The sequence below is a fragment of the Mucilaginibacter ginkgonis genome, from assembly GCF_009754905.2.
GTDB classification, from domain to species: Bacteria; Bacteroidota; Bacteroidia; order Sphingobacteriales; family Sphingobacteriaceae; genus Mucilaginibacter; species Mucilaginibacter ginkgonis.
This window is the reverse complement of the sequence record NZ_CP066775.1, coordinates 1,958,333-2,012,859: the sequence shown is the minus strand read 5'-3', so window position 1 is coordinate 2,012,859 and position 54,527 is coordinate 1,958,333. Positions and strand designations below refer to the sequence as shown.

64 protein-coding genes (2 of these 64 running past the window's edge) are annotated in these 54,527 nt (G+C 43.8%); 40 read left to right on the top strand and 24 right to left on the bottom strand.

The genetic code is table 11. The features are described 5' to 3' along the window. From GO620_RS09385 to purE, 11 genes are all read left to right on the top strand, one after another. Positions 1-2,398 carry the 3' portion of a response regulator gene (locus tag GO620_RS09385; RefSeq protein ID WP_157526034.1) on the top strand. The gene continues 1,046 nt to the left of window position 1, outside the view, so 2,398 of the gene's 3,444 nt are visible here — the last part of the coding sequence; the start codon falls outside the window, past its left edge; its stop codon occupies positions 2,396-2,398. Between the two features lie 3 nt (positions 2,399-2,401). Beyond that, positions 2,402-3,235 carry a CheR family methyltransferase gene (locus tag GO620_RS09380; RefSeq protein ID WP_157526032.1) on the top strand — a complete coding sequence of 278 codons (834 nt, stop codon included), beginning with the start codon at positions 2,402-2,404 and terminating at the stop codon, positions 3,233-3,235. A 146-nt stretch (positions 3,236-3,381) separates the two neighbouring features. Then, entirely contained in the window at positions 3,382-5,307 is a 1,926-nt protein-coding gene (locus GO620_RS09375; RefSeq protein WP_157526030.1) for a response regulator, read from the top strand. Between the two features lie 64 nt (positions 5,308-5,371). After that, entirely contained in the window at positions 5,372-6,055 is a 684-nt protein-coding gene (locus GO620_RS09370; RefSeq protein ID WP_157526028.1) for a heme exporter protein CcmB, read from the top strand. 108 nt (positions 6,056-6,163) lie between these two features. Beyond that, positions 6,164-7,315, top strand: a complete 1,152-nt coding sequence (locus GO620_RS09365) for a carboxypeptidase-like regulatory domain-containing protein (RefSeq protein WP_198173588.1) — start codon at positions 6,164-6,166, stop codon at positions 7,313-7,315. Positions 7,316-7,854: 539 nt separating this feature from the next. Continuing rightward, a complete protein-coding gene (gene ccsA, locus GO620_RS09360) occupies positions 7,855-8,529 on the top strand; it encodes a cytochrome c biogenesis protein CcsA (RefSeq protein ID WP_157526024.1) in 675 nt (224 codons plus the stop codon). Beyond that, a complete protein-coding gene (locus tag GO620_RS09355; protein WP_157526022.1) occupies positions 8,530-8,733 on the top strand; it encodes a CcmD family protein in 204 nt (67 codons plus the stop codon). A gap of 42 nt (positions 8,734-8,775) precedes the next feature. After that, the gene (locus GO620_RS09350; protein WP_157526020.1) at positions 8,776-10,209 is read left to right on the top strand and encodes a Glu/Leu/Phe/Val family dehydrogenase; all 1,434 of its coding nucleotides are present in this window, start codon (positions 8,776-8,778) and stop codon (positions 10,207-10,209) included. A 109-nt stretch (positions 10,210-10,318) separates the two neighbouring features. Then, positions 10,319-11,458 carry a 5-(carboxyamino)imidazole ribonucleotide synthase gene (locus GO620_RS09345; RefSeq protein WP_157526018.1) on the top strand — a complete coding sequence of 380 codons (1,140 nt, stop codon included), beginning with the start codon at positions 10,319-10,321 and terminating at the stop codon, positions 11,456-11,458. A 58-nt stretch (positions 11,459-11,516) separates the two neighbouring features. Beyond that, complete coding sequence (locus tag GO620_RS09340; RefSeq protein WP_317198302.1) at positions 11,517-12,002, top strand: STM3941 family protein; 486 nt, start codon at positions 11,517-11,519, stop codon at positions 12,000-12,002. Then, entirely contained in the window at positions 11,999-12,511 is a 513-nt protein-coding gene (purE, locus tag GO620_RS09335; RefSeq protein ID WP_157526014.1) for a 5-(carboxyamino)imidazole ribonucleotide mutase, read from the top strand. Before GO620_RS09340 ends, purE begins: the two co-directional genes overlap by 4 nt. Positions 12,512-12,560: 49 nt before the next feature. Here the strand turns inward: purE and GO620_RS09330 are convergent, their stop codons facing one another. Then, a complete protein-coding gene (locus tag GO620_RS09330; protein ID WP_157526012.1) occupies positions 12,561-13,124 on the bottom strand; it encodes a YqgE/AlgH family protein in 564 nt (187 codons plus the stop codon). Between the two features lie 108 nt (positions 13,125-13,232). Between GO620_RS09330 and pdxH the strand changes: the two genes are divergently transcribed. From pdxH to GO620_RS09315, 3 genes are all read left to right on the top strand, one after another. Beyond that, a complete protein-coding gene (gene pdxH / locus GO620_RS09325) occupies positions 13,233-13,880 on the top strand; it encodes a pyridoxamine 5'-phosphate oxidase (protein WP_157526010.1) in 648 nt (215 codons plus the stop codon). Further along, positions 13,877-14,377, top strand: a complete 501-nt coding sequence (locus GO620_RS09320) for an NADH-quinone oxidoreductase subunit C (protein WP_157526008.1) — start codon at positions 13,877-13,879, stop codon at positions 14,375-14,377. Before pdxH ends, GO620_RS09320 begins: the two co-directional genes overlap by 4 nt. A gap of 192 nt (positions 14,378-14,569) precedes the next feature. Beyond that, complete coding sequence (locus GO620_RS09315; protein ID WP_157526276.1) at positions 14,570-15,694, top strand: NADH-quinone oxidoreductase subunit D; 1,125 nt, start codon at positions 14,570-14,572, stop codon at positions 15,692-15,694. 256 nt (positions 15,695-15,950) lie between these two features. On the opposite strand, the gene GO620_RS09310 is transcribed toward GO620_RS09315, so the two are convergent. Both GO620_RS09310 and GO620_RS09305 read right to left on the bottom strand, forming a co-directional pair. Continuing rightward, the gene (locus tag GO620_RS09310) at positions 15,951-17,051 is read right to left on the bottom strand and encodes a S1 family peptidase (RefSeq protein ID WP_157526006.1); all 1,101 of its coding nucleotides are present in this window, start codon (positions 17,049-17,051) and stop codon (positions 15,951-15,953) included. Between the two features lie 10 nt (positions 17,052-17,061). Continuing rightward, on the bottom strand, positions 17,062-17,631 hold the full coding sequence (locus tag GO620_RS09305; RefSeq protein WP_200229814.1) for an RNA polymerase sigma factor: 570 nt from the start codon (positions 17,629-17,631) through the stop codon (positions 17,062-17,064). A gap of 140 nt (positions 17,632-17,771) precedes the next feature. Between GO620_RS09305 and GO620_RS09300 the strand changes: the two genes are divergently transcribed. The 3 genes from GO620_RS09300 (at position 17,772) to GO620_RS09290 (ending at position 18,657) form a co-directional block, all read left to right on the top strand. Beyond that, the gene (locus tag GO620_RS09300; RefSeq protein ID WP_157526004.1) at positions 17,772-17,978 is read left to right on the top strand and encodes a hypothetical protein; all 207 of its coding nucleotides are present in this window, start codon (positions 17,772-17,774) and stop codon (positions 17,976-17,978) included. A 91-nt stretch (positions 17,979-18,069) separates the two neighbouring features. After that, positions 18,070-18,330 carry a hypothetical protein gene (locus tag GO620_RS09295; protein ID WP_157526002.1) on the top strand — a complete coding sequence of 87 codons (261 nt, stop codon included), beginning with the start codon at positions 18,070-18,072 and terminating at the stop codon, positions 18,328-18,330. A gap of 117 nt (positions 18,331-18,447) precedes the next feature. Beyond that, the gene (locus GO620_RS09290) at positions 18,448-18,657 is read left to right on the top strand and encodes a hypothetical protein (protein WP_157526000.1); all 210 of its coding nucleotides are present in this window, start codon (positions 18,448-18,450) and stop codon (positions 18,655-18,657) included. A gap of 69 nt (positions 18,658-18,726) precedes the next feature. Here GO620_RS09290 and GO620_RS09285 read toward each other — a convergent pair whose 3' ends face one another. The 4 genes from GO620_RS09285 to GO620_RS09270 all read right to left on the bottom strand — a co-directional run bounded on the left by GO620_RS09285 (position 18,727) and on the right by GO620_RS09270 (position 21,036). Continuing rightward, positions 18,727-19,053: a hypothetical protein gene (locus GO620_RS09285; RefSeq protein ID WP_157525998.1), complete on the bottom strand. Its 327-nt coding sequence runs from the start codon at positions 19,051-19,053 to the stop codon at positions 18,727-18,729. A 73-nt stretch (positions 19,054-19,126) separates the two neighbouring features. Beyond that, positions 19,127-19,588, bottom strand: a complete 462-nt coding sequence (locus GO620_RS09280; RefSeq protein ID WP_157525996.1) for a PA2169 family four-helix-bundle protein — start codon at positions 19,586-19,588, stop codon at positions 19,127-19,129. Between the two features lie 47 nt (positions 19,589-19,635). Next, positions 19,636-19,800 (bottom strand): phosphatidate cytidylyltransferase, encoded by a 165-nt coding sequence (locus tag GO620_RS09275; RefSeq protein ID WP_157525994.1) that lies wholly within the window; start codon positions 19,798-19,800, stop codon positions 19,636-19,638. 81 nt (positions 19,801-19,881) lie between these two features. Next, entirely contained in the window at positions 19,882-21,036 is a 1,155-nt protein-coding gene (locus tag GO620_RS09270) for an alpha/beta hydrolase (RefSeq protein WP_157525992.1), read from the bottom strand. 135 nt (positions 21,037-21,171) lie between these two features. On the opposite strand from GO620_RS09270, the gene GO620_RS09265 reads away from it, so the two are divergent. Continuing rightward, positions 21,172-21,378, top strand: a complete 207-nt coding sequence (locus GO620_RS09265; RefSeq protein ID WP_157525990.1) for a PLDc N-terminal domain-containing protein — start codon at positions 21,172-21,174, stop codon at positions 21,376-21,378. Here the strand turns inward: GO620_RS09265 and GO620_RS09260 are convergent. Beyond that, positions 21,368-21,664, bottom strand: a complete 297-nt coding sequence (locus GO620_RS09260; protein WP_157525988.1) for a DUF3175 domain-containing protein — start codon at positions 21,662-21,664, stop codon at positions 21,368-21,370. The two genes, GO620_RS09265 and GO620_RS09260, sit on opposite strands and share 11 nt — an antisense overlap. Positions 21,665-21,733: 69 nt before the next feature. Here GO620_RS09260 and GO620_RS09255 point away from each other — a divergent pair, with 69 nt between their 5' ends. The 3 genes from GO620_RS09255 to GO620_RS09245 all read left to right on the top strand — a co-directional run bounded on the left by GO620_RS09255 (position 21,734) and on the right by GO620_RS09245 (position 24,785). Beyond that, positions 21,734-23,215 (top strand): ATP-binding cassette domain-containing protein, encoded by a 1,482-nt coding sequence (locus tag GO620_RS09255; protein ID WP_157525986.1) that lies wholly within the window; start codon positions 21,734-21,736, stop codon positions 23,213-23,215. An 87-nt stretch (positions 23,216-23,302) separates the two neighbouring features. Beyond that, complete coding sequence (locus GO620_RS09250) at positions 23,303-24,427, top strand: CofH family radical SAM protein (RefSeq protein ID WP_157525984.1); 1,125 nt, start codon at positions 23,303-23,305, stop codon at positions 24,425-24,427. Between the two features lie 172 nt (positions 24,428-24,599). Beyond that, on the top strand, positions 24,600-24,785 hold the full coding sequence (locus GO620_RS09245) for a hypothetical protein (protein WP_157525982.1): 186 nt from the start codon (positions 24,600-24,602) through the stop codon (positions 24,783-24,785). Between the two features lie 16 nt (positions 24,786-24,801). On the opposite strand, the gene GO620_RS09240 is transcribed toward GO620_RS09245, so the two are convergent. Together GO620_RS09240 and GO620_RS09235 are read right to left on the bottom strand one after the other, a co-directional pair. Next, complete coding sequence (locus tag GO620_RS09240) at positions 24,802-25,674, bottom strand: ferritin-like domain-containing protein (RefSeq protein WP_157525980.1); 873 nt, start codon at positions 25,672-25,674, stop codon at positions 24,802-24,804. Positions 25,675-25,698: 24 nt separating this feature from the next. Further along, positions 25,699-26,385, bottom strand: a complete 687-nt coding sequence (locus tag GO620_RS09235) for a ferritin-like domain-containing protein (protein WP_157525978.1) — start codon at positions 26,383-26,385, stop codon at positions 25,699-25,701. Between the two features lie 110 nt (positions 26,386-26,495). Here GO620_RS09235 and scpB point away from each other — a divergent pair, with 110 nt between their 5' ends. The 3 genes from scpB (at position 26,496) to GO620_RS09220 (ending at position 28,536) form a co-directional block, all read left to right on the top strand. Further along, complete coding sequence (gene scpB, locus GO620_RS09230) at positions 26,496-27,056, top strand: SMC-Scp complex subunit ScpB (RefSeq protein WP_157525976.1); 561 nt, start codon at positions 26,496-26,498, stop codon at positions 27,054-27,056. A gap of 113 nt (positions 27,057-27,169) precedes the next feature. After that, positions 27,170-27,349 (top strand): hypothetical protein, encoded by a 180-nt coding sequence (locus tag GO620_RS09225; protein WP_157525974.1) that lies wholly within the window; start codon positions 27,170-27,172, stop codon positions 27,347-27,349. A 68-nt stretch (positions 27,350-27,417) separates the two neighbouring features. Next, a complete protein-coding gene (locus tag GO620_RS09220) occupies positions 27,418-28,536 on the top strand; it encodes a GNAT family N-acetyltransferase (protein ID WP_157525972.1) in 1,119 nt (372 codons plus the stop codon). A gap of 52 nt (positions 28,537-28,588) precedes the next feature. Here GO620_RS09220 and GO620_RS09215 read toward each other — a convergent pair whose 3' ends face one another. The 6 genes from GO620_RS09215 to mce form a co-directional block, all read right to left on the bottom strand. Next, on the bottom strand, positions 28,589-28,930 hold the full coding sequence (locus GO620_RS09215; protein WP_157525970.1) for a helix-turn-helix domain-containing protein: 342 nt from the start codon (positions 28,928-28,930) through the stop codon (positions 28,589-28,591). 142 nt (positions 28,931-29,072) lie between these two features. After that, entirely contained in the window at positions 29,073-30,005 is a 933-nt protein-coding gene (prmA, locus tag GO620_RS09210; RefSeq protein WP_157525968.1) for a 50S ribosomal protein L11 methyltransferase, read from the bottom strand. A gap of 112 nt (positions 30,006-30,117) precedes the next feature. After that, positions 30,118-30,882, bottom strand: a complete 765-nt coding sequence (gene tpiA, locus GO620_RS09205) for a triose-phosphate isomerase (protein WP_157525966.1) — start codon at positions 30,880-30,882, stop codon at positions 30,118-30,120. Continuing rightward, on the bottom strand, positions 30,879-32,069 hold the full coding sequence (locus GO620_RS09200; RefSeq protein ID WP_157525964.1) for a GlmU family protein: 1,191 nt from the start codon (positions 32,067-32,069) through the stop codon (positions 30,879-30,881). The genes tpiA and GO620_RS09200 overlap by 4 nt, the downstream gene beginning before the upstream one ends. 64 nt (positions 32,070-32,133) lie before the next feature. Further along, positions 32,134-32,382, bottom strand: a complete 249-nt coding sequence (locus GO620_RS09195; RefSeq protein ID WP_157525962.1) for a type B 50S ribosomal protein L31 — start codon at positions 32,380-32,382, stop codon at positions 32,134-32,136. A 341-nt stretch (positions 32,383-32,723) separates the two neighbouring features. Next, a complete protein-coding gene (mce, locus tag GO620_RS09190; protein WP_157525960.1) occupies positions 32,724-33,155 on the bottom strand; it encodes a methylmalonyl-CoA epimerase in 432 nt (143 codons plus the stop codon). A 103-nt stretch (positions 33,156-33,258) separates the two neighbouring features. Here mce and GO620_RS09185 point away from each other — a divergent pair, with 103 nt between their 5' ends. The 5 genes from GO620_RS09185 to GO620_RS09165 all read left to right on the top strand — a co-directional run bounded on the left by GO620_RS09185 (position 33,259) and on the right by GO620_RS09165 (position 38,397). After that, a complete protein-coding gene (locus GO620_RS09185; RefSeq protein WP_157525958.1) occupies positions 33,259-34,470 on the top strand; it encodes an IscS subfamily cysteine desulfurase in 1,212 nt (403 codons plus the stop codon). A gap of 119 nt (positions 34,471-34,589) precedes the next feature. After that, positions 34,590-35,003, top strand: coding sequence for a Fe-S cluster assembly scaffold IscU (iscU, locus tag GO620_RS09180; protein WP_157525956.1), 414 nt, complete (start codon positions 34,590-34,592; stop codon positions 35,001-35,003). A gap of 134 nt (positions 35,004-35,137) precedes the next feature. Further along, positions 35,138-35,464 carry a HesB/IscA family protein gene (locus GO620_RS09175; RefSeq protein WP_157525954.1) on the top strand — a complete coding sequence of 109 codons (327 nt, stop codon included), beginning with the start codon at positions 35,138-35,140 and terminating at the stop codon, positions 35,462-35,464. Between the two features lie 324 nt (positions 35,465-35,788). Next, on the top strand, positions 35,789-37,699 hold the full coding sequence (locus GO620_RS09170) for an AMP-dependent synthetase/ligase (RefSeq protein ID WP_157525952.1): 1,911 nt from the start codon (positions 35,789-35,791) through the stop codon (positions 37,697-37,699). Positions 37,700-37,842: 143 nt separating this feature from the next. Continuing rightward, positions 37,843-38,397 (top strand): sugar O-acetyltransferase, encoded by a 555-nt coding sequence (locus tag GO620_RS09165; protein WP_157525950.1) that lies wholly within the window; start codon positions 37,843-37,845, stop codon positions 38,395-38,397. Positions 38,398-38,450: 53 nt separating this feature from the next. On the opposite strand, the gene kdsB is transcribed toward GO620_RS09165, so the two are convergent. From kdsB to trpS, 3 genes are all read right to left on the bottom strand, one after another. Next, the gene (gene kdsB / locus GO620_RS09160; protein WP_157525948.1) at positions 38,451-39,239 is read right to left on the bottom strand and encodes a 3-deoxy-manno-octulosonate cytidylyltransferase; all 789 of its coding nucleotides are present in this window, start codon (positions 39,237-39,239) and stop codon (positions 38,451-38,453) included. Between the two features lie 45 nt (positions 39,240-39,284). Continuing rightward, on the bottom strand, positions 39,285-39,899 hold the full coding sequence (locus GO620_RS09155) for a deoxynucleoside kinase (RefSeq protein ID WP_157525946.1): 615 nt from the start codon (positions 39,897-39,899) through the stop codon (positions 39,285-39,287). Between the two features lie 292 nt (positions 39,900-40,191). Continuing rightward, the gene (gene trpS / locus GO620_RS09150) at positions 40,192-41,187 is read right to left on the bottom strand and encodes a tryptophan--tRNA ligase (protein WP_157525944.1); all 996 of its coding nucleotides are present in this window, start codon (positions 41,185-41,187) and stop codon (positions 40,192-40,194) included. Positions 41,188-41,227: 40 nt separating this feature from the next. Between trpS and GO620_RS09145 the strand changes: the two genes are divergently transcribed. The 3 genes from GO620_RS09145 (at position 41,228) to GO620_RS09135 (ending at position 42,780) form a co-directional block, all read left to right on the top strand. Further along, a complete protein-coding gene (locus GO620_RS09145) occupies positions 41,228-41,959 on the top strand; it encodes a lysophospholipid acyltransferase family protein (RefSeq protein ID WP_157525943.1) in 732 nt (243 codons plus the stop codon). Further along, positions 41,956-42,267, top strand: a complete 312-nt coding sequence (gatC, locus tag GO620_RS09140) for an Asp-tRNA(Asn)/Glu-tRNA(Gln) amidotransferase subunit GatC (protein WP_157525942.1) — start codon at positions 41,956-41,958, stop codon at positions 42,265-42,267. Before GO620_RS09145 ends, gatC begins: the two co-directional genes overlap by 4 nt. Before the next feature lie 366 nt (positions 42,268-42,633). Further along, positions 42,634-42,780 (top strand): hypothetical protein, encoded by a 147-nt coding sequence (locus GO620_RS09135; protein WP_157525941.1) that lies wholly within the window; start codon positions 42,634-42,636, stop codon positions 42,778-42,780. A gap of 86 nt (positions 42,781-42,866) precedes the next feature. Here the strand turns inward: GO620_RS09135 and GO620_RS17320 are convergent, their stop codons facing one another. Next, the gene (locus GO620_RS17320; protein ID WP_262895004.1) at positions 42,867-43,001 is read right to left on the bottom strand and encodes a hypothetical protein; all 135 of its coding nucleotides are present in this window, start codon (positions 42,999-43,001) and stop codon (positions 42,867-42,869) included. A 497-nt stretch (positions 43,002-43,498) separates the two neighbouring features. Then, on the bottom strand, positions 43,499-44,497 hold the full coding sequence (locus tag GO620_RS09130) for a chitinase (protein ID WP_157525940.1): 999 nt from the start codon (positions 44,495-44,497) through the stop codon (positions 43,499-43,501). Between the two features lie 107 nt (positions 44,498-44,604). Here GO620_RS09130 and GO620_RS09125 point away from each other — a divergent pair, with 107 nt between their 5' ends. The 4 genes from GO620_RS09125 (at position 44,605) to GO620_RS09110 (ending at position 45,928) form a co-directional block, all read left to right on the top strand. Then, entirely contained in the window at positions 44,605-45,156 is a 552-nt protein-coding gene (locus GO620_RS09125) for a cob(I)yrinic acid a,c-diamide adenosyltransferase (RefSeq protein WP_157525939.1), read from the top strand. Positions 45,157-45,249: 93 nt separating this feature from the next. Next, positions 45,250-45,471, top strand: coding sequence for a DUF2795 domain-containing protein (locus GO620_RS09120; protein WP_002996718.1), 222 nt, complete (start codon positions 45,250-45,252; stop codon positions 45,469-45,471). Positions 45,472-45,583: 112 nt separating this feature from the next. Beyond that, on the top strand, positions 45,584-45,730 hold the full coding sequence (locus GO620_RS09115; RefSeq protein ID WP_157525938.1) for a lmo0937 family membrane protein: 147 nt from the start codon (positions 45,584-45,586) through the stop codon (positions 45,728-45,730). Positions 45,731-45,766: 36 nt separating this feature from the next. Beyond that, positions 45,767-45,928, top strand: coding sequence for a lmo0937 family membrane protein (locus tag GO620_RS09110; RefSeq protein ID WP_157525936.1), 162 nt, complete (start codon positions 45,767-45,769; stop codon positions 45,926-45,928). 37 nt (positions 45,929-45,965) lie between these two features. On the opposite strand, the gene GO620_RS09105 is transcribed toward GO620_RS09110, so the two are convergent. Continuing rightward, positions 45,966-46,676, bottom strand: coding sequence for a 2-C-methyl-D-erythritol 4-phosphate cytidylyltransferase (locus GO620_RS09105; protein WP_244139390.1), 711 nt, complete (start codon positions 46,674-46,676; stop codon positions 45,966-45,968). 177 nt (positions 46,677-46,853) lie between these two features. Then, complete coding sequence (gene queA, locus GO620_RS09100) at positions 46,854-47,903, bottom strand: tRNA preQ1(34) S-adenosylmethionine ribosyltransferase-isomerase QueA (RefSeq protein ID WP_157525932.1); 1,050 nt, start codon at positions 47,901-47,903, stop codon at positions 46,854-46,856. A gap of 252 nt (positions 47,904-48,155) precedes the next feature. Here queA and GO620_RS09095 point away from each other — a divergent pair, with 252 nt between their 5' ends. The 4 genes from GO620_RS09095 (at position 48,156) to GO620_RS09080 (ending at position 53,547) form a co-directional block, all read left to right on the top strand. Then, entirely contained in the window at positions 48,156-49,442 is a 1,287-nt protein-coding gene (locus GO620_RS09095; protein ID WP_157525930.1) for a citrate synthase, read from the top strand. 51 nt (positions 49,443-49,493) lie between these two features. Beyond that, positions 49,494-51,383 (top strand): RecQ family ATP-dependent DNA helicase, encoded by a 1,890-nt coding sequence (locus GO620_RS09090; RefSeq protein ID WP_157525928.1) that lies wholly within the window; start codon positions 49,494-49,496, stop codon positions 51,381-51,383. 714 nt (positions 51,384-52,097) lie between these two features. Then, the gene (locus GO620_RS09085) at positions 52,098-52,700 is read left to right on the top strand and encodes a GIN domain-containing protein (protein WP_157525926.1); all 603 of its coding nucleotides are present in this window, start codon (positions 52,098-52,100) and stop codon (positions 52,698-52,700) included. 124 nt (positions 52,701-52,824) lie between these two features. Then, positions 52,825-53,547 (top strand): head GIN domain-containing protein, encoded by a 723-nt coding sequence (locus GO620_RS09080; RefSeq protein WP_157525924.1) that lies wholly within the window; start codon positions 52,825-52,827, stop codon positions 53,545-53,547. Between the two features lie 6 nt (positions 53,548-53,553). Here GO620_RS09080 and GO620_RS09075 read toward each other — a convergent pair whose 3' ends face one another. Beyond that, positions 53,554-54,527, bottom strand: the 3' portion of a protein-coding gene (locus tag GO620_RS09075) for an ATP-binding protein (RefSeq protein ID WP_244139490.1). 715 nt of this gene lie beyond the right edge of the window; 974 of the gene's 1,689 nt are visible here — the last part of the coding sequence; the start codon falls outside the window, past its right edge — the gene reads right to left on this strand; its stop codon occupies positions 53,554-53,556.

Here is a 54,527-nt window from a genome sequence, read left to right as displayed (position 1 = left end):
CGTCCCGGTTTTCTTTGATAAAAAGCTGATGGGCGTTATGGAATTGGCTTACCAGAATGGGCTAAATGATTCTATAAGGGACTACGTTTTGCTGGTAGCAAAAGATATCGGCGTGGCGTTGCATACCGCTCAGGCACGTACCATAATGCAAAACCTGTTCGAGGAAACCCAGCAGCAAGCCGAAGAACTGGAGGCACAGCAGGAGGAAATGCGTGTAACCAACGAGGAGTTGTTAAGCAAGACTGAAATGCTGCAAGCATCAGAAGAGGAGCTTAAAGTGCAACAAGAGGAACTGCGCACAATTAATGCAGAACTGGAAGAGAAAGCCAGTTTGATGGAAGAAAAAAACCAGGCAATAGAAGAAGCCCGCCTGGACATCAGCCGAAAGGTTGAGGAGCTGGAAACTACCGGTCGTTACAAGTCGGAGTTCCTGGCCAATATGAGTCACGAGTTGCGTACGCCGTTAAACAGTATTTTGGTGCTTGCGCGGATACTTAAAGACAACAAAGCCGATAACCTGTCGACAGAGCAGATCAAATACGCAAGCGTGATTTTCAACGCGGGTAATGACTTGTTGACGCTGATCAATGACATTCTTGACCTGGCTAAGATCGAGTCGGGTAAATTTGAATTGCAGAATGAGCGCATTGCCGTAGAGGAAATTGTTGACGATATGGAAATGCTTTTTGCCGAAACCGCAAGTAACAAGCGCATCAACTTCAGCAAAAAGATTACCACCGCACCAAGCCATATTCTTGTAGATAAAGTGCGTGTAGAACAGGTAATTAAAAACCTGTTATCAAACGCGTTTAAGTTTACGCCCGAAGAAGGCCAAATATCAGTTACTGCATCTGCAGGTAAAACACCGGGCACCATCAGCTTCAGTGTAAAAGATTCGGGTATTGGTATCCCTGCCGATAAGCAGAAGCTCATTTTCGAAGCCTTTCAGCAAGCAGACGGCTCAACCAGCCGTAAATACGGCGGCACAGGTTTAGGATTATCCATCAGCCGGGAATTAGCGAACCTCCTGGGCGGAAATCTGTCGCTCATCAGCGAGCCGGGCAAAGGCAGCGAGTTTATACTTACTATTCCGGTAACGGCCGCAGAACAGGTAGCAAAACAAGAAGAAACAGTGCCAACGGTAGAAAGCTTTGAACCTGCCGAGGTACAAATGCCTGTTTTGGCAAGGCCGCAAAATATCGATCCCAACCGCCCGCCAACGGTAGTGATCGTTGAGGACGATAAAAACTTTGCTGATATATTAGAGAATTACGCTAAGGATCATGGCTACAATGCCATATTGGTTAATGAAGGTACTAACGCGGTTCAAATTATTGCTGATAATATGCCCGATGCGGTAATTCTTGACATCATGCTGCCGGGTAAAGATGGCTGGCAGATTTTGAAGGAGTTGAAACAGGTTTCTGATTTGAAGGATATCCCGGTGCACCTGATGTCGGCCGGTGAAGCTGCTGAGAAGAAAGTAAAAAGCGAAGGCGCCATCAGCTTCATGAAAAAGCCTATAAAGGCAGAGGCGATCGACAAGTTATTTGGCGATATCATTAAACAAAGCGGCAGCCAGATAAAGCAGATATTGTTAGTTGAAGACCACCAGGCACAAAGTGATGCGCTGAAAGAGCTGATGCAGAAACAAGGGATTACTGTACAGCAAGCCTTTGATGGCGAAAGCGCGTTTGAGATGTTACAGCAAGACGAGTACCAGTGCGTAATACTTGATTTAAACCTGCCGGATATTTCGGGCCTCGATCTTTTAGACAAGATCAAAGCGGTTGACAAGTTCGCATCATTACCGATCATCGTTAACACGGCTATGGAGTTAGATAAAAACTCGGTGAGCAGGCTGATGCAATACGCCAACGCGATGGTGGTAAAAACCAATAAATCTTCGGACAGATTGATTGATGAAGTAAACCTGTTCTTGCACAAATTAAACTCGGCATCGCCGGTTGCACCTGTTGCCAACCCGATGGTTAAAAAGGGCGGCGGCTTAAGCAAAGAATCCCTCAAAGGCAAAAAAGTATTGTTGGTGGATGATGACATGCGCAACATATTTGCGTTGAGCAGTGCCTTGCAGACCTACGACCTGGTTGTTGAGATCGCCAATGATGGGGAAGAGGCTTTACAAAAACTGGATGAGATTGATGGCATAGACATTGTACTGATGGACATTATGATGCCGAAAATGGATGGTTACGAAGCTACACGCGAGATAAGAAAAAACATTAAGTGGTCTAAACTGCCGGTGATTGCGCTTACAGCAAAAGCCATGAAAGACGACCGCGACAAATGTATAGCAGCCGGGGCAAATGACTATATAACCAAACCTGTTGATATTGACAGGCTAATTTCGCTGATGCAGTTGTGGATTGTGAGTTAAGAGATGGCTGCCCCGGTTTACGATAACATTACACCACAGCAAATAGCAGACCTTGTAAATATCATAAAAGAAATTCACGGGTTTGATTTTTCGCAATATTCTAAAGCGTCTTTTAAGCGTAGGATCGTGCGTATCATGCAGCTTAAAAAGCTGGAGTTTGCAGACCTGAAATATTCGCTGGTTAATGACGAGCAGTTTTTTCAAGAATTTTTGATAGAGATTACGGTAAACGTTACAGAGATGTTCCGCGACCCGAATTTTTATCGTGCTTTAAAGGATACTGTGCTGCCGTACCTGTCGTCGTATCAACACATTAAAATCTGGAGTGCAGGCTGCTCTACCGGCGAGGAAGTTTATTCTTTGGCAATCTTGTTGAAGGAGCTTGGCCTAAAAGAGAAATCTTTTATCTACGGGACAGACATTAATTCCGACGTGTTAAAAACTGCACGTAAAGGTATCTATACATTACGCAGGGTAAAGGAGTTCGCCGAAAACTACAACCTCACAGGTTTACCCGGAACCATCACAGACCACTTTACATTGATGTATGATGCGGCAAGCATTCACAGCGAGTTAAAACAGCAAACATTGTTTTCGCTGCATAACTTAATTTCAGATCAGATATTTAACGAATTCCAGCTCATTAGCTGTCGTAACGTCTTCATTTATTTTGAGCCCGACTTGCAGGAAAAAATCCTCGATCTTTTTTACCGCAGCCTCTGCCCGTTCGGTTTTTTATGCCTTGGAAACAAGGAGGCTATCCGTTCAGAAAGCTTCCGTAAGAAGTTTAAAACCGTCAATCAAAAGGAGAATATTTACCAAAAGATTGAAATCTGATTACTCTTATTGGGAATATTTTTTTCACTTTTGAAAACTATCTAAAAAGACATCACGTAAATATCCATGATTTTTTACGGAAAGAATTTGTGCGCTTTTTGTGTGGCGTGCTGTTTCTGACACTGTCCTTATCTACTTAGACTTGCATGAACGCTATCAATATCTTGATCGTTGACGATCGCTTGGAGAATATTATCGCCCTCGAAGCATTGTTGCAACGCGATGATATCCATTTATTTACAACCACATCTCCCAATGAGGCGCTAAAAATAGCCTGGGACAATCATATATCCATTGCGCTTGTAGACGTTCAAATGCCCGAAATGGATGGCTTTGAACTGGTAGAGATGCTTAAATCAAATCCGCGTACACGCGATATCATGGTGCTTTTTGTAACCGCGATATCTAAAGAAACCAAATACGCGGTGAGAGGCCTCGGCGCGGGAGCGATCGACTATTTGTTTAAACCGCTGGACCCTTACGTAACCGCTGCCAAAGTAGATTCATTTATCCAATTGTCAAAAAGCCGCAGGGAGTTGAAGCAGAAAAACGAAGAACTGCAGAACTATGCTATTGTCGTCAAGAACTCCGCCGATATCATTTGCACACTAAATGCCGACTCTTTAGAAGTCGTAACTATCAACAGGGCGGTAGAGAAAATCACGGGCTACACCCCGGCATCGTTAATTGGTAAAAATTTAACCACAATCGCTCCTGTGGAAGAACAGGTATCGTTCGCAGACCACCTAAAGCAAGCGGTTAAAGATCACAGCGCCTTTAGCGCTTTCGAGTGCAAATTTCAGCATGTTGATGGTCATACCATTTGGGTAGAATGCCGGGTTAGTTACCGCAGCAGTACCTTATTTGTTAATATTAGCGATATTACCAATCAAAAGAATTATCAGGCCGAACTGATCAACTCAAAGGAAGCGGCAGAGTATGGCAAAAAGGTTAAAGAGAATTTTTTGGCTAACATGAGCCATGAACTGCGCACGCCTGTGAACGGTATAATCGGCTTAACCGATATGCTGACCAAAACCCAATTAGACGATCAGCAGAAGAACGTAATATCCCTGCTTAATACCACCGCTAAATCTTTGTTGGGGGTAATTAATGATGTATTGGATATTTCAAAGATAGAGGCCGGCAAGTTTAACATATCTCCTGCACCAAACAACATCCGTGATGTCGCCCAATCTGTTTATGACCTTTTAAAGTACAAAGCCGATGAGCAAGATATCGAGCTGATACTTGACATGCCGGCTGCGATGCCGCAGTATGTTATGGTTGATTCGCTGCGGCTTAACCAAATATTGATGAACCTGGTAAGCAACGCCATTAAGTTTACCAATGTGGGTTATGTAAGTATAGATGGCAAGATTCTTGATACTGAAAAGAAACGGATTAAAATAGAACTGAACGTTGTAGATACCGGTATAGGTATCTCTGACGAGAAACTGCAACGGATCTTTGACGCTTTTGAACAGGCAGATGATGACACAGCTGCAAAGTACGGCGGCACAGGTTTAGGGCTGGCCATCGTAAAAAAACTAGCTGAACTAATGGGCGGCGATTTATCTGTAAGCAGCACACCCGGCAAGGGAAGCAAATTTACATTTACCAACTGGTACGATATAGTGGAGAACATTAACCAACCGGCAGACGCGAAACTTAAGGCTAAAGACCTGCCGCCATTTGACAACGCGAAGGTACTTGTGGCCGAGGATAACATGGTTAATCAATTTATGATGACCAAACTGTTAAAAGGCTGGAATATCAATATGGAGATTGTCGATACGGGCGTTAAAGCTGTAGAAGCTGCTACCAATAACGACTTTGACGTGATCTTGATGGACACCCACATGCCTGAGATGGACGGTTATGAAGCTGCTAAACGCATACGCCAGATAGCGCATGACGGCCGCAAAGCCGTGCCCATCATTTCACTTTCAGCAGCAAGTTTTGACCATGAAAAGGCTGAGGCGCTCGCCAGCGGCATGAATGATGTATTAGTAAAACCGTTCCAGCCGCACGAATTGCATGGTATGATCGGCAAGTTGATAGGTAAGTAAATATCTCAAAGTTTCGGTTTTAAGCCCTTCCGTAGTTTAGCCACTTTTAAACTACCTTTGCGTAATGCAAACGCTTAGGCATACGCTGTTTTTACTTAAAAAAGAGATCTTGTTAGAGTGGCGCTCCAAGTACGCTTTTAATGGTGTGCTGCTCTATATCGTTTCAACAGTGTTCGTTTGCTATATCTCGTTTAATCTTAGCGCGGGCTTCACTAGCAGCACGGGATATCCCCTAGTATGGAATGTGCTTTTTTGGATCATCATGCTTTTCGCCGCGGTTAATGCCATTGCCAAAAGCTTTTTGCAGGAAGGTAAAAGCCGCATGTTGTATTACTATTCAATAGCAAGTCCGCAAGCCATAATTCTGGCCAAAATCATTTATAATGTGTTGTTAATGACATTATTAAGCGTGCTAACTTTGTTGGTTTACTCGTTATTTTTTGTGAACACGGTAGGCGATGGGCTCTATTATTTTATCGTCGTTCTGTTAGGCAGCATCAGTTTTGCAACGGTATTTACGATGATAGCCGCGGTTGCCGCTAAGGCAGGAAATGGCGGAACACTGATGGCTGTACTAAGCTTTCCTATCATCATCCCGGTTATTTTATTACTGATTAAAACCAGCAAGATTGCCATGGATGGGCTCGAGCGTAGTTTCGGCTACGCCAACATCGGCATTTTGTGTGCGGTTAACGTAATGGTGGTAGCGGCCTCGCTGATATTATTCCCTTACCTGTGGCAGGATTAATTTTTCTGCTAAATTTGGTTCATCAACACTTCATTAAATCCGCTTAAAATTACGGCAGTTAAGTAAATGCGCTATTTCTGTACCCTTATTGCCTGCCTTCTTTTTTCTATGAAAGTATTGGCACAAGCCGGCACCATTACCGGCAAGGTGACTATTAAAAGCACCGGCGAACCGTTGAGCCATGCGAGTGTGTTTCTAAGCAACGCCACCTTTGGAACATCAACCGCTGCCGACGGTACATTCGCGCTCTACAACGTAAAACCCGGACAGTATGAATTGGTAGTGACTTCGTTAGGCTACGAAGACTATCTGCAAACGATTGTAGTAGGCAAAAACCCGATTACCATAAAAGCCGAGGTTGTACCTAAAGTTACGCAATTGCGCGAGGTGATGATCACCAGCGGCGGCAGCTGGAAACGCAATTATGAACAGTTTTTAAAAGATTTTATCGGCGATACGCCGGATGGAAAGCTGTGTAAGATCATCAACCCTAAAGACCTTAACCTGCTTAACCATAAAACCAAAAAATACCTGGAAGGCTACTCTTATGACTTTTTAGATATCGATAATTACGCCATTGGTTACAAGCTAAGGATATTACTAAAGGAATTTAAAAGCGACAACCTGAACCATATTATCTCCTGGACAGGTAAAGTGCTTTATCAGGAACTACCGGGAACAGCAGCGCAAAAGGCCAAATGGGCTGCCCGCCGCGAAGAGATCTATTACGGCTCCGCCATGCAGTTTTATCGATCGCTTATTCATAACACGATGGATAAGGACGGTTTTGTGATACGCATATTGCAGCGAAAGCCGAACTTACAGCGACCATCGGAAGAATTGATACAGCAAAAACTGGATAAATTTAAAGCTGCCGGCAACCGCGACTCGGTGATGTTTTGGGCAAAGTTAGAAGAGCTGCCCAAATATGATGAACACCTCATCAGACAGCCGCTAAAAGTTGACAATGTTTTACACCCAACGCAAATGCCGGGTATATACGCCATGGCTTTCCCGGGCTGTTTATATGTAGTTTACACAAAAAAGAAAGAGACCTTTGACTTTAAGGACCTTTACCGCCCGCTGGATATGGAAAACTTTGAGACCAGCATCATTACCTTATACAATGACTATGTTTTGTTTGACGACAACGGCGTGGTGGTATCGCCGGGTAATACTTTGTATGAAGGCAACTGGTCGCTTTCTAAAGTGGCGCAATTGCTACCGGTTGATTATTTGCCTGAAGGGGTGAAGAATTAGTAACAAAATAATGTAGTGCAATCTTTGGCGGGCGAACAGCGTTACGGACAGGAGCGGCATCATGAGCAGCAGATACAGCGTATGGCCCGACCCCTCCCGATGACTATGCGGATCAGGGTTTACGAGAGTTGAGTTAGCGATTGAAGCGGATACCAGCCTGTGGCTAAGGCGTTGTGCAGTATGAGCGTAAATCACGGCCACAACATTGTTTTAGTAACGCCCAATTTACATGACAGCGCACCTAGAATACTACCCTGGAAATCTATTCCACAAGAATGCTAATGTTGCAGATTTTAATTATCACAAGCAGTTACTCTTAAACTTTACACTGAAAATTTAAGAAACGTATTTACTAAACATCAAAACTATTTCACGAATCAACCTTTTCAAATTCCAATAGGTAACTACTTCTTAAACTAAAACCGTCTTTAAATACTATATCCTTAGTGTAAATTGGCAAGCATTGTAACCCTGTTAAATTTTTATGCATGCATAGTAAAAATTGGTTATTTGCTTAACTTTGCAGGGTTTTAAACAGCATGAAGTTTATATACCAAACCTGGTGGAAAGTACTTACCGTACTGATCATTTTTTATACCCTCTTCGCGGGTTTGCTGTTGGGCGTACCAAGGCTGCCTATAATGCACGAGACCATTCGCAATGTTTACTTTCATGTGCCCATGTGGATGGCCATGTTCACGGTGTTCACCATCTCGGTTATTTACAGCATTAAATATCTTTCAACTCAAAAGCCGGAGTATGATCTTATCGCTGTTGAATGCGCGAATACGGGCATATTCTTTTTTATTATTGGGTTGGTTACCGGCATGCTTTGGGCCAAGTATACCTGGGGCGAATTTTGGAGCAATGACCCTAAACAAAACAGCGCGGCCATTGCTTTCTTACTGTACTGTGCTTACCTGGTGCTTAGAAATTCTATTGATGAAGAGCAAAAGCGCGCCAAGATATCGGCAGTATACAACATTTTTGCCTTCCCGGTAATGATAGTACTTATTATGGTATTGCCCCGCATGACGGATTCTTTGCACCCCGGTAATGGCGGTAACCCTGCATTTGGCAAGCTTGACTTAGACAACCGTATGCGTATTGTACTTTATCCGGCATTTATAGGATGGAGCCTTTTAGCAGTATGGGTAGCAACTTTGCGATACCGCATGAGCGCAATTGAATACAAAAAAAACAACATCGACTAAATGAAGAAATTATTCACCCTTATCATTTTGCTTGCAGCGTACATGCCCGTTTTTGCGCAGCAACAGGTAGAAATGGCCGATACTATGCGCAGCAACGGTTACATATACGTGGTTGTTGGCACTATCGCGATTGTATTTGTAGGGCTTGCCATTTACTTATTCATGATGGACAGCCGCTTAAAAAAACTTGAAAAACGCGGTTAGATCCGCTTAAACAGAACCAATTATTTACTTAATATTTTAATTATGGCTACAAATCTTAATGTTGTATACGGAGACACGCATTTTTTTGGAGATGTGTGCAAAAACTTCGACTATGCAGCACAGTTTACCCAGCATGATGCCGGCCTGTTAGACCAGATAAAATCATGTAACAGCGTTTATCGTTTCCGTTTTCCTATACGTAAAGGCAATGGTTTCGAGGTGATAGACGCCTGGAGGGTAGAACACTCGCACCACCAGTCGCCAACTAAAGGCGGTATCCGCTACAGCGATATGGTTAACGAGGACGAAGTAATGGCGCTTGCCGCCTTGATGACTTATAAATGTGCTATCGTAAACGTTCCATTTGGCGGCGCTAAAGGTGGTATCAAGATCAACCCCAAGAATTATACAGTACAAGAGTTAGAGAACATAACCCGCCGCTATACGGTGGAATTGATCAAGAAAAACTTTATTGGCCCAAGTACAGACGTTCCGGCCCCTGATTATGGATCAGGCGAGCGCGAAATGGGCTGGATTGCAGATACTTATTCAACAATGAACCCTGGTCAGCTGGATTCACTAGGTGCAGTAACCGGTAAACCACTTTCATTGCACGGTATTGCGGGCCGCCGAGAGGCTACCGGCCGGGGCGTGGCAATGGCCGTGCGCGAGTGTGTAAGTGTTGCAGAAGATATGCAAGCCATCGGTTTAACTGCCGGTATCAATGGCAAACGTGTGATTGTGCAGGGCCTTGGTAATGTAGGCTTTTATTCTGCTAAATTTTTGGCAGAATATGGTGCTACCATTGTTGGCCTTTGCGAATACGAAGGCGCCATCTACAATGAAAACGGACTTGATGTTGACGCCGTTTTCCAGCACCGTAAAGAAACCGGCTCTATCTTAGGTTATCCTGGTGCCAAAGAATTCAAAAATTCAGGCGAAGGTTTGGAGCAGCCATGCGATATTTTGGTGCCTGCTGCTTTGGAAAATCAAATTACGGTTGAGAACGTTGGCCGTTTGCAAACCAAAATAATTGCAGAGGGTGCTAACGGACCAACCAGTCCCGAAGCTGAAGCGATATTCTATAAAAACGGTGGTATCATCATCCCTGATATGTACGCCAATGCCGGCGGTGTTACCGTTTCTTATTTCGAATGGTTAAAGAACCTTTCGCACGTAGCGTTTGGGCGTATGAACCGCCGCTTCGAAGAAAATGCCAACAAAAATTTGGTAAACATGGTAGAAGGTATTACTGGTGTGGCATTAACAGATGTACAACGCAATGCCATTGTGAAAGGCGCTACCGAATTAGAACTGGTTAACTCTGGCTTAGAAGATACCATGATCCGCTCTTACCACGAGATCCGCAGTATTTACAAAGGCAATTCTAAGATAGATACTATGCGTACTGCCGCTTTGGTAGGTTCTATAAACAAGATCGCGATATCATACCAAAACCTTGGTGTTTGGCCGTGATCGGTCAATAAATGTATTTATAGCCCCGGTTTGGAAACATGCCGGGGCTTTTTGTTTCTGAGGGCTTAGGCTATTTCAATCTTTTGCCCTAAACTTGCAATAAGATATCATGAAAGCATTTTACGGCGATCTTAAATTGGGCATATTAGGCGGCGGTCAGCTGGGCCGGATGCTTATACAGCAAGCGATAAACTACAATGTAACCGTAAAGGTGCTTGACCCGGACAGGGAAGCTCCCTGCCGCAAACTATGCGACGAGTTTACCGTGGGGTCTTTGCAGGATTTTGATACCGTTTATAAATTCGGCAAAACTGTCGACCTCATCACCATTGAAATTGAAAAGGTAAATGTAGACGCGCTTGAGAAATTGGAACGTGAGGGGGTAACAGTTTATCCGCAACCGCGTGTCATTCGCCTGATACAGGATAAAGGCCTGCAAAAGCAATTCTTCAAGGAAAACGACATCCCAACGGCAGAGTTTCAATCAATAACTAATGTTGCCGATTTGAAGCACGCGCATATTAAGTTCCCATATATTCAAAAGCTTCGCCGGGACGGATATGATGGTAAAGGCGTTTATAAGGTGATAGATGAGACTTACCTTGACAAAGCCTTTACACATCCGAGCATCATTGAAGAGTGGATTGATTTTGAGAAAGAGATAGCAGTTATAGTCGCACGCAACGATGATGGCGAGATAAAGGCTTTCCCGATGGTAGAGATGGAATTTAACCCGGAAGCTAATTTGGTAGAATTTCTGATATCGCCGTCGACACTGCCATTTGAACTGCATCAGCAGGCTGAAGAAATTGCAAAAGATATTGCAGGCAAACTTAAAATTGTGGGTTTACTGGCAGTGGAAATGTTTTTAGATAAACATGGCAGGATATTGGTTAACGAACTGGCTCCGCGTCCGCATAATAGCGGGCACCAAACTATAGAGGGTAATGTGGTTTCGCAATTCGAGCAGCATTTGCGGGCAATTTTTAATCAGCCCTTGGGCGACACTGACTGCCTGAACAATGCCGTAATGATTAACTTGCTTGGCGAAGCCGGACACGAAGGCCCCGCTGTGTACCAGGGCATCGAAAAAGCGTTAAAACGGGAAGGTGTTTACATACACCTGTATGGCAAAGCGCTTACTAAACCCTTTCGTAAAATGGGACATATAACCGTTGTCGACGCGGACCGTGCAAAAGCTATTGAAAAAGCGCGTTACGTGCAGGATATTTTGAAGGTGGTGAGTTAAGTGAGCGCCATTGGACGAGATCATTATTTATAAATCAAGATGGAAAGCAATAAGATTGATGCTGTTAGTCTCGGTGTTTGTAATCCCATCCGCTTGGATGATAATCACTAATCGGTATAATGACATTCCCTGGATTAATTGGTTTTGCATTTGTTTTTTCGGGTTGGGATATCCGTTCGCGTTGTTTAACCTGTTTGACCGCCGTCCGCAGATCATCATTAATGAAACGGGCATTTTCGACCGTACTGCCTATAACGATTTTGTGAACTGGAACACCATTGACCATGCTTACTGGATCACAATACATAAACAGCCTTTTGTTTGCCTCATCATAAAAGAAGAATATAAGGACCTGATAAAAGGCAGCCCCCGCATGAAAAAGGTAAATGAGGCTATGGGCTTCCAGGAGATAAACATTAGTTTGGGCAGTGTGAGCAATGTAGACCAGCAAAAACTTACGGCCTTAATTATTAATTTAGCCAACGCGAAGCCGATGGACAGAAGCCGGATGCTTGCAGGCTACACCTTAAATACACCAAAATGAGCGAAGCAAAAGTTGGAATTATAATGGGCAGCAAAAGCGACCTGAACATTATGCAGGATGCAGCCGACATCTTAAAAGACCTTGGCGTAAATCACGAAATAACAGTTGTATCTGCGCACCGCACTCCCGACCGTATGTTTGACTATGCCCGCACAGCCGAAAGCCGGGGCCTAAAAGTGATAATCGCCGGCGCAGGCGGCGCAGCCCACCTGCCGGGTATGGTTGCATCATTAACCCATTTGCCTGTAATTGGTGTGCCTGTAAAGTCGAGTAATTCCATTGACGGCTGGGACTCTGTGCTGTCTATCCTGCAAATGCCTAACGGAATTCCTGTAGCTACCGTGGCATTAAACGCTGCTAAAAACGCAGGTATATTGGCCGCGCAGATCATTGCCATAGCAGACGAAGCCGTAACTCAGAATTTGAAGATCTATAAGGAAGATTTGAAATCAAAGGTTGAAGAATCTGCAAAAGAGATGAAAGATATTGGGTATCCAAGCAAGTATTAGCCATTCTGTAAATAGTTCCGTCTCCTCAGAAAAGCATTTGGGGCAGCTATTAGTTTAACATCGGGTTTTCAGGGAAGTTTACAATGTGCGCGTAGCGCTGCCCAAGGCTAATGATCACTTCCTTCCATAGTTCCTGGTCATCACTTTTAAACAAGGTGTCTGTATCAAATTTGCTGGCAACTATCCAGGCATTTTCATTAATCTCGTATTCCAGTTGCCCGCCGCTCCAACCGGAATAACCCGCAAAAAACTTGATCTCATCTTCGGTTACCTGGTAGGTGCTCACCAGATCTTTTACATGTTCAAAATCGCCGCCCCAAAATATACCCGTTGCTATTTCTATACCACCACTTATCTTTTCCGGCACACAATGTATAAAGTGCAGCGTATCTGTGCCAACCGGTCCGCCAATAAAAACAGGCAGGTCAGAATAAGAAACGTTAGGCAACACATCGCTTAATAAATACACGCTTTGCTGGTTAAGCACAAACCCTACAGATCCATCCTCGGTATGCTCAGTCAATAATACAACCGAGCGTTTAAAGTTGGGGTCCATCATAAATGGTTCTGAAATCAATAAACGGCCGGGCGCAGCCACCACATTACTAAGCATATTATTAGCGTTTTATTTATAACGTTAAGCACAAATTTATGTTCTGATAACGGTAAAGTATTAACTCAACATAAGCTATTACTCAACGGTATTTGTAGATTTGCTTTGATGGAGCAAAAAGATATAGAAAACCTGCGGCAAGATTATAAGACAGCTACCCTGTCTGAACAAGACGTTAAATCAGATCCGTTTATCCAGTTCGACAGCTGGTTTAACAACGCTATGGCGGCCGAAATGTACGAGCCAAATGCCATGACCTTAGCTACAGCAACATCAGATGGCCGGCCTTCGGCTCGTATTGTTTTGCTTAAGGGCTACAACAAGAATGGCTTTATGTTTTATACCAACTACCTGAGCCGTAAGGGCCGCGAGTTGGCAAAAAATCCTTTGGCAGCTATCACTTTTTGGTGGGGACCACTGGAGAGGCAGATACGTATTGAGGGGACCATCGAGAAATTAAGTAAGCAGCAATCGGAAGAATATTTTCACTCCAGGCCGGTTAAAAGCCAATTGGGTGCTGTGGTTTCGCCGCAGAGCCAGGAAATCGATGGACGCGACTTATTGGAGAAAAGGATGGATCAGCTAACCGCTGAGTACGAAGGTAAGGAAGTGCCAAAACCAGCTCACTGGGGTGGCTACATTTTGAAACCAACCATGTTTGAGTTTTGGCAAGGCCGCCGCAGCCGCCTGCATGACAGGATAGTTTTCAAGAAAGCAGACAAAAATAACTGGAAGATTGTAAGGCTTGCCCCATGACAGTCGACGAGATCAAGGCTTTATTGATTGCCAAGGTAGGTGAAGGGGTGGTAATTGCGGAGGAAACGCCAGGCTTGCAATCTGTTTTGACCATTCAGCCGGATAAGATAGTTGATGTGATGCGCGAACTACGCGATAACCCATTGACCTATTTTGATTTTTTAGCGTGTTTAAGCGGGATCGATCATGGCCCAGAGATAGGCAAATTTAGTGTGGTTTATAATCTAACGTCAATTCCATATCAAACGCAATTGACTTTAAAAGTAATGAAGGATCACACCGACCGCAGCTTTGAAAATCTGCCGGTGTTTTTAAGCGTCAATGAAGTTTACCGTACTGCCGATTGGCATGAGCGAGAGGCCTATGATCTGGTAGGGATTTACTTTGAAGGCCACCCCGATTTGAGACGAATATTGTTGCCTGATGATTGGGAAGGTTTTCCGTTACGAAAGGATTATAAAAATGCAGAGTATTACAAAGGGATAAAGATCGATTAAATTTGGATTTCGAATGTTCAATTTCGAATTTAATCCACCATGTCATGCTGACCCTGTCGAAGCATCTTATGTGTGAATGCAATACTGAATAAGATTCTTCGCTACGCTCTGAATGACAATAAAAATTGGAAAGTGCAAAACAACGCATTAAAAGCATACCAAGATAAAATTGCCGCTGCCGCGACAGAGGATATGGTGCTCAATATGGGGCCACAGCATCCGTCAACTCATGGCGTTTTGCGGCTGGAATTGATAACGGACGGTGAAATAGTAAAGGAAGCCATTCCTCACATGGGTTACCTTCATCGTTGTTTTGAAAAGCATGCCGAGTCCTTAACTTATCAGCAAACCATTCCGTTTACAGACCGAATGGATTACCTGGCTTCCATGAACAACAGCCATGCCTGGGTGATGGGGGTAGAGCGTATGCTGGGTATAGACAATGACATCCCCAAACGGGTGGAATATATCCGCGTTTTGGTTTGCGAGTTGAACCGCATCAGTTCACATCTTATAGCTTTAGGGACTTATGGAATAGACATTGGCGCTTTTACACCGTTCCTTTGGTGTTTCCGCGACCGGGAACATATTACAAGTATGCTGGAATGGGCATCGGGCTCAAGGCTGCTGTACAATTATATATGGATTGGCGGGTTATTTTACGATTTGCCGGTAGGTTTTGAAGAACGGTGCCTGGAGTTTGTAACCTACTTTAAACCGAAGCTAAAAGAACTTAACCAGTTGCTCACGGATAATCAGATATTCATTAGCCGCACGGCAAACGTTGGCGTGCTGCCAATTGATGTTGCCATTAATTATGGCTGCAGCGGCCCTGTTTTGCGTGGTAGCGGAGTGAAATGGGATTTGCGCAGGATAGATAACTATTCCGCCTACCCCGAGTTGGAATTTGACATCCCTGTAGGTAAAGGTGAAATGGGATCTGTTGGTGACTGCTGGGACCGCTATAAAGTTCGCGTAGATGAGATCACCGAGTCGCTTAAGATGATCGAGCAGTGTAGTAACCGTTTGCTTACGGATTTGAAACGCACACCGGATTTCGATCCCCGCGCAAAACTTCCCCGCAAGATCATACCCAAAGCGCAGGAGTATTACATGCGCGCAGAGAGCCCGCGCGGAGAGCTGGGGTTCTATTTTGTAGCCGATGGGAAAACTGAAATACCACAGCGTGTGAAATCCCGCGGGCCGAGTTTTAATAATTTATCGGTAATATCTGAGCTGTCTAAGGGTGTAATGATCGCCGACCTGATTGCTATCCTTGGTTCTATTGATATAGTGCTGGGAGAGGTGGATAGGTGATTTTAGAGCCAAGAACCAAGAATCGTTTGGGATAAAACACCAACTTGTTATTGCGAGGAGCGCGGCGACGCGGCAATCTCGTAGGAAAATTCTAAAGAATCTCTTTTACGGTAACCATATTCATTTTCAAATTTCTTCTGATCAGCCTATGGGATGCCGAAACAAGTTCGGCAGAACCTTTCTATCTAAAACAAAAAAAAGCCTTTTTACAGAAGCTTAGTTTTTTAATTCCCCATTTCCGGAGGTTAAAGGATAATTAATTATAAACCTTAACCAGGTATACATAGTTCTGCATCTTTTTGATCTGCTGAACGCGGTTCAACCCAGTCAATGAGCTTTTGCTGTTGAAGGATATTTTCTGCGTCAATGAATCAGCAGGGATGTTTTTTATTGCTTTTAATAAAAATTGTGATTTCACAGCAAATGCTTCACCTTCCATTAAACTGCGTTTACCGCTTATCAGCCCGATAACATTGCCCTTTCCATCTAAAAGCGGTCCGCCGCTGTTACCCGGATTAACCGGGATAGATACCTGGTAGGCAGTACTGTCATCGTGGAACCCATTTGCAGATGATAAATAACCCGACCCGAATGTCAATACATTACCCGGATAGCCTAAAGTACTCACATCTTCGCCTAAAGAACTTTCTGCCTTTTTAAAAGCATAAGGCAATGGTGTCTGGTTGTGGAAGGTCGAATCGTCAATTCGTAGCACAGCTACGTCATACTGCGGCTCTGTATAGATCACACGTGCATGAAATGTTTCGCCGGCAGCATTTTGTACATAAACCGCGTCCGCGTCATTCACCACATGGAAATTGGTAACTAAATAACCTGTAGATGTTATTGCGAAGCCGGTACCGCCAAAGCGTGCAGGCTCATATTTTTTGCCTGTTTTTATATCGTTCAACAAGGCATTAGTAGAACGGTTCAACTTTTCTGTCGAGCGCTTATAGTTTTCTACCTGCATGCGTAACTGCGTGTAATTTGAATTGGCACTGCGGAAGTATCCAGTAAAGAACAGCGTAGCCAGCATGGCAAATATAGCTACTGATGCCGCTACAGATATTTTTGAGTGGTGGTTACGCCAAAGCTGAACAATGAACGGCGGGCGTTCTGTGTACTCTTCTTCTAAGGCATCAACGTCAATTGCGGTATGGATCGCGTTAAGACGAGTCTCAAGTTCGCGGCGCTCTTTAACCTGCTTCATCAAGCCCACAAATTGCTTATGCTCGGCAAAGGCAGCCTTAACTTCTTCGTTGTCTTTTCGTAACAACTCAAAGGCAGCCCGCTCATCCGCGTTCATTTCGCCGCGGAGATAGCGCTCTATATCGTCCTGTAAATTTCTGTTCGTCATAACCCTTTTTTCATTTATGCTCAAAAAACAACTTTTTAAGCCTTTGCAAACACTTGTATTTTTGCGTTTTGGCATTATCTGCATTTGTATAGCCAAAACGTTCGCAGATATCCTGCATAGACCGCTCGTTCATGTAAAAATCCTCAATGATGGTTTTACATGGTTCGCCGAGCAATGAAAGTGCGCCTTCCATTTTCTTGAATTGCATGTCGCGCTCATCGTGCTTTTCCAGATCATCATCGGCCGGTAAAAAGTCCTGAAAATCGCGGACATCACCGTCAAACCTGCTCATCTGGTGCAACCGCTTAAGCCACAAGCGTCGACACACGGAATATATAAACGTTTTTAGCTTACTGCTAAGCTCAAAATCGCCGCTTTTTATTTTATTGTAAAGAACGATGATCGCTTCCTGATATATATCCTTGGCGTCATCTGTAGTGCCATTATTATTGATGATAAACTGAACTATCATCGGGAAATAAGCCAAATACAGTTTCTCTAAAACCTCATCGTGGTTGTTGAGAATGCCGAGTACTACTTCACTATCTGCTGGAGCTGAACCTTTTAACACCTTACTCACTTCTTAATACATTTTACAGGCAATGGTAACCCAATATTGGTAAAATAATTTATAAAAAAATTTAAAGTTAAACGGGTTACCTTTTGCCTTTTGCGGTATTAACTACTGTAACAATAAATTAATAACTTTAACATTTAATTATGAAAACTTTCGCAAAATTAGCATTAGTTGCTATCGTAGCTGTATCATTCGCTTCATGCTCTGGTGACAAATCATCAAGCACTACAGACTCAACTAAAATTGATTCTGCTACTACAACTACTACTGTAGATAGCACAGTTAAAACTGACACTGGTAAAATGTCTGATACCAGCAAAATGATGAAAGACACTACTAAAAAAATGTAATTAGTCTTTTAAGACTAGGTCTTTTAAAAAAAGGTAACCCTTTTGGGTTACCTTTTTTTGTTTTAAAGTATTAACTGTAAAACAACTAACTATGAAAAATTTATTAAGAAGTTCCGTAGCAATTTTAGTAGTTTCATTATCATTAGCAGCATGCAGCGGCAACGGTAGCAAAGATGGTTCAGATACTGCGAAAGCAGACTCATCAGTGAAAGTAACTGCAGACTCAACAGTTAAAACCGATACCGTTAAAACGGATACTGCATCTGTTGATACCAGCAATGTTAAAAAAGACACAATTTCTGTAAAGAAAACGGTTACCAAAACCAGCGTAAAAAAGGAAGCTAAAAGCTAAAAAGCTGTAATTGTTAATTATAAAAGGTAATCTTTAAAAATTTTTAATTTTTAGGGTTACCTTTTTTTGTTTGTAGTATTAAATGGAAACTATTACTCACTTATTAAAAAATTAACAATGAAAAATGCATTCAAATTAGGCGTTGTTGCCTTAGCTCTTACTTCAATGGTTGCTTGTAAAGGTAGCGGTTCAGCTTCTACTGCTGATTCAGCTAAAACTGATTCAATCAAAGCTGATTCTTCTAACAAAATGGATTCAGTAAAGAAAGACAGCGCTAAATTAGCTGACACTACTAAAGCTGCAAAAGACACTACTAAGAAAATGTAATTTTCGTTTTCTTAAACGAAAAAGCCGCTTTGAATTTTCAGAGCGGCTTTTTTATGATCTAAATTTTGCTTATTTCTTTGCAGCAGTGCTATCTGCAGGTGCCGGAGTAGCCGCTGTTGCAGGTGCAGATGTTGGTACAGCTACAGAACGTACCTTCATGTGGGTAGTATCTTTAACTACTAATACACCGCCAGACGCAGTATTATCTAACAGCGTCGCATCACCCATACCATTTGTTGTTTTAGATGTATCGATATTAGTCCGTACATCATAATTAGGGCCAATTGCAGTAGCACTGGCAGTATCGATCCCGCTGCGGGTGGCATGATCACCGTTGCAGGCACTAAACAACGCTGCGCCGGCTACACCACAAATTATAAGCTTAAAATTTTTCATTTATAGTAATTGATTATAATAGCACAATATTAAGCGTTTTCGCTCACATACTCCACTATTAAATCTATTTCGGTTAAGCGTTTTCGTAGCTGTCACGAAGTGCTTTAACATCATCATGCGCTGCATCGATAGCGGTTTTTTGCTCGGCCAGCAGATCGCGGATATATGCCGGTAGGTGCTCCATCTCTAAAGCCTTTGCATAAGCTTTTTTAATAGCATCTTCACCAAATTCGCATTCTTCTAAAACGCTTTTGGTACTGTGACCGGTAAATGCCGCTTTAATATCTAACCAGGTTCTGTGTAATGAACCACTGGTGCTGGTAGTGTTATCTATATCTGCACCCAGTGCCTGGATCTCTGTACCCAATGCCATTTTATTTTGCTGGCTCTCGCCGATAAGGCTGGTAAAAAGATCTTTCAAATCCGTGTCACCATCGGCAAGATCATTGGTCGCTTTTTCATAACCCTCTATACGGTCATTGTTGATTTTGATCAGATCGTTTAATGTTTCGATGGTTGCTTGTGTATTTTCCATGATAATTAAGTGTTTTGTAAATAAGTCAGTTGTAGTTAAAAATGTAATTATTTGCCTCTGAATAAAGAGAACAGCCAGATGATGACCAGGATAACAACCACAACGCCAATGACGCCAATTGCTACCCCGCCTTTAAAAATGCCGCCTGCAACGGCGCAGCCATTAAAGAACATCATGGCTATCGCGAACAAAAGTATAGGTAAACGTTTCATAAGTAAATGTTTAAAAGTGATGTGCTAAACAAAATACAATTACTGTACCGTTTAGCACATCATTACACTTACCTCAAATTATTATTTACCAAATGCAGTTTTTAGTTGCTGCACAGCATACATTTCGGCCTCTTTGGCTTCGGGAACAACGGTGCCCATTCCAAAAAATTCGTGGGTTACGCCATTCCAGTTTTTGCTGTCAGTTTTTACCCCCGCGGCTTTTAGTTTTTCAACCAAGGTCATGCCTTCGCTTTGCAGCGGGTCTATCTCATCGGTAATAACGGTTGTTGGCGGCAAACCTTTGAGGTTAGCGGCTACCAGGTTGATACGTGGATCTTTACCTTCGCCCATATTATTCAGATAGTTTTTCACAAACCACATCATCATTGGTTTATCCAATGGTTTTGCCGAAGCATTTTTTTGATATGAAGGGGTTGTCATGTCAGAGCCTGCAACCGGGTAAACGGCAACTATAGCGGTAGGCAACATTATCCCTTTATCGCGGGCCATGATTGCCATGTTTACGGCTAAGTTACCGCCGGCACTTTCACCAACTGTAGCTATCTTTTTAGGATCTCCTTTTATGGATGCCGCGTTTTTAACTACCCATTGGTAAGCTGCGAAAGCATCGTTATGCGCTGTTGGAAATTTGTGCTCGGGCGCTAAACGGTACGCTACTGAAACTACCACAGCACCCACTTTATCTGCCAAGGTTTGTGCAGAAGCATTGTACACATCAATGTTAGCTATCACAAAGCCGCCACCGTGGTAATATACAATTACCGGGAAAGGGCCGTTGCCTTTTGGTGTGTAAATGCGCAAGTGAATGTTGCCGCCGTCAACAGGTATTTCTTTACCCGCTGTATCTATAGCCGGCATTGGTGTGGGTATACCATATTGTTTCATGATATCCATCACCGCGTCGGTAGGGGTGTGGTTCTTTCGGGCTTCAGCCGCTGTTAATTGCGGAATAGGTTTGTCGCCATAGCTGGCTAACTTCTCGATTACGGCCGCCATCTGCGGTTTAATATCGGGCGCCCATGCAGGAGCCGGTCCGGTTGGTTTGATAGAATCTATCAGGTTATTTTTTGCACTGGAATCTGTGAATGAAGAGTCTTTCACAGATGTGCTGTCTGTTGTTGTTTTACTGCCATTGCCGGCGCAGGAAGCAAACAACAACGCGATTACTGCAAAGCCTGGCAATGCATAACGCTTTAGGTGATTGGTGTTTTTCATAGTGTATGAGCCTAACAAGGTTAATTACTTAATGTTCAGCTTGCCCGGCAACTATCGCACTCACATAAGTTGTGCGGGCAGTAAGTAAACTTTTTTCGTAAACCTTTGTAGGTTAATATGATATAATTCCGCTTAATGAAATTGGTAGATATTTTTATCGCACTTATTCTGCTGTGGCTGGTGGTCTTGATCATCTCCATTCTCACGCTAACCAAACGTAAGGATATAGCCATGCCGGTAAAAGCGTTTTGGAGCGCGGTACTGTTTATGGCACCGGTTGTAGGACTAATCTTTTATTTAATTTACGGGTTAAGAGGCAATCGTAAAAAAATTACTGAGTAGGCCGGTGGTACAGTTTCCGTAGTTTATTCTTCGCCTTTTCAAGCGGCTCTTTTTCTTTCCTGGTCAAATTCTTACCGGCGCGGTTGATGTAAAAATTTAGCATAGACATGGCAGACTGGAATGGGCTGCCCTTGCGGCGATGGCTTTCTTCTGCAGAGTGTTTGAGCGACTCAGCTATCTTTTCAGGATTTTTAGATTTAAATACCTCTTTCTTCAAATCTAAGGCGTCACTTGTTTCTGTAACCTTTGCAGACCATTTTTTCTTTGATGCCGATTTCTTCGCCATGATTGTATATTTGCTTTGTAGTTTAACAAATAAATTTCGGCCGGGTTTAGGTTTTTGTATTTTGCGCGAATGCCTGCTACGCTTGTCTCTCTTCAAAACATCTCGGTAAAGTATCAATCCCAAATTGCATTAAATCAAATTAGTCTCGACATTATAGCAGGTGACCATGTTGCTATTATTGGCAAAAGCGGTTCGGGGAAAAGTTTACTGTTAAAGGTTATTGCGGGTTTGCAAAGTGTTAATGGTGGACAATTGACCCGCCACTATACTGAAGGATGTGACGGTACAGCCTCAGCATCAATCGTCCTCGTTGATTCCCGGCACCATTTTAAGAATGGATCGAATACTACCGACTTATATTATCAGCAGCGTTTCAATTCTTTTGATTCGGACGATTCACTTACGGTAAAAAGCTATCTCGCAGGAATTGCTAAAGATACCAGACCCGGTTATTGGTCAATCGAAAATGTCGTTGAAAGATTAAATCTTACGGCATTATACAATAAAGAGCTGATCAAACTATCCAATGGTGAAACCAAGCGCTTGCGATTGGCCTCGGCACTGATCAAAAATCCAAAATTATTATTGCTTGATCAGCCGCTGACAGGGCTTGATGTGGATGCAAGGAAGAGTTTTGACGCGCTGCTCCATGAGATAGCTGAGGCAGGAACTACCATAGTGATGGCCACATCGCCGAACGAGATACCATCCGTCATTAACAAAGTGGTGTTATTAACCAGTGGCAGAACAGATTTGATAACTTATGCAGCTGACTATCGCATAAAACAGTTAAGCCGGCACAGTAACGATACAAACATCAATACTGAACATTTAGCAGGCTTGTTAAGTGCAGACTACGAACGATTTGATACCATTATCAAAATGGCGAACGTAAACGTTCAATACGGCGAAAAAAATATACTAAAAAATATTGATTGGGAAGTGCGGCAGGGTGACCGTTGGGCGTTGCTTGGACATAACGGTGCAGGTAAATCTACTTTGCTAACTTTAGTTTATGGTGATAACCCGCAGGCATACGCCAATGATATTGTACTATTTGACAAGCAGCGCGGAACAGGTGAAAGCATTTGGGATATTAAAAAGAAGTGCGGCTTTGTTTCGCCAGAGTTATTTCAATATTTCCCGACAGATAATAGCTGCCTGCAAGTTATTGAGTCGGGATTTTATGATACACTTGGTTTATTCAGGATGAGTGAACCTTCGCGCGCGGCATTATCTTTAAAATGGATGGAAGTATTGGGGATTGGGCAATACGCAAGGCAATTGCTCAAGAATATCCCCGCCAGCGCACAACGCTTGTGCTTCCTGGCAAGGGCACTGGTAAGGAACCCTATATTGCTTATTTTAGATGAGCCTTGCCAAGGAATGGATGAAGATCAAAAGGAAAACTTTAAACACATTATTGATACCATTTGCGAGCAAAGCGACATGACCATGATCTACGTTACGCATTACACGGAAGAACTGCCCGACGCCGTAAATAAATTTATAAAGCTAAGCGCGGGGGAAGTGGTAGAGCAATCTGCATAATTCACAATATTGTAAATCCTGTAGCTTAAACAGCCGTTTACCGTTCGCCGTTTACCATTTACCCCAAACACTCCGTATCTTTATAATATGAATACTGCTGACCTGCTATCGCGCGCGTTGAACTTTGATTTTCTAAGTATCGAAGAAGGGGTTTTCCTTTACCATAACGCGTCGACGCCCGAACTGATGTACACGGCTAATGAGCTGCGTAAAATTCAGGTGCCGCATGGCAAAGTTACATGGCAAATAGACCGCAATGTCAACACCACAAACGTGTGTATCGCCAATTGCAAGTTTTGTAACTTCTTTCGCCGACCCGGTCACGAGGATAGCTACATCACAGACATTGAGACTTACAAACGCAAAATAGAGGAGACCTTTAAATACGGCGGCGACCAGTTGCTGCTGCAGGGCGGCCACCACCCCGATCTTGGTCTTCAATTCTACACCGACCTTTTCAGAGGGCTTAAAGAGTTATACCCGAATCTTAAATTGCACTCGTTAGGCCCGCCGGAGATTGCCCACGTTGCAAAACTGGAAGGCATGGCACATATTGATGTGCTGCGTGCTATGCAAGAATCTGGATTGGATTCGTTACCGGGTGCAGGTGCAGAGATCTTGAATGACCGTGTGCGCCGGCTTATTTCGAAAGGTAAATGCGGCTGCCAGGAGTGGCTGGATGTAATGCGTGCAGCCCATAAGTTAAACCTGCCAACATCCGCCACTATGATGTTTGGACACGTGGAAACTATCGAAGAGCGCTTTGAACATTTAGTTTGGATACGCCAGGTACAGTCAGAAAAGCCGGAAGGGCATTATGGATTCACAGCATTCATTCCATGGCCGTTTCAGGACGATGGGACATTGCTGCGCAAAGTTCGCGGCATCACCAATAATGTTACAGGCGACGAATATATCCGGATGATAGCACTGAGCCGTATCATGCTGCCAAATATTAAAAATATTCAGGCCTCGTGGCTTACAGTGGGCAAACAAGTGGCCCAGCTTTGTTTGAATGCCGGCGCCAATGATTTTGGGTCAATAATGATCGAAGAAAACGTAGTATCAGCCGCGGGTGCGCCGCACCGGTTTACTGCCCAGGGCATTCAGACTGCTATTAAAGAGGCCGGCTTTGAGCCGCAATTACGTAACCAGAAGTATGAATGGCGTATAACACCGGAGCAGTTAGAAGAGCAGGTGATAGATTATTAACCCCTTAATCCCCTGAAGGGGAAACGTGCCTTTTTTAAATATTAAGATTTTCGTCTCCTTGTTTAATGGAGGCAAATATTTGGATTATTTTATTTTTCCAACTCCCCCCCCCTTTAGGGGGCATAAAAAAGTCGGATTCACTCTCGCAGTTAGCCCGACTCTACATCTACCTATGAAAAACAGTCCTTTGGAAGGACTTTTCCTATTAGCCAACATTTGTGCCAATCAGTTAAATATTAACTTATACGCTTTAAAACGCGCTTTGTGGGTTAACAAATTTTCTATTGTGGAATATTTTGCACCCGAAACGGGGAATATATTGCAAAAAAAAAGTCCCGCTTTAGGCGGGACTTTTTAAAGGAGTCGTTCAATTGTTATTTGATAAACGGACCTACGACTGCTAATACAGTTGCTGTATCTAACGGTTCATCATATGCCTCTACCGCTACACTAAATTTAGTTGTAGAGGTTTGGGTAAGATTGGTATAACCTGGTAGGGTAGTAAGATCTACACCTGCCTGCACGGTGTTGCTTTCAGAAGGGAAGCTTGCCGCTGGAGAACCCGGGCCGTAGTTAGCGTTTGCAGCAGCAACGCCGGTATCATTACCATTAGCTGCAGTGCCGGATATCCACGGTTTAATGTTTATACCTTTTTGTTTGATCAGGTAACGAATTGCTGATGCATGGCGTCCTTCTACAGAGTGGATCTGCAAAGCAGCAGTTAACGCTACCTGGTTACCTAACAAGAAGCCAGCCTGGCCTTTGTAAGCACGTACACCTGTATCTTCAAACGCTAATGAAACATTAAGGAAAGTGTTATAGTTAGTTAACACATCCGGGAATGTTCCTTTGGCAGTAAGATCAAACGCAGGCGAAGGAATAGCCGCACTACTTAAAACGCCTTTTAAAAACGCCACGTGCTGATTTTCGTGAGCGGCGATAGTGTTAAAGTAAGACGTTTTATCGGCAGAAGGAATCAGGTTGGCTTGCGCAAGGCCTTGGTTGTAGAAATACGATTCAAGGTATTCAAGCGTCAGAGCAAAATTCAAAACGTCTGTTACAGAACGTGTTGCGGTTTGGCCATACGCTTTTTTAAACAATGTTGTGAATGCGAACGGCGCAGCTGCGGCAGCAACCTTGCTGCCAAAGCTGGTGATATTTTTTATCGCGGCGCGGCGCGGGCTGATCCTGTCTTTAAATTCCGGGTCAGCTGTTTGTATATCGTCTAGTATTTGAAATAAATTCATGATTTTTCTGGTTTTAAGGGTCTGCTAATAAACTCCGTATTGTGGTGCACGCAGATATTTACCTGCAATGAACTGATTGGCAATAGGAATTACCTGGTTTGGCGTTCTTGCTACATCCAGGCCATTTGAATCAATGACTGTTGAATCTGCAAAAGAGCCATAAGTGATCAGGTTGCGAATTAAAGATGCGTGGCGTGCTTCAACAGAAACAATTTTACCGGCAAGGCCCAAATAAGCAACGTTCTGGATCATATAACCTGCTCCGTTATAAGCAGAAACACCTAAATCTTCAAATGTACGCGCGGTTGTTAAAACGCTTGCACGGTCGCCAAAGTTAATTGATGAGAAATTTGGTGTAATAGGACCAATCGCTGCGCTGCCTAAAGCTGCTTTGAATAATTCGCGGTGCGAAACTTCGTGATCGCGGATGTCTGTAAGATATGCAGCTTCTGCAGATGTGATACCGGCGTAAAAAGTTCCGCATACCTGAGTGTAAAATGCAGCTTCAAGTTGCTCAAGGGCATAGGCATAGTTTAATATACCTGTGTCGCCGCTACCAATGTCAAGGTGGTCACTTTCGTAGTTGGTGTTTTTTTTGCAGGATGATGCTGCAATTACACCGGCTGCCATTGCCGCACCTGTACCGGCATAACGCAGGAACTTGCGGCGTGGCATACCCTCGCTCTGTAAGTTTTGTGTTTGTGTTTCCATAAGAGATGTTTGTTTAACTTTACGTATTAGTTGGTTACTACAAGCTACGCAGGTATTTGTTGCGCGGTTTTTAAGAGCCTAAAGAAGTGCATAAAGCATGTGAAAGGAAAATGGAGAATTTAAAACAGGTTGTGCAGGCACTCATATTTGCGTCAGAACAAAGCATACGCATAGAAGAACTGCAATTTTGCCTTCAGGCGACTTATGAAAAAGACATTGAGAAGTCTGAAATCGAGGATACAATTAGAGCTATTAGGAGTGATTATTCTGATAATAACTTCGCTATCGAGTTGATAAAAACCGGGAATGGTTACCAATTTTTAACCAAAAAGGAATTTCATCCGGCTATAAATCAGCTACTGCAGCAGCGCTCAAAAAAGAAATTAAGCCAGGCGGCAGTCGAAACGTTGGCTATAGTTGCCTATAAGCAACCAATAACCCGGGTTGAAATAGAACAGATACGCGGGGTTAATTGCGATTATACTTTACAGAAATTATTGGATAAGGAACTGATCACTATCAGTGGAAAATCAGATACGGTAGGCAAACCTTTGCTTTATACCACCGGGCAACTTTTTATGGACTATTTCGGTATTAACAATTTGGCCGATCTGCCGCATGTTAAGGACATTGCGGAAAGTGGCGAAACTATTGGCGACGAGGCAAAATAAATTTCAATTTTTTTTCGAAATTACGGTTTAAACTGTTTTTAAGAAACATTAGATTTGCAACACAAGCACTAATTAATACGTCTGATTGTTTATACATTTAAAGTTTTAATGTGATGGCAGTACCTAAGAAAAATACAAAGCCGGTAGACGATGCTGATGACGATTTGGATCAGGATCTGTCTGAAAATAACAGCCGCTCGGCGACTAGATCTGACGATGACGATGATTTTGACGCGCCCTTAGACGACCTGGAATATGATGGCTATGAAGACGACGAAGACGACGATTTTTAATACGAGATAAACGAATAGCTTTACAGCATCCGGGCGATGAGCACGGGTGCTGTTTTATTTTAATACGAATGCAGATCAAAGAAGTTGCCGATAAACAAACACGCAGGACGTTCTTAGAAATGCCGGTGGTCATTTATTACAACGATGAAAACTGGGTACGCCCGCTGGACAACGACTTGAATGCAGTTTTCGATCCTGCAAAAAACAGTTTTCATAAACACGGCGTAATTAACCGATGGCTTTTATTTGATGGCGATAAGGTCGCTGGACGCATTGCGGCATTTATCAACTATAAAAAATCAGATCAGGATGGTTTACAGGTAGGAGGAATTGGCTTTTTTGAGTGCATTAACAACCAGGCTGCGGCGAATTTATTGTTCGATACCGCAAAAAACTGGCTTGCCGGTAAGGGCATGCAATCCATGGATGGCCCTATCAACTTTGGCGAGAACGACAGCAACTGGGGGCTTTTAGTAGATGGTTTTGTATCGCCGTCCTTCGGGATGAATTACCACCCGCCTTACTACGAAGTGCTGTTTAAAACGTATGGATTTGAAGTGTCCTACACCCAGATAACCAATAAGTTGCAGGTTTATAAAGAATTTCCGGAACGTTTTACAAAAATTGCTAATTGGGTAGCTAAGAAACCGGGATATGAGTTTAAGCACCTCACGCTTAAAGAGCTTGATAATTTCGCCGCGGACTTCAAAGAAATTTACAACGACGCCTGGCAAGATTTCGAGAATTTTTCGCCCATAACTACTGAAGCGATTCTGAACAGTTTTCGACAGATGAAGCCGATAATGGATCCACAGCTCATTTGGTTTGCATATGTTAACGGCGAGCCGGCTTCTGTCGTGGTGGTCCTGCCGGATGCGAATCAGATGATCAAAAATCTTAATGGTAAGTTAGATCTGATTGGCAAGTTAAAGTTTGTATATAACAGGTGGAAAGGTGCGACCCGTATGCGCGCGGTGGTAATGGGAACCAAGCAGAAATTCCAGAACCACGGGCTTGAATCGGCAATTTTCATCAAAATAAAAGAGCACGTGCTGCCGCTGCACCAATACGAAGAGTTGGAACTATCATGGGTTGGCGATTTTAATGAGAAGATGCTGGCTATTCATTACGCTATGGGAGCAGAGACCAGCAAAAAGCACCTAACCTTAAGATACACCTTAAAATAAAAAGCCCATACTGTTTAAGTACGGGCTTGAATATTTTCACAGGGATTAATGTTTACGCAGAAACTTTGTTTTGACGAAGTTCTTCAAAAAGCTCGATCACTTTTTTCTGAAGGTCGATAACTTCTGTTTCTCTGTCCATCAGTTTCTTGTTAACAGACTCCAGCTCGTTGGTATATTTCAACTCGCCCTCTGCGTCATTGAAGGTTAACAATTGAACAACAGACATTTCAAAAAGATCAGCTATTTGCTCAAGGCGCGATAGGTTGATGTCTGTAATACCCGTTTCGATCTTCGAAAATGCAGGTATCGAAATATCCAATCTTTTGGCTACATCTTCCTGGCTCCAGCCTTTTTGGTGGCGTAATAATCTGATTTTTTTTCCCAGTGTTTTCATTTAAAAGTTTAATTAGGGTGAAGGTTTCTCAATAGTTAATAAAGTTACAACAAATTTTCGCATTATAAATTATTTTCTGCAAAAAAGATTTATCAACATATTTTTAACGCTCATTAACAAGCAGTTATGAGGCCTCGTTTCCCTAAAAGAAAATCTGAAATTTTAATTTAAAATCGAAATTCGCCTGGTTTTGGCGGGTTGTTAAATCCTTAAAATCCACTTGTGGGTTCAGATTGTAATTAGTTTTTACAAATTTTGCTGCCACCCAATCTTTCATTTTCTTGTGGGCTATGTAATGCATTTTATATTTCGCGGCTTCAGATTTGATGATATCCAGGTCGGGGCTTTCATAAAAACCACTGAAGTAGATTTCGCCGCCGTGTTTTAAAACTTTAGCGTAACGTTGCATTTGGTCTACCAGTATGTTACGGTTAATATTTGCCAAAATAACGTCGAACTGTTTATCAGGTATTGCCTCTTTAGATCCGCAAATTGAAATGATGTTATCTATATCATTTAAGCGCGAGTTTTCTATACTGCTGTCGTAGCAAACGGGATCATTATCTATCGCGGTTATTTCCTTAGCACCCAATTTGGCAGCTAATATTGCCAGTATAGCAGTGCCGGCACCCATATCAAGCACAGTTTTGTCGGTAAGATCTGCTTTAAGCAGGTGCGCCATCATCATGGTAGTAGTTTCGTGATGGCCCGTACCAAAAGCCATTTTCGGGTCGATGATGATCTCATGCTCAAATGCCGGATCCGGCTCATGAAATGTAGCACGAACGCGTACCTTGTCACCAACAGTCATAGGGCTGAAGTTGCTTTCCCACTCTTTATTCCAGTTTGTCTGGGGGATGAGGTTTACCTCGTACCCAAAAGAAAAGTCGTTCAGAAATGGGGCCAAAGCGGTATCCATCTCGCCGTTATTGAAAGTGGCGATGGGGATGTATGCTTTAAAGCCGTTATCGGTTTCCTCGAAAGTATCAAAACCTAAGTCGGCCAATGCGGCGATAACCAGGTCTTTTTGATACTCTTCGGCCTGTAGGGTAAAAACTAATTCGTAATAGTCCATTGTTTCTTATACGTCATTGCTTCTCCCGGTTTACCGGGAGAAGCAATCTCATTTAACATGTCTGCAGGGGATTGCTTCGTCGTACCTCCTCGCAATGACGTGGGAGGAAGTATTAATTAAACACCTTTACGATGTCCAGAAAATCGCGCGATTTTAAAGATGCGCCGCCTATTAAACCGCCGTCTATATCCGCCTGCGCAAACAATTCGGGCGCGTTTTTAGGGTTACAACTGCCGCCATACAAAATGGTGGTATCGTCCGCAACTTGCTGGTTGTATTTATCAGCGATCTCTTTGCGTATGAACGCGTGTATTTCTTGGGCCTGCTCTGATGTTGCGGTTTTGCCGGTGCCTATTGCCCAAACGGGTTCGTAAGCGACAACCAGTTTGCCGAAATCTTCGGCCGAGAGATGGAAAACACCTTCTTGCAATTGGGTTTTGATCACATCGAAATGTTGGTTGCCTTCGCGCTCATCTAAGGTTTCGCCAATGCAGAAAATAGGGGTAAGACCGTTTTTCAAAGCGGTGTCTGTTTTGGCGGCCAACAGTTCATTGTTCTCACCAAAATACTGGCGGCGTTCTGAGTGGCCAAGGATCACATAATCGGCACCGGTAGATTTTACCTGCTTAGCAGATGTTTCGCCGGTATAGGCTCCCGACTCTGCCTGATGGCAGTTTTGCGCGCCAATGCCAATTTTGCTGTAGCCTTTTGCCAGTTGCGCAATACTGTATAAATGGATAAACGGACTGCAGACTACAGCAGTCTGGCTGCCGGTGATCTCGTCGTTTACCATATTAACGATCTCCGAGAATAATGAAATACCCTCGTTATAGTCGAGGTTCATTTTCCAGTTGCCGGCAACAATTTTCTTTCTCATAATAAAATATCTCTGTATGTTTTAGTTATATCAAATACGTTTTGAAGTAGGTCGCGCTCAATCTGGTCAAAGTCGCGGTTTTCGCGACGAGAATATACCAGGGCTGCAGTCTCAAACATCTTGTTAATCGAATACTCTTCCAGGCCTTGCGCGCCTCCCCAGGTAAAATCGGGTACAAAATTATTGGGGAAGCCGGCGCCAAAAACGTTGGCACTCACACCTACCACTGTACCGGTATTGAACATGGTATTAATGGCACATTTTGCATGATCTGCCATAATTAATCCGCAAAATTGTAAGCCCGTTTTACGATAATGCTCTGTAGCATAATCCCACAATTTTACTTCGGCGTAGTTATTTTTAAGGTTAGAGTTATTTGTGTCCGCACCCATGTTGCACCATTCGCCCACCACAGAATTACCTAAGTAACCTTCATGCCCTTTGGCCGAATAGCCCCAGATCACTGCGTTGTTTAACTCGCCGCCCACACGTGAATAAGGGCCAATGGTAGTAGCGCCATATATTTTAGCGCCCATCTTTACCTGCGAATGGTTGCAAAGCGCAAATGATCCCCGAATATGTACACCTTCCCAAACTTCGGTATCGTTGCTCAGGTAAATAGGCCCGTTACGGGTATTGAATGTAGCGCAATCTGCAATTGCGCCTTCCTCGGCAAAAAAATCATTTCCAATTATCACGTTTGTGCTACCCACAGTTGCGCTTGTGCGGCCTTTGGTCAACAGCCTGAAATCTTTGCGCAGCTCGATGTCGTTGTTGCGGAAAATGTCTTCCGGATATTTGATGTAAACAGGTACGCGCTCGTAAGAGATAGTTTTATCAAATTGTGCGTCAAAAGCAAAATTTTCAGCATCAACTTGTGGAAATTTTACAGCTACCAGGCGGTCTTTATAGGTTAACGCTTCGCCTTGGCTAAGTTTATCTATTGCCTCTACCAGGTTATCATCGGGACAAAAACTGCCGTTGATAAAAATATTGTTCTTGCTTATTTCCAGCGGAAATTTTGCCTGCAGGTAATCTTGCGTTTTAAAAGAATAGCTTGCCTTTAGATATTTTGCCCATTTCTGGGCTATAGTGATGATGCCGACACGCAGATCTGCAACAGGGCGGGTAAATGTAAGGGGGCGAAGTGTTTGGTGAGTGTTATCGTCAAACAGGATGATTGCCATTGGGCAAAAATAAAAAAGTCTCCCGATAGTGGGAGACTTTCTCATATTTTAATAGAGCAACAGATTACTTTTTAGCGTAACGGTTGCGGAATTTATCGATACGGCCCGCGGTATCTACCAGTTTCATTTTGCCTGTGTAGAAAGGGTGCGAGGTGTGCGAGATCTCTAATTTTACCAATGGATATTCATTGCCGTCTTCCCATTTAGTGGTCTCGCGGGTGTCTATGCATGATTTTGTGATGAAAGAATAGTCGTTAGACATATCTTTAAAAACAACTAATCTATAATTTTTAGGATGCAAATCTTGTTTCATTGTCGTACTTTCCTTTAAAAAGAGGTGCAAATATAGGTAATTAATTGAAAAGTAAAAAGGCAAAATTCAAAAATGTTGTGATTAGGCTTTAGGCAGGAGAATAGTTTTGTTCGCCTCACCCCAACCCCTCTCCAAGAGGAGAGGGGCTTTAATAAATGGCGCCTGTCATTCAGAGCGTAGCGAAAAATTTTATTCAGCTTGTAAGGTTTTTTAATTTCTTGAAAATGAACGCTGGTGCTGCTATCAAACTGCAGCCCCGCTATTCGCTTTACTTCGTGCCGCTGCTATCGGGTTTAGGTTTCAAGTCCTGTGCAACATTGTACACTTGGTGTCAGCATTTCTTAATTCTTGTCTCTTGGTTCTTGTGTCTCCTTTTGCATCTCCTGGCACAACTCAACCAAAACGCCGTTAGCGCTCTTAGGGTGCACAAAGCAAACCAGTTTATTATCCGCACCGCGTTTTGGTGTTTCATTTAGTAGTACAAAACCTTTGCTTTTCAACCGGGTCATTTCTGCCTCGATATCGGCTACGTCAAACGCTATATGGTGTATCCCTTCGCCTTTCTTATCGATAAATTTAGCGATAGCGCTATCATTAGAACTCGCTTGCAGTAGTTCTATTTTATTTGGACCGGTTTGCAGAAAAGCAGTGATTACGTGTTCGCTCTCAACGGTTTCAGTTTTATAAACACCTGTATTTAGAATTGCCGAATAAATTTCCCCTGCCGCTGCAATGTCTTTCACGGCAATGCCAATGTGCTCTATTTTTAGCATGTGTAAATATTGTAATTAAATGACGATGTACGGCGTTTCTGACGGTGTTTTGAGAAATTAAAGATAAAACTTTACTTATCTTTGTATTGAAATTAAAGACGCTATGAACATCCCCGTATATTTAGATAACAACGCTACCACACCGATGGACCCACGCGTGCTGGACGCTATGGTACCTTACTTTGTACAAAAGTTTGGTAACGCTGCCAGCCGTAACCACCATTTTGGTTGGGTTGCCGAAGAGGCCGTTGATTATGCACGCGAGCAAGTTGCCCAGTTAATTGGCGCTAATGAAAAAGAAATCATCTTTACTTCCGGTGCTACCGAGTCTGACAACCTTGCCATTAAGGGTGTGTTTGAAATGTATAAAGAAAAAGGTAACCACGTTATTACCGCGGTTACAGAACATAAAGCTGTTTTAGATACCTGCAAGCACATAGAGAAATTAGGTGCAAAAGTTACATACCTGCCTGTGCAGGAAGACGGCCTGGTTAACCTTGCCGAACTGGAAGCTGCCATGACACCGGAAACTGTTTTGGTTTCTATCATGTATGGTAACAACGAGATTGGCGTTATTCAGCCGGTTAAAGAAATCGCCGCTATTGCCCACAAGCATGGCGCGCTGTTCATGACAGATGCTACCCAGGCGGTAGGTAAGATCCCTGTAGATGTTAACGCCGATGGTATTGACCTTTTGGCACTGTCTGCACACAAAATGTATGGCCCTAAAGGGGTTGGCGCATTATACGTTCGCCGCAAAGGGCCAAGGGTTAAAGTTACCGCCCAAATGGATGGTGGCGGTCACGAGCGCGGGATGCGCTCGGGCACGTTAAATGTTCCGGGTATTGTTGGTTTAGGCAAAGCCTGCGAGTTGGCACGTTTAGAAATGGCTGATGAAGCAGCACGTTTATCAAAATTGCGTGATAAGTTAGAAAGTTCGTTGACTGTTTTAGAAGAAAGCTATGTAAATGGTAATGTGGATCACCGCTTGCCGCATGTAGCTAATATTTCTTTCAAGTATGTAGAGGGCGAAGGTTTGATGATGGCTATGAAAGATCTGGCAGTATCATCTGGCTCGGCTTGTACTTCGGCATCATTGGAGCCATCTTACGTGTTAAAATCCCTTGGCTTGTCAGATGATCTGGCGCATTCTTCTATCCGTTTTGGTCTAGGCCGTTTCACAACAGAAGAAGAGGTTGATTACGCCATCGAGGTGACTAAGAAAGCCGTTACCCACCTGCGCGAACTCTCTCCACTTTGGGAAATGTTTAAAGAGGGGATAGACCTTAATTCTATCGAGTGGGCAGAGCACTAATTTTGATTTCGGATTTCGAAGTTTCAATTTCGGAATTTGAAAAAGGTTAAAATGCTATACACATAAACATAGAGTTAATAAAGTCGAAATCGAACATTCGAAATTTTAAATAAAGAGATATGGCTTATTCAGATAAAGTAATAGATCATTACACCAACCCGCGCAACGTGGGTACATTAGACAAAAGCAGCACACAAGTAGGCACAGGCCTTGTTGGCGCCCCAGAGTGCGGCGACGTTATGCGCTTGCAAATACAGGTTGACAGCAATAACGTGATCACCGATGCTAAGTTTAAAACCTTTGGCTGCGGATCGGCAATTGCATCATCATCTTTAGCTACAGAGTGGCTTAAAGGTAAATCTATCGATGATGCTATGGCTATCGACAATATGGACATTGTAGAAGAATTGGCTTTGCCGCCGGTTAAGATACACTGCTCTGTTTTAGCCGAAGATGCTATTAAAGCTGCCATTAACGATTACCGCGTGAAAAATGGCTTAGAGCCGATCGAACTGGAGAAATCGCACCACTAATTTTTAGTGATTGGTGAGAGGTGAATAGAGAATAGTCATATGCTACTGTCTAACACCTTACGATACTTTATTTACGATTAGTCTAAATATACTTTATCTACTCACCACTCACGTTAATAACCACTCACTAACCAATGGTTACAGTAACAGATAAAGCAAAGGAGAAAATAAGCCATCTGATGACAGATGCCGGGCTTGACGCGTCGTATTTTTTACGGGTGTCTGTACAAGGCGGCGGTTGCTCTGGGTTGTCTTATAACCTTGATTTTGATAACGAAGAGAAAAAAGGCGATCAGTTTTTTGAAGATAAAGGCGTGAAAATGTGCCTTGACATGAAATCTTTCCTTTACCTGGCCGGCACAGAACTGGACTTCAGCGACGGGTTGAACGGTAAGGGCTTTAATTTCCATAATCCTAACGCGAGCCGTACTTGCGGCTGCGGTGAAAGTTTCTCTGTTTAACTTTTAATTGCAAAAGATATTTTGAAGGCGTCTGGTAGGGCGCCTTTTTTGTTATGTATACGACTGTTAGCGTTAGCGATTGCAGCGAAAAGCCCGCATCCCATCCCGATGGCTATCGGGATCAGGAGAGGACTTGTATCACTTCGACTAGCTCAGTGTAAACTCCAGCGCGACCCGCGGGGGAATGCCCTCTAGCTCCTCTCTATAGGGGAATTGATAAACTACTCTAAAACTTCTTCCACTCTCTTTTATTAACAATATCCACTCTTGCAACTATGCCTCAATTATTTAAATTTGTTTTGTTATAAACCGTTTTAAACTTAGATGAACCTTCCTGAACATGTAAAAACCGTTCCGCAAATGTTGCGAAACGTGGTTAAGAATATTCACCCCGATACGCATACATTTTTACTGGATAAAGTTGGCAATACTTGGCAAGAGATATCTTATAAGGAGACCCTGGAAAAGGCTGACGCTATCTCTGCATGGTTTCTGGAAATGGGCATCAAAAAGGGCGACCGGTTAGGCCTGCTGATAGAAAATGGCCCGGATTACATCTATTACGACCAGGCGCTGCAGCAAGTTGGCGCGATCAACGCGTCTATTTATCCAACACTTACAGAAGCAGAAACAGAATATATCCTTAATGATTCGGGCGCAAAAGCGATATTGGTAGGTAACCCCTTCCTTTTGCGTAAGGTATTGAAGGTGTCTAACAACTGCCCCGAGCTGATGCGTATCATTCCGGCCTTTGATGACTTCGAAAAATACACCGGCGCGGCTAACCTACAGGCAGGAGTTATAGGATTTGAGGACGTCATTGCCGAGGGTTTAAAGCTAGTGCCAAAATATACAAAGGAAATTGACCAAGCCCGCGAAGCCATCACACCGTCAGACTTGTCTTGTTTGATCTATACATCGGGTACAACTGGTACCCCGAAAGGTGTGATGCTGATGCACAGCAATTTTGTAGAAACAGTTAGATATGGGTTAGACCAGATCAGTATTGTTGAGCCTACTGACAGGTTCTTATCTTTTCTGCCGCTTTCGCACGTGTTTGAGCGTTGTGCAACTTATTACATCTGCTGCGGCGCGGGGTGCAGTATCGCATTCGCACAAAGTTTGGAGTTGCTGGCCAAAAACCTGACCGAGGTTAAGCCAACCATTATGAACTGTGTACCACGTTTACTGGAACGTATTCATGATCGTGCTTACAAAAACGGTGTAGCCGCTGGCGGTATCAAGACTAAGATATTCAATTGGTCTATGGCTATTGGCCAGAAGTATCGTAAGGTAAAGGAGAGCGGGAAAACGCCGGGCTTCTTATTAAGCCGTGAACACGCCATCGCCCATAAACTGGTGTTCAGCAAGATCATCGAAAAAACAGGCGGGCGGTTGAAATTTCTTATCTCGGGTGGTGGCGCCTTGCCTAAAAATGTGGGCGAATTCTTTGGCGACCTGGGTATACCGATCCTTGAAGGGTTTGGCCTGACGGAAACTACCGGGCCAATGTGTGTGACCGAATTTGAGCGCCAGGTTTATGGCACCGTTGGCCGCATCTTGAAAGGTACCGAAGTGGGCATCCAGAATATCGAGACCCATAAGATCTATACTGTTCAAACGCATGATAGCTTTAACCCTGAATTTGAGTCGGAAGAGGGAGAAATACTGATCAAAGGCATAAGTGTAATGAAGGGTTACTGGAACAAGCCCGAAGAAACCGCTACAGCTATAGACGCTGAAGGCTGGTTCCACACCGGCGACATTGGGCGTTTTCACAAAGGTTATCTGCAAATTACAGACCGCCTGAAGAACATGCTGGTAAATGCCTTCGGCAAAAATATTTATCCCACCCCGGTTGAAAATACTTACTTAAAAAGCCCAAAAATTGAACAAGTATTTCTGGTGGGCGACAAGCGCGAATATGTTACCGCGATAATTGTTCCGTCGAAAGATAGCTTGCAGGAAACCTTTCAATTCGATCAGCAGTATTTTGAGCAACCCGAATTATTTATCAGTGATAAGCAGGTGACAGACTGGATCAACGTAGACCTGAAAAAACTATCTAACGAGTTAGCCAAATTTGAGCGGATCAAGAACTTTAAGGTAAAACGTAACCCTTTTAGCATGGAAGACGGCGAAATGACCGTGACCATGAAAGCCAAACGCAAAGTCATTGAAAAAAAATACGCCGAGGCGATAGAGGAGATGTATGCGGGAGAGGTGGAGGAATAAGGCTCATATAAAGAGATGCGTTCCCCAATGATGTCATTGCGAGCCATCAGAGATGGCGCGGCAATCTCGTAGCGTTTAAATCAAATATCAACTTACTGTGCGATGGGATTGCTTCGTGCCTCGCAATGAAATAATGGATAGCTATGCCTACAGAAAAAGAAAAAATGCTTGCCGGGGAGCCGTACTTGGCTTTCGACCCGGAATTATTGGCGGACCGTACCAAGGCCAAGCAACTGCTGCACAGGCTTAACGTTACTGAATACGTTTTTAATGATAACACCAAAGCGATAGTTAAAGAGCTTATCCCGAACTCCGGCGAGGGTTTGTATATAGAGCCGCCGTTCCATTGCGATTATGGCTACAATGTTACCTGCGGCGATAACGTTTACTTCAATGTAAACTGCGTGGTGCTCGATGTGATGGAAGTGAAGATCGGCAGCAACGTTTTCTTTGCGCCTGCTGTGCAGGTTTATACAGCAACACATCCGTTAGATGCTGTCGAGCGCCGGTCGACCGAATTCGCGAAGCCTATTACCATTGGAGACGATTGCTGGATCGGCGGCGGCAGTATCATTTGCCCGGGCGTTATCATAGGCAACCGCTGTGTCATTGGCGCTGGTTCTGTAGTTACCAAAGATATCCCGGACGATTCGCTGGCAGTAGGTAACCCGGCGAGGGTGATCAGGAAATTGTCTTGAACTAGAATTCAGTCCCGATAGCTATCGCGATTTAGAATAAGCAGAATTAGGTGCTATAACTTTGGGAGTTTCTTAAGATCCTCGGGGGTATCGATGGCGTAGGTTTCCAGTTCCGTCTCTGCTACTTTTATAAAAAAGCCGTTTTCTATCCAACGCAATTGCTCCAAGCTTTCGGCTTTTTCCAGAGGGGATACCGGCAATTTGGTAATCTGCTTCAGAATGTCGGCACGGTATCCATAAACACCAATATGCTTAAAATACGTATAGTGTTTTAGCCAGTCCTTTTGCTCAACACCTCTGATATGCGGTAGTGGCGAACGTGAGAAATATATCGCCTCAGCAAAATGGTTGATCAATACCTTTGGGTGGTTAACGTTGACCAATTCTTCGGCGTTTGCTACCTTTTTTATGAGCGTAGCTATCTGCGTTTCTGGGTCAAGGAAACAGGCCGCAACTTTGGTCAGCTGTTCCGGATCTATAAAAGGTTCATCACCCTGAATGTTGATCACCACATCGTAATCGGGGTAACTTTCTGCAACCTCGGCACAACGGTCGGTACCGCTCTGGTGTTCAGCAGAGGTCATAACCGCTTTGCCGCCAAAATCTGTTACATGAGAGAAAATACGGTCGTCATCCGTAGCGACCACCACTTCACCAAATGAGATGCACTTTTTAGCCTGCTCATACACCCTTTGAATCATGCTTTTTCCGCCAATATTCACCAGCGGTTTGCCCGGGAACCGGGTAGACGCATAACGGGCCGGAATGACGCCGAGGATTTGACCTCTCCCAACCCCCTCCGAAGGAGAGGGCTTTTCACCTTGTAAAGGAATAACTTTCATCACTTATTTTAGAATCCTCTCCTTTGGAGAGGGCAGGGTGAGGTATTAAAACAACCCATTTATTTCGCGCTCGACTAACTGAACAATAGTTGCCAGGTCTTCGGTATTATTGGCAAAGTCAAGGTTTTCCATATCTATCACCAATAGCTTGCCTAAGTTATAATTGGTTATCCACTTCTGGTATTTTTCGTTCAGCTTAGACAAATAATCTAAACGGATACCGATCTCGTACTCCCGCCCGCGGCGTTGAATATTATTTACTAGTTTTGGTACAGATGCCTTCAAATAGATCAGCAGGTCAGGTGGTTTTATGAACGACGTTATATTGTCAAAAATGTTGTTGTAGTTCTCAAAATCGCGCGTGGTCATCAGGCCCATATCGTGCAGGTTCTCAGCAAAAATGTAGGCATCCTCATAGATGGTACGGTCTTGCACCACATCGCGGGTACCGTTTTGTATCTCAACTATCTGGCGAAAGCGGCTGTTCAGGAAATAGATCTGCAGGTTAAAACTCCAGCGTTTCATGTCGCTGTAAAAGTCCTCCAGGTAGGGGTTATTATCAACCGCCTCATACAAGGGGTCCCAGTTATAATTCTTAGCTAACAGCTCTGTAAGTGTAGTTTTTCCGGCTCCAATATTGCCAACAATAGCGATGTGCATCTGATAAAGTTAATGGTTATCGAGACACTAAGTTATTGGTTGTCGTAAATAATTGAAACGGAATTGGATATTTTGTTAAGATTTAGCTAATAAAATTAACTAATTAATTGGAGATGAGTGCGATAAGAATAATAATTATGGCGTTACCCTGCTGCGCTTGGGTCGGGCTATACACTACAAGTCCTTGTCCCGATTGCTATCGGGACTGCGGGCTTTTCGTTGCTATCCCTAACGCAAGCTCCCTCTCTTTCGAAGAGGGTTGTGGAGAGGCCCTTATAACCAAATAACTAAACTAAAACGCCCTGAACCCTATGATCTCGCGAACTTCCTTGATTGTTTTTTGTGCACTTTCACGCGCTTTTATTGCACCATGGCGGGCAACCTGGCGTAAGAAAGATGCGTCGTTGGCAAAATGGTCTATCTTTTCGCGTATAGGGGCGGTGGCAATGATCATGTCTTCTGCCAGTTGCTTTTTCAAGTCGCCGTAACGGATCTGGCATTTGTTATACAGCTCGTCGAAATGCGCGTACGTGTCTGCGGTAGACACTACTTTCATCAGGTCGAACAGGTTTTGTATCTCGTCGGGCTTGGTTTGGTTCTCTACTGTAGGGCCGCTGTCGGTAACCGCCTTCATAACTTTTTTGCGGATCACCTCAGGCGAGTCTGACAAGTACACTGCATTACCTTCACCTTCAGATTTGCCCATTTTGCCCTTGCCATCCAAGCCCGGAATCTTTACCAGGTTCTGGGTAAAATTAAAGGCATACGGCTCGGGGAATAGATCGCTATTGTACAGCCTGTTAAAACGGTTGCCAAAGGTGCGCGCCATTTCCAGGTGTTGTTCCTGGTCTTTACCCACAGGCACTTTGGTGGCTTTGTGTATCAATATATCAGCCGCCATTAGTACGGGGTAGGTCAGCAGGCCGGCGTTTACGTTGTCTGGGTTTGCGCGTACTTTATCTTTAAAAGATGTAGAACGTTCCAATTCGCCCATATAGGCATTCATATTCAGGTATAGGTACAGCTCGGCAATCTCAGGAACATCACTTTGAATATAAAGCGTAGTGCGCTCTGGGTCCAGGCCGGCTGCAAGATATTCTACCAAAACTTGTTTAACACCTCCATGCAAATTCCCGGGAGTTGGGTGTGTGGTTAGCGAGTGCCAGTCGGCAATAAAGAAAAAACAGTTGTACTCATACTGCATTTTTACGAAGTTTTGGATAGCCCCGTAATAATTGCCCAAGTGTAAATTCCCGGTAGACCGGATGCCGCTAACAACAGTTTCCATACGGCTGCGAAAGTAAGGATTTTTTATATTTTTGGTGCGGATGAAAACGACATTGCGGAAGGTGCACACGTATTGGTATATTGGTATGGTCGCGCTTTTCTTCTGTTTACTTTACCCGTTTTTGTACTTCTTTTCGCGCAAGCCGTCGCGGTATAAATACATGAATGTGGTGCGTAAGGTCACCGCGTTTTTAAGCTCATCGGCATCGGGGATATTTTATAAAGTAAGATATGAGAAGCCTATCGACTGGAGCGGCACTTACATCATTTGTCCTAACCATACCTCATCGCTGGACGCATCATGCTTAAGCCTGCTCATGAAGAACAACTACTGCTTTATGGGTAAGGAAGAATTGCTGGATAACTTTGTGCTTACGCTTTATTTTAAAACGATAGACATTACCGTTAACCGCGATAGCAAAATGTCATCCTTCCGGGCATTTAAAAAGGCCGGCGAGCGAATAGCCGAAGGCATGAGCCTGATCATCTTTCCCGAAGGTAAGATCCCCGACGATTACCCGCCATCTGTACACGAATTTAAGAACGGGCCATTTAGACTGGCAATTGATTACCAGATACCTATTATCCCTATCACCTCGGTAAATACCTGGCAAATAATGTGGGATACCGGTCTGGAAAAAGGGAGCAGGCCCGGCATTTGTGATATATTTGTACACGAACCTGTTGATACCAAAGGCTTGACAGCCGATGATGCCGACGCGTTAAAGGAAAAAGTGTACGGCATTATGAGCCAAAAGTTTGCAGCACAATGAAGGTAACAGAAGAAACCGTTGATAAGATAGCACACCTTGCCCGTCTAGAGGTTAGCGCCGAAGAAAAGCAGGACCTTATGAACGATATGAGCCGCATACTGAGCTTTATGGATAAGCTGAACGAGGTAGACACTTCTGCTGTTGAACCGCTTGTTTATATGACCGAAGGCGGCAACGTATTTCGTGAAGATGTGCTCAAGCAGGAAATTACACACCAAGAAGCTTTACAAAACGCGCCGCAGAAAGATGGTACATACTTCATGGTGCCCAAAGTGTTGGTCAAAAAGGCGCATGGCGACAAGGCCTAATCCTCAAAATTGCTGACGCATTTATGGGGTGTAACATGTTACACTTTCTCACTAAATACTGACTTATTAGTATCTGACAAGATTTTGTCAGTGTGATAAATGGCTGTAAATCAACCATGCACTATCATGTCAGTGTAACACATTTTACCGATTTTCAGTGAAAAGTGTTTCATTCTGTTTCGCGATGTGACAATGGCAAATAAATGTCAGTAGTGCTGTCTGCTGAAGATTTAACCCTAATCAACAATGTATCCCTCGAAGTTTTACTGAATAAAAACCAAAACATATTAGGATTTAACCGTTGTAAGGAGAAACAATCCTGTTATGTCCACCGCGAACAGTTCGACAAAATCTTCCAGAATATTTATGATCGGATTGTTTGTAGTGATCATTGCTGTGATCGTGATCTGGATAAGGCATAACCGTAATACCACAACGGGCTATGATGGTAAAGGTAACCGTGTGATAGTAAAGCCCAACGGAGCGGAAAAGAAAAACAATACGGGTAAATAGAATTGCTCTTTAAGATAGCCTACAAATTGATCGAAAAACAAAAAAGCCGGCGTTAATGCCGGCTTCATCTATAATACCTTTCAGTATTACTTATGCATTTTCTGCATTTTGCGCAGGTTTTCATGCAGCTGTTCACGGACATAATGCAGTTGCTGCCTCACAGCTTCAATCTGTTTTTTGACAGCGTCAACAGGTAATTCTTTATTATTGTTGAAGTCCATATCAAAGCATAAGCAAAAGGCGTGCTAAAAAATATTGCTTTTGAGCTTTCAGTGGCAGAATCTGTAAATCACCGACAAATCTTGGTCTCCTTTACTTTATGTAAGTATGTAAGAATGTTACTGTCTTTGGCCGTCAAAGAAAGTAACCAAAGAACTTAGCGAAGCGATCTCATGAAATAAACTCGCGGCTGCACCCTGCGCTACAATGTTTCTGTAAGTTTCAAAGCCAGTGATTGCCGCACAGACTGATGCCGCATTTTTCGGTGCCGCCAATTCAGTGCCAACAGTTTTATTTTTTAACGATAGCGCACTGCTTCAATGATGAGTTGCAGCTCCTATTTTGTAGCCCTCATTACTCAACCCCAACCCTTCTGCAAAGGAGAGGGGCTCTCATCTCTTTCGAAGCAAATTCAAATGTGTATTAGCGCCCTCTTTTGGAGACGTCCCGATAACTATCGGCGGGGTGGGGTCATAATTTTAAAAAAGCCAAGCCAGCTCTACTCATACGGCTGCATTGTGCCGCAGCTGCAAACACAGTTAGGGTCGCTCACACCAAGTTTTCCTAAGAAGTATTGATAAAAACCAATGCGGTCTTTCATGTTGTATACATCTTCTCCGTGGTTACATTCTACGCCGCCGTTAACAATGTTTATCACCATTCCAAAACCCGGTTTGCGGCCTTTAGAAGTATCGTAAGCGCTTGGTTTCCATTTGCCGCTCATCACATCATGCGCCGATGGTTTGTGTGTTTGGGGTGTAAGCCAAAAATAGATGGCTGTCTTAAACGCAACCACAGGGTCGGTTTCAACAAGCGCCGGGTTATTTAACAAAACCTTCTCATCGCCGAAAATACAGTCAGACGCGTAGCCGTAATTGCCGTTGTAGCTTATCTGCATTGGCCCGCGGCCGTAATATTTTTGGCCGGCAACAGGCGGGTAGTCATCGCTTTCGCCTATGTAGGCGAGCGAGGTGTTATTCTCATCTATTAGCATCAACCCGTCGTTGTAAGCACCGTTTTGGCCATGTCGCGTTTCGTGGGCTATCTGCGCAAAAAAGGCAGCCAGTTCGCGTTTGTTGGTCGTCGCGTCGCCGGTAGTGCAGAAATCACCGTAGTTTATGGTATACGTACTATCTGGTTTAGCCTTAGCCCAGGCTTCGTTCCAATCGGCATCCTGACGTACTATCGCCGTTTTACCTGCCGACCTGTCTGTCCGTACCAATTGATAAACAGAAACGGCCCTGCGCGTAACCTTTACGCTGATGTTGGCCAACTGATCTGCCGCCTTTATAAATGCAGCGTAGGTGTAAAACTTGTCGCGCAGCGGGAACAACTCGTTAAATTGTTTCTCGGATATAAGCGTAGAAAAAGACGACCTTTTCTTTTGGGTTGCCGCTTTGTGCTGCTCCTGGCTGGCATTGCCGCAGCTTATGTTCGTCATTACCAGCAGCCCGGCCAGCAAGAACGTATTGATCCTGATTTTCTTTAAGAATGTCATTACAAAAACTTATAAAGCGTAGAACAAATTAACGGCTAATAGTTTAACGGTAAATATTTATTCACATCGTAAATTAGCTGTTTTAAAATGTAGTAATTGCATTCGACATGAAAATCTACACCAAAACCGGCGATAAGGGCTATACCTCTTTAATAGGCGGAGCGCGGGTGCCAAAGTATCATTTGCGCATAGATAGTTACGGGACCGTTGACGAACTTAACTCTTACATTGGTCTAATTCGCGACCAGGCAGATGTAGCTATGTACGATAAGGAATTGCTGAAGCAGATACAAGACCGGCTGTTTACCATCGGCGCGTCATTGGCGGCCGACCCCGAAAAATCTAAGATGGTGATACCGGATATTAAGGAAGATGATATAGAGATACTGGAAAAAGAAATGGATGCCATCAATGAGGTAGTACCACCGTTAAGGCACTTCATACTTCCGGGTGGCAACACCACTATATCTTTCTGCCATGTAGCACGCTGTGTTTGCCGCCGCGCCGAACGGTTAACTGTACAACTTGCCGAAGAAAGCACGGTGGAAGATAAGGTGATCATTTACCTTAACCGCCTGAGCGATTACCTGTTTATCCTTGCGCGTAAACTGGCGAACGATTTAAAAATACCTGAAAATCAATGGATTGCGCGTGTTTAAAAATTGTGAAAAATAATTTGATAATCAGCCACGAATTGTTATACTTTTGCGAAAAGCTAAAAACGTCAAAATAGACTATATAAATTTAAACAGATGTACTGGACACTTGAACTAGCATCGCATCTTGAAGATGCGCCATGGCCCGCCACTAAAGATGAATTAATAGATTACGCCATCCGTTCGGGCGCACCTGTAGAAGTTATTGAAAACCTACAGGCGCTTGAAGATGACGGCGAGCCGTATGAGAATATCGAAGAAATATGGCCTGATTATCCTACAAAAGACGATTTCTTCTTTAACGAAGACGAGTACTAAACTCGCTCATTTATAAGGAAAACCTCGCCGTGGCGAGGTTTTTTTATTTTGCGACAACCTTTTGGAATGGTTTTGGTTATATAGGGACAACATTAACTTTAAAACTTTAACAATGAGAAGCTTACTTTACATAATTGCTGTAATCCTTGTAATTGGCTGGGCGCTGGGCGCGTTTGTTTACCACCTTGGCGATATTATTTACATTTTGCTGGTAATAGCCGTTATTTCGCTGTTATTGGGCATTATCAGAAGAGCATAACAATCATTTACATTCAACTATAAAAACAATCAAATCATGAGAGGTCTTTTGTATTTAATCGCGGTAGTATTGGTAATACTATGGGTTGTAGGTTTCGTATTTAACGGTTTAGGCTCATTTGGCAGCGGCGGTATCATCCACGTATTGTTAGTGATCGCTATCATCGCCCTTATTTTAGGCGTTATACGCAGAGCATAAGCAAATCCGTTTATAAGGATATAAAAGCTGCTTCGGGTTACCGGGGCAGCTTTTTTTGTATGGTTTCTGCCAGGGCGATATCTTCGGGGTAGGTGATCTTTAGATTCGTGTAGCTGCCTTCAATCAGAGTAATGGTTTCTCCAAGCGACTCTACCACACTCGCGTCATCTGTAAAGCCATCATGATAAGGTTGTTCATAAGCGGCCTTTAACAAATTGTACCTGAAGGTTTGAGGAGTTTGCACCAGGTAGATCTCGTCCCTTCGCAAGTTTTTTGAAACACCGTTGTGCATTTGCCTTATGCTATCGCGGCTTTGTACAGCAGCGACAGCAGCGCCGGTTTGAGCAGCCACTTTATAGGCCTCGTCTATTACAGCTACAGGTGTCAATGGCCTCACTGCATCCTGAATAGCCACCAGTGCATCACTATCTGTTATGAGTTGAAGCGCATTCTTAACCGAATGAAAGCGTGTTTCGCCACCCGCGACAATCTCATGCGTCAAATCGAAATTATACTCATCACACAGATCCTTCCAATATCCGTGAAACTGTCGCGGCAAGGCCAGTATGATCTTTGGCCGAAAAGTGCTTTGCGCGAACGCCTGTATAGTATGCATCATTACCGGCAAGCCATTGAGCAATAGAAACTGCTTCGGCACATCAGATCTCATGCGCGAGCCGCTACCCCCGGCAACAATGATAGCGTAGTATGAGATTTGAGATGTGAGATTTGAGATGTGAGATGTCAATTGGTAATTAATATTATGCAATTTGTCATTGCGAGCGAAGCGCGGCAATCCTGGCATTAAATCATGGTAAATATCCTATAAGATTGCTAAGTGACTCGCAATGACAAACTAAGGTAAAACAAAAAAGCCGCTCAACGTGAACGGCTTTTTAATTTTGAATTTTACCTTTTGAATTGCTTAGATGATCAGCATAGCGTCACCATAGCTATAGAAGCGGTATTTCTCTTTAACAGCTACTTCGTAAGCGTTCATCACGTTTTCGTAACCACCAAACGCGGCGATCATCATTAATAACGTTGATTCCGGTGTGTGGAAGTTAGTGATCATAGAGTTAGCGATGCTAAACTCGTACGGCGGAAAAATGAATTTGCTGGTCCAGTCATTAGTTGCCTTAAGCATGTGGTTTGCAGACACGGCCGACTCGATGGTACGCATAGATGTAGTACCTACGGCGCAAACGCGGCGCTTATTTTCGATAGCGCGATTTACAATGCGAGCTTGTTTCTCTTCTATAATTATCTGCTCAGAGTCCATTTTATGCTTGGTAAGGTCTTCAACCTCAACCTGGCGGAAGGTACCCAAACCTACGTGCAGCGTAACTTCTGCAAATTCTACACCTTTCAATTCCAGGCGTTTCATCAGCTCGCGGCTAAAGTGTAAGCCGGCAGTAGGGGCAGCCACGGCACCTTCGTTTTTAGCAAAGATGGTTTGGTAGCGTTCTTTGTCTTCTTCGGTAGCTTTACGTTTTATGTATTTTGGAAGCGGTGTTTCGCCCAGGATCTCGATATTACGGCGGAACTCCTCGTCTGTACCGTCAAACAAGAAACGGATAGTGCGGCCACGCGATGTGGTATTGTCAACAACCTCGGCAACCAACAGATCGTCATCACCAAAATATAATTTGTTACCCACACGTATTTTACGGGCAGGATCAACCAAAACATCCCAAAGGCGAAGTTCTTTATTTAATTCGCGCAGCAAGAACACCTCGATAGTGGCACCTGTTTTCTCTTTATTGCCGTACATGCGGGCAGGGAAAACTTTGGTGTTATTAAGGATCATCACATCCTTATCATCAAAATAATCCAGAACGTCTTTAAATATTTTGTGTTCAATCTGGCCCGAATCGCGGTGCAAAACCATTAATCTTGATTCGTCGCGTTTTTCTGACGGCGAATGTGCGATCAATGACTCAGGCAAATTGAATTTAAATTGGGATAACTTCATTTTTACGATGGTAAATTAGGGCGCAAAAATACAAATAATTCGCTAATATTAAACGCTTTTGCCGCCTGTTGGTTTACAAAGATTTGAAGTGGTTTTTTGGTAGTTATTGTTGTAGAAACCATAAAACTTAAAGCCTCCTTTATAGTTTATTTTCCATTTGTTTACATGTTGCTTTTGCTTGTTAACAGTTAGCTTTTTAAGCCTAAAATCCACAGATTTAACTACATTTGCCTACCAATAAACTAAACGTATATGTCTGATACTGCACAGCTCAAAATTGGCGACAATACCATTGACCTGCCCGTAATTGAAGGAACAGAACAAGAAAAGGCGGTTGATATTTCAAAATTGCGCGACCAGAGCGGCTATGTAACCCTTGATATAGGTTACAAAAATACAGGGGCTACCAAAAGCGCCATCACTTTCTTAGACGGTGAAAAAGGGATCTTGAAATACCGTGGCTACCCGATAGAGCAACTGGCATCACAATCTACTTTCATCGAAGTGGCCTATCTGCTGATCTATGGCGAACTGCCTTCTACAGAACAACTGAATGATTTTCAGTTTCAGATAAGCCGCCACACTTTGGTGCATGAGGATATGAAAAAGTTTTTTGACGGCTTCCCGTCAAAGTCGCACCCGATGGGTCAGCTTTCTTCATTGATCGGCGCGTTGGCCGCCTTTAACCCAGATTCGCTTAAACAGGGGCAAACTAAGGATGAGATCAACCTGGAGATCATAAAGCTTATTGCTAAGATGAGCACGCTTGTTTCATGGATCTATAAGAAATCTTTAGGCCACCCGGTAATTTACCCGCAGAACAAATACGACTATGTAACCAATTTCCTGCACATGACTTTCGGTCAGCGGACAGAGGATGTGAAGATTGAGCCGGTTGTGGTTGATGCCATGAATACCTTGTTGATCCTCCACGCCGACCACGAGCAAAACTGCTCTACTTCAACCGTGCGCATAGTGGGCTCGTCAGACGCTAATCTTTATGCCTCTATTTCGGCAGGTATTTCTGCATTGTGGGGGCCGCTGCATGGCGGTGCTAACCAGGCGGTGATAGAGATGCTGGAAAAGATCAAAGCCGATGGTGGTGATACAGATAAATGGATCGCCAAGGCAAAAGACAAGAACGATCCGTTCCGCATGATGGGCTTTGGTCACCGCGTGTACAAGAATTTCGACCCGCGTGCCAAGATCATCAAAAAAGCTTGTGACGATATATTAGACAAGCTGGGTATCAACGATGAGGTATTAGAAATTGCCAAGCGCCTGGAAGAAGCTGCCTTACAAGACCCTTATTTTGTTGAGCGTAAGTTATACCCGAATGTAGATTTTTACTCGGGTATCATTTACCGTGCTTTAGGTTTCCCTACAGACATGTTCACCGTGTTATTCGCGCTTGGCCGTTTGCCGGGCTGGATAGCGCAGTGGAAAGAAATGAAAGAAAACAAAGAACCTATCGGCCGCCCGCGCCAGATCTATGTTGGTGCTACCGACAGGGATTATGTCGATATCGGCAAAAGATAAACCACTTTTTGAAAACCCGTTTTAAACGGGTTTTTTTGTATCCGAGAAATAATGACCATCCACGAGATACTTTCGCGTTACTGGAAACATCAGCAATTCCGCGCTTTGCAGCAGGAGATCATCACCGCTGTATTGGAGGGGAGGGACGCGCTTGCCTTATTGCCAACTGGTGGCGGTAAGTCGGTGTGTTTCCAGGTGCCGGCTATGGCAATGCAGGGTATCTGCATTGTTATTTCACCGCTTATCGCGCTGATGAAAGACCAGGTAGAAAACCTGCAGGTAAAAGGTATCAATGCAGTGGCGATAGTTTCGGGAATGTCGAGGCGTGAGGTGGATATTGCCCTGGACAATTGCGTGTACGGCGATGTCAAATTTCTGTACCTCTCGCCCGAAAGGCTGCAGTCTGAATTAGTGCAGGAACGAATCCGTTATATGGATGTTAATCTGATTGCGGTAGACGAGGCGCACTGTATATCGCAATGGGGCTATGACTTCCGGCCGCAATATTTGCACTTAACCCTGCTGCGCGATCTGCATCCAAAAGTGCCAATCCTTGCATTAACCGCAACGGCGACGCAACGGGTAAGAGACGATATTTTAGAGAAATTGCAGCTGCGTAATGCCGCTATATTTCAAAAAAGTTTTGCCCGTTACAATGTTTCATACCTGGTAGAACATAAGGAAAATAAACTGCGCCGCATGCTGCAAATTGCCCGCGGGGCCAAAGGCAGCGGTATTGTTTATGTGCGCAGTCGCAAGGACACCTTTGAACTGGCCCGCTTCTTAAATGAAAACGGCCTGCGTGCCGACTATTACCACGCCGGCCTGCCCGGTGAGCTACGCTCTGCCAAGCAGGAAAGCTGGAAAGGCAACCAAACTGATATTATGGTGGCTACAAACGCCTTCGGGATGGGGATCGATAAGCCCGATGTAAGGTTTGTGATACACCGCGATGTGCCCGAAAGCCTGGAAGCCTACTACCAGGAAGCAGGACGTGCCGGCCGCGACGAGCAGCGCGCATACGCGGTACTTTTATATACCGCTGCGGACAGGAAATTACAGGAAAAGAAATTTGCTAATGCCTACCCATCTTTAGAAGAGATAAAGCAGACCTACCATTACCTGGCTAACTACTTTCAGCTGGCATACGGAGCAGGGGAGGGTGTAAGTTTTGAATTTGACCTGGCCGAGTTTTGCAGCCGCTTTAAACTGGAGCCTATAAAAACGCTTAACGCGCTAAAGTTTCTGGAGCAGGATGAGTACCTGTCGGTGAATGAAAGTGTCTACCTGCCGTCGCGGTTTAGGTTTGAGGTGCAGAATGAAGAGTTGTACAATTTCCAGATCCAGAATTCGGCCTGGGATTCTTTTATTAAAGTGTTGCTGCGCTCTTATGGCGGCGCGTTCGACCATTATGTGAATATCAGAGAGGTTGACCTGGCAAAACGTACAGGCGTAACCGTACCTATGGTGATAGACAACCTTACGCAGTTGCATGATTTTGGCGTGCTGAATTATTTGGCGCAAACGGATAAACCGCAACTTACCTATTTGAAGCCGAGGGTAGATAACAAAGGCTTGCTCATCAGCATGAAGTTTATTGAAGAGCGCAAGCAACTATATAAAGAAAAGTTAGAGGCAGTATTCAATTACGCGGAGCATCAAAAGTGCCGCAGCCAAATGCTGCTCAGTTACTTCGACGAAGAGGACGCACCTAAATGCGGCATATGCGATGTATGCCTTGCCGAGCGCCGCGAAATAAACCGTGATGCCATTACAGAGCGCATGATCGCGGATATAACACAACTTTTATCATCGCCGCTGACGTTAGATCATCTCATTACAGCCATCCCCGGCGGCCATCAAAAAGAAAAGCTCGCTGTTGTAAGAACTTTGTTAGATGCAGGGAAGATCAAGACAAATGGGGAAGTATATTATCTGTAATTGTCTAAACCAACGCCGATAGCTATCGGGATTTCAGGATTTAAGAATTTACAAAATTCCTACTCAGCATTAGCGATAGAAGCACTTCGACAGGCTCAGTGCAGGCTCTAAGCCCGGACCCATTAGCTAACGGGGAGGACTTGAAGCGGATAGGGCGGCACGGCCGAAGGCTGCGCAACGCCTACAGTCTTACTGTCATTTCGAGCACAGCGAGAAATCTTCTGCGATAGATTTTATGGGATGAGAAGAGCTGCACACTACACATCACAAATATAGTTGTAGGTGGCGATGGCCAGGGGGAAGCGGTGCTATCAGGACTAAAATAAATTTAGTTTAAAATTTAAATAATTGAATATCAATTGTTTGTAATTATGACATTCGCTTACGCTTTATACTGACACATACTTTTAGGGCATTATTTAGTTGTCATCGCCATAGTATCGCCATGCCATCGCCATAGCGAGCGTGTGTCTTTGACCCATTTGCCGCGTAATTGTACAAACCGCTAATTCTGCACAAAAATTTCTTCTTTTTTCACCGACGTTTTTCCGCCGTTCGTCGGTAATTACAGGGCGCTTGCATAGAAAGTGCCCCAAATAAGGCATTTGAGCATATCGCGGCTGTAACGTTTTCTTTTGATGCCCGTCTTATTATCGTAACTGCCACAGAGGGAGTTGCTTAAAAGTCAAAATCAAAACATTAAAAAATATCGTCATGAAAACAAGAATCTTAACAGTAGCCGCTTTATTAACCTTAGCCGTCACTACTACCAGCGCAACATTTGCATCAACAGTTAAAGAAAAAGCTGCAAGCACCGTACTTACAGATGTAAAACACATCAATAAAATAGAAGTACGCGGCAACGTAGAACTTTACGTATCTGAAGGTGCTGATGATAATGTAAAAGTTTACAACAAGTATTACAGCGAAAACGCGCTGGTTCAAAACCAAAACGGCGTGCTGCGTATCTCGGCCTATAACACAGATAAACTGGTTGTTTGGGTAACCGCTTCAGACCTGCGCAATATCAGTGCTTATGATAACACAACCGTTAAATCATTCGGTAAACTGTCAGGCATCGAGTTGGGTGTAGATCTGTACAACCACGCTGCTGCAGACCTTGACCTTACCGCTTATAACGCAACTATCAACGTAAATGATGCGGCTACTGCAAACCTAAGCGGAGATGCTACACAATGCAACCTTAAATACAGCCAGTACGCCCGCGTTAACGCTGTAAAATTTAATGGCAACTTGGTTCGCACTGTTAACTTCGACAGATTTGCCAAAACTGAACAATTAACCGGCTTAGAGTAATCTGCACCTTTTTGCAAAAGTTAATATATATGTTACAGCCATCCGTTAATCAACGGGTGGCTTTTTTTATTTTAAGTGTAACCTGTATCGTTTACCTTTGGTCAAAACCAGAAACACTGTTATCATGAAAAACCTTAAGATGAGCATTTTGGCAGCCGCGGCAGCCGCATTTACCTTAGTTACTTCTTCTTGCCATGTGGGCTGCATAAAAGGCTCGGGCAATGCCAATACAGAAACACGTAAAACCGGCAACTTTACCAAAATAGATATCGAGGGTGCTTTTAAAGTTACCTTGAAGCAAGACAGCAGCGCCAGCCTGACAGTTACTGCTGACGACAATATCCAGAAATACATACACACTACAATTGATGGCGAACGTCTTCGCATTTACTCGCGCAAAAACCTTTGCTCTAAAACCCCAACAACTCTTGTTGTAGGGGTAAAAAATTTATCATCGATAAAAGGATCGGGCGCGGTTGAGTTGTATACAGATAGCGTGCTAAACGTACAGGACTTGACATTAGGGTTTGCGGGTGCCACAAAAGCTAACCTGAATATCCATGCTGCTAATGTTAAAACAGAGGGCAGCGGCAGCACAGAGCTGACGCTTAGGGGCCAGGCTAATTCGCATGCAATTGAATTTACCGGCAGCGGGCATTTAAGCGCTTTCGACTTTGTTACAGGAAATTACGATATCCATACTACAGGTGCCGGCGATCTGGAAATTAATGTGCTGCACAGCCTTAAGACTAATACTACCGGCGCGGCTTCAATTAAATATAAAGGCAGCCCTTCAACTATAGAGAATAGCAAAACCGGCGCGGCCGACCTTAAGCACGTAGACTAAGCTGCGTTAAGAAACCTCTGTCGCGGCAACAAACTTGTGAACTTTATTAAATAGTTCGTCGGGTAAAAAGGGTTTACCCACAACGTCGTCCATCCCGGTGCTGGCTGCATAATCTGCAACCTCGCCGGGAAGGTTTGCGGTAAGCGCGATGATAGGTGTATTAATACCATTACTGCGGATGATCTTTGCAGTTTCATAACCATCAAGTACAGGCATGTGCAGGTCCAGTAAAATTAAGCGGTGTTTTAAGTGGTCAAAACGGTCCAGCGCTTCCTGTCCGTTAGAGGCTACATCAACCGTAGCTCCCCATTTCTTCAGATACGTTTGCGCAATGAGGATATTCATCTGGTTATCATCAACCAGCAAGATGTTGATACCGGTAAACGGTTTATCATCAGCAGCGGCATCTACAGGTATAGGTTTGCTTACCTGCTTCTCCGGCAATTCAAATCTTTGAACGAAATAGAATGTCGAACCTTCGCCCACTTTACTGTTCAGCTGTAAAGTTGAGTTCTGCAGTTCGAGCATTTTTTTACTGATAGATAAGCCGAGGCCTGTGCCGCCAAAACTGCGCGATATTGATGAATCGGCTTGGGTAAAGCGCTCAAATATGAGCTTGTGTTTGTCTTCAGCAATGCCAATGCCGGTATCCTTAACCCATACTTTAAGCGTAACATGGTGTTTGGCCATGTTGGTTACTTCTGCGCCAACTTCTATATAACCTGATGATGTAAATTTAATTGCATTGTTAACCAGGTTGCTGATGATCTGTGTGGTGCGGGTAGGGTCGCCCATCACTTTTGTTTGCAGGGCTGTATCGATGTTCACCCTCATCTCTAGCCCTTTATCAGCAGCGGTGATCTGCATCCCTTTAGCAATGTTGCGAATGATCATCGCCATATCCATCTCTATCTTCTCGAACGTGATCTTGCCGGCCTCTATCTTATTATAATCAAGTACATCATTAACAATACTAAGCA

Excerpts from the sequence above, each read along its gene's own strand:
- GO620_RS09380 (WP_157526032.1), top strand. The coding sequence starts at position 2,402 with ATGGCTGCCCCGGTTTACGATAACATTACACCACAGCAAATAGCAGAC.
- GO620_RS09375 (WP_157526030.1), top strand. The coding sequence starts at position 3,382 with ATGAACGCTATCAATATCTTGATCGTTGACGATCGCTTGGAGAATATT.
- GO620_RS09370 (WP_157526028.1), top strand. The coding sequence starts at position 5,372 with ATGCAAACGCTTAGGCATACGCTGTTTTTACTTAAAAAAGAGATCTTG.
- GO620_RS09365 (WP_198173588.1), top strand. The coding sequence starts at position 6,164 with ATGAAAGTATTGGCACAAGCCGGCACCATTACCGGCAAGGTGACTATT.
- ccsA (WP_157526024.1), top strand. The coding sequence starts at position 7,855 with ATGAAGTTTATATACCAAACCTGGTGGAAAGTACTTACCGTACTGATC.
- GO620_RS09355 (WP_157526022.1), top strand. The coding sequence starts at position 8,530 with ATGAAGAAATTATTCACCCTTATCATTTTGCTTGCAGCGTACATGCCC.
- GO620_RS09350 (WP_157526020.1), top strand. The coding sequence starts at position 8,776 with ATGGCTACAAATCTTAATGTTGTATACGGAGACACGCATTTTTTTGGA.
- GO620_RS09345 (WP_157526018.1), top strand. The coding sequence starts at position 10,319 with ATGAAAGCATTTTACGGCGATCTTAAATTGGGCATATTAGGCGGCGGT.
- GO620_RS09340 (WP_317198302.1), top strand. The coding sequence starts at position 11,517 with ATGCTGTTAGTCTCGGTGTTTGTAATCCCATCCGCTTGGATGATAATC.
- purE (WP_157526014.1), top strand. The coding sequence starts at position 11,999 with ATGAGCGAAGCAAAAGTTGGAATTATAATGGGCAGCAAAAGCGACCTG.
- GO620_RS09330 (WP_157526012.1), bottom strand. The coding sequence starts at position 13,124 with ATGCTTAGTAATGTGGTGGCTGCGCCCGGCCGTTTATTGATTTCAGAA.
- pdxH (WP_157526010.1), top strand. The coding sequence starts at position 13,233 with ATGGAGCAAAAAGATATAGAAAACCTGCGGCAAGATTATAAGACAGCT.
- GO620_RS09320 (WP_157526008.1), top strand. The coding sequence starts at position 13,877 with ATGACAGTCGACGAGATCAAGGCTTTATTGATTGCCAAGGTAGGTGAA.
- GO620_RS09315 (WP_157526276.1), top strand. The coding sequence starts at position 14,570 with ATGGTGCTCAATATGGGGCCACAGCATCCGTCAACTCATGGCGTTTTG.
- GO620_RS09310 (WP_157526006.1), bottom strand. The coding sequence starts at position 17,051 with ATGACGAACAGAAATTTACAGGACGATATAGAGCGCTATCTCCGCGGC.
- GO620_RS09300 (WP_157526004.1), top strand. The coding sequence starts at position 17,772 with ATGAAAACTTTCGCAAAATTAGCATTAGTTGCTATCGTAGCTGTATCA.
- GO620_RS09295 (WP_157526002.1), top strand. The coding sequence starts at position 18,070 with ATGAAAAATTTATTAAGAAGTTCCGTAGCAATTTTAGTAGTTTCATTA.
- GO620_RS09290 (WP_157526000.1), top strand. The coding sequence starts at position 18,448 with ATGAAAAATGCATTCAAATTAGGCGTTGTTGCCTTAGCTCTTACTTCA.
- GO620_RS09285 (WP_157525998.1), bottom strand. The coding sequence starts at position 19,053 with ATGAAAAATTTTAAGCTTATAATTTGTGGTGTAGCCGGCGCAGCGTTG.
- GO620_RS09280 (WP_157525996.1), bottom strand. The coding sequence starts at position 19,588 with ATGGAAAATACACAAGCAACCATCGAAACATTAAACGATCTGATCAAA.
- GO620_RS09275 (WP_157525994.1), bottom strand. The coding sequence starts at position 19,800 with ATGAAACGTTTACCTATACTTTTGTTCGCGATAGCCATGATGTTCTTT.
- GO620_RS09270 (WP_157525992.1), bottom strand. The coding sequence starts at position 21,036 with ATGAAAAACACCAATCACCTAAAGCGTTATGCATTGCCAGGCTTTGCA.
- GO620_RS09265 (WP_157525990.1), top strand. The coding sequence starts at position 21,172 with ATGAAATTGGTAGATATTTTTATCGCACTTATTCTGCTGTGGCTGGTG.
- GO620_RS09260 (WP_157525988.1), bottom strand. The coding sequence starts at position 21,664 with ATGGCGAAGAAATCGGCATCAAAGAAAAAATGGTCTGCAAAGGTTACA.
- GO620_RS09255 (WP_157525986.1), top strand. The coding sequence starts at position 21,734 with ATGCCTGCTACGCTTGTCTCTCTTCAAAACATCTCGGTAAAGTATCAA.
- GO620_RS09250 (WP_157525984.1), top strand. The coding sequence starts at position 23,303 with ATGAATACTGCTGACCTGCTATCGCGCGCGTTGAACTTTGATTTTCTA.
- GO620_RS09245 (WP_157525982.1), top strand. The coding sequence starts at position 24,600 with ATGAAAAACAGTCCTTTGGAAGGACTTTTCCTATTAGCCAACATTTGT.
- GO620_RS09240 (WP_157525980.1), bottom strand. The coding sequence starts at position 25,674 with ATGAATTTATTTCAAATACTAGACGATATACAAACAGCTGACCCGGAA.
- GO620_RS09235 (WP_157525978.1), bottom strand. The coding sequence starts at position 26,385 with ATGGAAACACAAACACAAAACTTACAGAGCGAGGGTATGCCACGCCGC.
- scpB (WP_157525976.1), top strand. The coding sequence starts at position 26,496 with ATGGAGAATTTAAAACAGGTTGTGCAGGCACTCATATTTGCGTCAGAA.
- GO620_RS09225 (WP_157525974.1), top strand. The coding sequence starts at position 27,170 with ATGGCAGTACCTAAGAAAAATACAAAGCCGGTAGACGATGCTGATGAC.
- GO620_RS09220 (WP_157525972.1), top strand. The coding sequence starts at position 27,418 with ATGCAGATCAAAGAAGTTGCCGATAAACAAACACGCAGGACGTTCTTA.
- GO620_RS09215 (WP_157525970.1), bottom strand. The coding sequence starts at position 28,930 with ATGAAAACACTGGGAAAAAAAATCAGATTATTACGCCACCAAAAAGGC.
- prmA (WP_157525968.1), bottom strand. The coding sequence starts at position 30,005 with ATGGACTATTACGAATTAGTTTTTACCCTACAGGCCGAAGAGTATCAA.
- tpiA (WP_157525966.1), bottom strand. The coding sequence starts at position 30,882 with ATGAGAAAGAAAATTGTTGCCGGCAACTGGAAAATGAACCTCGACTAT.
- GO620_RS09200 (WP_157525964.1), bottom strand. The coding sequence starts at position 32,069 with ATGGCAATCATCCTGTTTGACGATAACACTCACCAAACACTTCGCCCC.
- GO620_RS09195 (WP_157525962.1), bottom strand. The coding sequence starts at position 32,382 with ATGAAACAAGATTTGCATCCTAAAAATTATAGATTAGTTGTTTTTAAA.
- mce (WP_157525960.1), bottom strand. The coding sequence starts at position 33,155 with ATGCTAAAAATAGAGCACATTGGCATTGCCGTGAAAGACATTGCAGCG.
- GO620_RS09185 (WP_157525958.1), top strand. The coding sequence starts at position 33,259 with ATGAACATCCCCGTATATTTAGATAACAACGCTACCACACCGATGGAC.
- iscU (WP_157525956.1), top strand. The coding sequence starts at position 34,590 with ATGGCTTATTCAGATAAAGTAATAGATCATTACACCAACCCGCGCAAC.
- GO620_RS09175 (WP_157525954.1), top strand. The coding sequence starts at position 35,138 with ATGGTTACAGTAACAGATAAAGCAAAGGAGAAAATAAGCCATCTGATG.
- GO620_RS09170 (WP_157525952.1), top strand. The coding sequence starts at position 35,789 with ATGAACCTTCCTGAACATGTAAAAACCGTTCCGCAAATGTTGCGAAAC.
- GO620_RS09165 (WP_157525950.1), top strand. The coding sequence starts at position 37,843 with ATGCCTACAGAAAAAGAAAAAATGCTTGCCGGGGAGCCGTACTTGGCT.
- kdsB (WP_157525948.1), bottom strand. The coding sequence starts at position 39,239 with ATGAAAGTTATTCCTTTACAAGGTGAAAAGCCCTCTCCTTCGGAGGGG.
- GO620_RS09155 (WP_157525946.1), bottom strand. The coding sequence starts at position 39,899 with ATGCACATCGCTATTGTTGGCAATATTGGAGCCGGAAAAACTACACTT.
- trpS (WP_157525944.1), bottom strand. The coding sequence starts at position 41,187 with ATGGAAACTGTTGTTAGCGGCATCCGGTCTACCGGGAATTTACACTTG.
- GO620_RS09145 (WP_157525943.1), top strand. The coding sequence starts at position 41,228 with ATGAAAACGACATTGCGGAAGGTGCACACGTATTGGTATATTGGTATG.
- gatC (WP_157525942.1), top strand. The coding sequence starts at position 41,956 with ATGAAGGTAACAGAAGAAACCGTTGATAAGATAGCACACCTTGCCCGT.
- GO620_RS09135 (WP_157525941.1), top strand. The coding sequence starts at position 42,634 with ATGATCGGATTGTTTGTAGTGATCATTGCTGTGATCGTGATCTGGATA.
- GO620_RS17320 (WP_262895004.1), bottom strand. The coding sequence starts at position 43,001 with ATGGACTTCAACAATAATAAAGAATTACCTGTTGACGCTGTCAAAAAA.
- GO620_RS09130 (WP_157525940.1), bottom strand. The coding sequence starts at position 44,497 with ATGACATTCTTAAAGAAAATCAGGATCAATACGTTCTTGCTGGCCGGG.
- GO620_RS09125 (WP_157525939.1), top strand. The coding sequence starts at position 44,605 with ATGAAAATCTACACCAAAACCGGCGATAAGGGCTATACCTCTTTAATA.
- GO620_RS09120 (WP_002996718.1), top strand. The coding sequence starts at position 45,250 with ATGTACTGGACACTTGAACTAGCATCGCATCTTGAAGATGCGCCATGG.
- GO620_RS09115 (WP_157525938.1), top strand. The coding sequence starts at position 45,584 with ATGAGAAGCTTACTTTACATAATTGCTGTAATCCTTGTAATTGGCTGG.
- GO620_RS09110 (WP_157525936.1), top strand. The coding sequence starts at position 45,767 with ATGAGAGGTCTTTTGTATTTAATCGCGGTAGTATTGGTAATACTATGG.
- queA (WP_157525932.1), bottom strand. The coding sequence starts at position 47,903 with ATGAAGTTATCCCAATTTAAATTCAATTTGCCTGAGTCATTGATCGCA.
- GO620_RS09095 (WP_157525930.1), top strand. The coding sequence starts at position 48,156 with ATGTCTGATACTGCACAGCTCAAAATTGGCGACAATACCATTGACCTG.
- GO620_RS09090 (WP_157525928.1), top strand. The coding sequence starts at position 49,494 with ATGACCATCCACGAGATACTTTCGCGTTACTGGAAACATCAGCAATTC.
- GO620_RS09085 (WP_157525926.1), top strand. The coding sequence starts at position 52,098 with ATGAAAACAAGAATCTTAACAGTAGCCGCTTTATTAACCTTAGCCGTC.
- GO620_RS09080 (WP_157525924.1), top strand. The coding sequence starts at position 52,825 with ATGAAAAACCTTAAGATGAGCATTTTGGCAGCCGCGGCAGCCGCATTT.